Annotated in this window: 58 protein-coding genes, 3 tRNA genes, 1 other RNA gene, 1 pseudogene and 1 other annotated feature (1 of these 64 running past the window's edge); of the genes and pseudogenes, 12 read left to right on the top strand and 51 right to left on the bottom strand. The window is 48.8% G+C overall.

The annotated features are described in order from the left end of the window. Nucleotides 1-431 carry the start of an ATP-dependent helicase ComFA gene (locus tag M3M35_RS06575; RefSeq protein ID WP_252749852.1) on the bottom strand. 892 nt of this gene lie to the left of the window's left edge, so 431 of the gene's 1,323 nt are visible here — the first part of the coding sequence; it begins with the start codon at nucleotides 429-431; its stop codon lies off the left edge, out of view. 39 nt (nucleotides 432-470) lie between these two features. Here M3M35_RS06575 and M3M35_RS06570 point away from each other — a divergent pair, with 39 nt between their 5' ends. The 3 genes from M3M35_RS06570 (at nucleotide 471) to lrgB (ending at nucleotide 2,329) form a co-directional block, all read left to right on the top strand. Then, nucleotides 471-1,118 (top strand): YigZ family protein, encoded by a 648-nt coding sequence (locus M3M35_RS06570; protein WP_252749851.1) that lies wholly within the window; start codon nucleotides 471-473, stop codon nucleotides 1,116-1,118. A 65-nt stretch (nucleotides 1,119-1,183) separates the two neighbouring features. Further along, the gene (locus M3M35_RS06565) at nucleotides 1,184-1,585 is read left to right on the top strand and encodes a CidA/LrgA family protein (RefSeq protein ID WP_252749850.1); all 402 of its coding nucleotides are present in this window, start codon (nucleotides 1,184-1,186) and stop codon (nucleotides 1,583-1,585) included. A 6-nt stretch (nucleotides 1,586-1,591) separates the two neighbouring features. After that, complete coding sequence (gene lrgB, locus M3M35_RS06560; RefSeq protein WP_252749849.1) at nucleotides 1,592-2,329, top strand: antiholin-like protein LrgB; 738 nt, start codon at nucleotides 1,592-1,594, stop codon at nucleotides 2,327-2,329. A 54-nt stretch (nucleotides 2,330-2,383) separates the two neighbouring features. Here the strand turns inward: lrgB and M3M35_RS06555 are convergent, their stop codons facing one another. The 5 genes from M3M35_RS06555 to M3M35_RS06535 all read right to left on the bottom strand — a co-directional run bounded on the left by M3M35_RS06555 (nucleotide 2,384) and on the right by M3M35_RS06535 (nucleotide 7,379). Next, nucleotides 2,384-4,222, bottom strand: a complete 1,839-nt coding sequence (locus tag M3M35_RS06555; RefSeq protein ID WP_252749848.1) for an APC family permease — start codon at nucleotides 4,220-4,222, stop codon at nucleotides 2,384-2,386. 131 nt (nucleotides 4,223-4,353) lie between these two features. Further along, entirely contained in the window at nucleotides 4,354-4,638 is a 285-nt protein-coding gene (locus M3M35_RS06550) for a hypothetical protein (RefSeq protein ID WP_252749847.1), read from the bottom strand. A gap of 12 nt (nucleotides 4,639-4,650) precedes the next feature. Continuing rightward, entirely contained in the window at nucleotides 4,651-6,273 is a 1,623-nt protein-coding gene (gene groL, locus M3M35_RS06545) for a chaperonin GroEL (protein ID WP_252749846.1), read from the bottom strand. Between the two features lie 44 nt (nucleotides 6,274-6,317). Next, on the bottom strand, nucleotides 6,318-6,602 hold the full coding sequence (gene groES, locus M3M35_RS06540) for a co-chaperone GroES (RefSeq protein WP_252749845.1): 285 nt from the start codon (nucleotides 6,600-6,602) through the stop codon (nucleotides 6,318-6,320). A 132-nt stretch (nucleotides 6,603-6,734) separates the two neighbouring features. Further along, complete coding sequence (locus M3M35_RS06535; RefSeq protein WP_252749844.1) at nucleotides 6,735-7,379, bottom strand: redox-sensing transcriptional repressor Rex; 645 nt, start codon at nucleotides 7,377-7,379, stop codon at nucleotides 6,735-6,737. Between the two features lie 208 nt (nucleotides 7,380-7,587). On the opposite strand from M3M35_RS06535, the gene M3M35_RS06530 reads away from it, so the two are divergent. Further along, complete coding sequence (locus tag M3M35_RS06530; RefSeq protein WP_252749843.1) at nucleotides 7,588-9,531, top strand: ABC-F family ATP-binding cassette domain-containing protein; 1,944 nt, start codon at nucleotides 7,588-7,590, stop codon at nucleotides 9,529-9,531. Nucleotides 9,532-9,641: 110 nt separating this feature from the next. On the opposite strand, the gene tsaD is transcribed toward M3M35_RS06530, so the two are convergent. The 17 genes from tsaD to M3M35_RS06445 all read right to left on the bottom strand — a co-directional run bounded on the left by tsaD (nucleotide 9,642) and on the right by M3M35_RS06445 (nucleotide 22,556). Continuing rightward, nucleotides 9,642-10,676 (bottom strand): tRNA (adenosine(37)-N6)-threonylcarbamoyltransferase complex transferase subunit TsaD, encoded by a 1,035-nt coding sequence (tsaD, locus tag M3M35_RS06525; RefSeq protein WP_252749842.1) that lies wholly within the window; start codon nucleotides 10,674-10,676, stop codon nucleotides 9,642-9,644. 26 nt (nucleotides 10,677-10,702) lie between these two features. Next, nucleotides 10,703-11,302, bottom strand: coding sequence for a GNAT family N-acetyltransferase (locus M3M35_RS06520; protein WP_252749841.1), 600 nt, complete (start codon nucleotides 11,300-11,302; stop codon nucleotides 10,703-10,705). Next, nucleotides 11,286-12,011 carry a tRNA (adenosine(37)-N6)-threonylcarbamoyltransferase complex dimerization subunit type 1 TsaB gene (gene tsaB / locus M3M35_RS06515; protein ID WP_252749840.1) on the bottom strand — a complete coding sequence of 242 codons (726 nt, stop codon included), beginning with the start codon at nucleotides 12,009-12,011 and terminating at the stop codon, nucleotides 11,286-11,288. Before tsaB ends, M3M35_RS06520 begins: the two co-directional genes overlap by 17 nt. Further along, nucleotides 12,008-12,775 carry an acyl-[acyl-carrier-protein] thioesterase gene (locus tag M3M35_RS06510; protein ID WP_252749839.1) on the bottom strand — a complete coding sequence of 256 codons (768 nt, stop codon included), beginning with the start codon at nucleotides 12,773-12,775 and terminating at the stop codon, nucleotides 12,008-12,010. Before M3M35_RS06510 ends, tsaB begins: the two co-directional genes overlap by 4 nt. A gap of 11 nt (nucleotides 12,776-12,786) precedes the next feature. After that, the gene (gene rsmI, locus M3M35_RS06505) at nucleotides 12,787-13,665 is read right to left on the bottom strand and encodes a 16S rRNA (cytidine(1402)-2'-O)-methyltransferase (RefSeq protein WP_252749838.1); all 879 of its coding nucleotides are present in this window, start codon (nucleotides 13,663-13,665) and stop codon (nucleotides 12,787-12,789) included. A 2-nt stretch (nucleotides 13,666-13,667) separates the two neighbouring features. Next, complete coding sequence (locus M3M35_RS06500; RefSeq protein ID WP_274706351.1) at nucleotides 13,668-13,991, bottom strand: DNA replication initiation control protein YabA; 324 nt, start codon at nucleotides 13,989-13,991, stop codon at nucleotides 13,668-13,670. A 22-nt stretch (nucleotides 13,992-14,013) separates the two neighbouring features. Continuing rightward, a complete protein-coding gene (holB, locus tag M3M35_RS06495; RefSeq protein WP_252749837.1) occupies nucleotides 14,014-15,036 on the bottom strand; it encodes a DNA polymerase III subunit delta' in 1,023 nt (340 codons plus the stop codon). Nucleotides 15,037-15,039: 3 nt separating this feature from the next. Next, nucleotides 15,040-15,366, bottom strand: a complete 327-nt coding sequence (locus tag M3M35_RS06490) for a cyclic-di-AMP receptor (protein ID WP_252749836.1) — start codon at nucleotides 15,364-15,366, stop codon at nucleotides 15,040-15,042. Next, nucleotides 15,363-16,022, bottom strand: coding sequence for a dTMP kinase (gene tmk / locus M3M35_RS06485; RefSeq protein WP_252749835.1), 660 nt, complete (start codon nucleotides 16,020-16,022; stop codon nucleotides 15,363-15,365). Before tmk ends, M3M35_RS06490 begins: the two co-directional genes overlap by 4 nt. A 126-nt stretch (nucleotides 16,023-16,148) precedes the next feature. Then, entirely contained in the window at nucleotides 16,149-18,092 is a 1,944-nt protein-coding gene (locus M3M35_RS06480; protein ID WP_252749834.1) for an ABC transporter ATP-binding protein/permease, read from the bottom strand. A 135-nt stretch (nucleotides 18,093-18,227) separates the two neighbouring features. Further along, a complete protein-coding gene (locus tag M3M35_RS06475; RefSeq protein ID WP_252749833.1) occupies nucleotides 18,228-18,473 on the bottom strand; it encodes a YaaL family protein in 246 nt (81 codons plus the stop codon). Nucleotides 18,474-18,480: 7 nt separating this feature from the next. Then, nucleotides 18,481-19,080 carry a recombination mediator RecR gene (recR, locus tag M3M35_RS06470; RefSeq protein WP_252749832.1) on the bottom strand — a complete coding sequence of 200 codons (600 nt, stop codon included), beginning with the start codon at nucleotides 19,078-19,080 and terminating at the stop codon, nucleotides 18,481-18,483. A 19-nt stretch (nucleotides 19,081-19,099) separates the two neighbouring features. Further along, a complete protein-coding gene (locus M3M35_RS06465; RefSeq protein WP_252750713.1) occupies nucleotides 19,100-19,414 on the bottom strand; it encodes a YbaB/EbfC family nucleoid-associated protein in 315 nt (104 codons plus the stop codon). Nucleotides 19,415-19,439: 25 nt separating this feature from the next. Continuing rightward, nucleotides 19,440-21,185: a DNA polymerase III subunit gamma/tau gene (dnaX, locus tag M3M35_RS06460; protein ID WP_252750712.1), complete on the bottom strand. Its 1,746-nt coding sequence runs from the start codon at nucleotides 21,183-21,185 to the stop codon at nucleotides 19,440-19,442. 147 nt (nucleotides 21,186-21,332) lie between these two features. Beyond that, nucleotides 21,333-21,431, bottom strand: an RNA gene (gene ffs / locus M3M35_RS06455) — signal recognition particle sRNA small type. 28 nt (nucleotides 21,432-21,459) lie between these two features. Continuing rightward, nucleotides 21,460-21,951: a tRNA adenosine(34) deaminase TadA gene (gene tadA, locus M3M35_RS06450; RefSeq protein WP_252749831.1), complete on the bottom strand. Its 492-nt coding sequence runs from the start codon at nucleotides 21,949-21,951 to the stop codon at nucleotides 21,460-21,462. Then, nucleotides 21,948-22,556: a class I SAM-dependent methyltransferase gene (locus M3M35_RS06445; RefSeq protein WP_252749830.1), complete on the bottom strand. Its 609-nt coding sequence runs from the start codon at nucleotides 22,554-22,556 to the stop codon at nucleotides 21,948-21,950. The genes tadA and M3M35_RS06445 overlap by 4 nt, the downstream gene beginning before the upstream one ends. 154 nt (nucleotides 22,557-22,710) lie before the next feature. Here M3M35_RS06445 and nrdH point away from each other — a divergent pair, with 154 nt between their 5' ends. From nrdH to M3M35_RS06425, 4 genes are all read left to right on the top strand, one after another. Continuing rightward, the gene (nrdH, locus tag M3M35_RS06440) at nucleotides 22,711-22,956 is read left to right on the top strand and encodes a glutaredoxin-like protein NrdH (RefSeq protein ID WP_252749829.1); all 246 of its coding nucleotides are present in this window, start codon (nucleotides 22,711-22,713) and stop codon (nucleotides 22,954-22,956) included. A gap of 66 nt (nucleotides 22,957-23,022) precedes the next feature. Continuing rightward, nucleotides 23,023-25,191: a class 1b ribonucleoside-diphosphate reductase subunit alpha gene (gene nrdE / locus M3M35_RS06435; RefSeq protein ID WP_252749828.1), complete on the top strand. Its 2,169-nt coding sequence runs from the start codon at nucleotides 23,023-23,025 to the stop codon at nucleotides 25,189-25,191. Between the two features lie 14 nt (nucleotides 25,192-25,205). Continuing rightward, on the top strand, nucleotides 25,206-26,219 hold the full coding sequence (nrdF, locus tag M3M35_RS06430) for a class 1b ribonucleoside-diphosphate reductase subunit beta (RefSeq protein ID WP_252749827.1): 1,014 nt from the start codon (nucleotides 25,206-25,208) through the stop codon (nucleotides 26,217-26,219). A 16-nt stretch (nucleotides 26,220-26,235) separates the two neighbouring features. Then, nucleotides 26,236-26,613, top strand: a complete 378-nt coding sequence (locus M3M35_RS06425) for a hypothetical protein (RefSeq protein ID WP_252749826.1) — start codon at nucleotides 26,236-26,238, stop codon at nucleotides 26,611-26,613. 92 nt (nucleotides 26,614-26,705) lie between these two features. Here M3M35_RS06425 and M3M35_RS06420 read toward each other — a convergent pair. From M3M35_RS06420 to M3M35_RS06410, 3 genes and pseudogenes are all read right to left on the bottom strand, one after another. Next, nucleotides 26,706-27,629 (bottom strand): annotated as a pseudogene (locus tag M3M35_RS06420) (L-lactate dehydrogenase). 54 nt (nucleotides 27,630-27,683) lie between these two features. Next, a complete protein-coding gene (mmuM, locus tag M3M35_RS06415; RefSeq protein ID WP_252749825.1) occupies nucleotides 27,684-28,598 on the bottom strand; it encodes a homocysteine S-methyltransferase in 915 nt (304 codons plus the stop codon). Continuing rightward, complete coding sequence (locus M3M35_RS06410) at nucleotides 28,585-29,973, bottom strand: amino acid permease (RefSeq protein WP_252749824.1); 1,389 nt, start codon at nucleotides 29,971-29,973, stop codon at nucleotides 28,585-28,587. Before M3M35_RS06410 ends, mmuM begins: the two co-directional genes overlap by 14 nt. Nucleotides 29,974-30,531: 558 nt before the next feature. Here M3M35_RS06410 and solA point away from each other — a divergent pair. Next, nucleotides 30,532-31,662: an N-methyl-L-tryptophan oxidase gene (solA, locus tag M3M35_RS06405; protein WP_252749823.1), complete on the top strand. Its 1,131-nt coding sequence runs from the start codon at nucleotides 30,532-30,534 to the stop codon at nucleotides 31,660-31,662. 43 nt (nucleotides 31,663-31,705) lie between these two features. On the opposite strand, the gene mprF is transcribed toward solA, so the two are convergent. The 16 genes from mprF to M3M35_RS06325 all read right to left on the bottom strand — a co-directional run bounded on the left by mprF (nucleotide 31,706) and on the right by M3M35_RS06325 (nucleotide 45,407). Continuing rightward, nucleotides 31,706-34,255 carry a bifunctional lysylphosphatidylglycerol flippase/synthetase MprF gene (gene mprF, locus M3M35_RS06400; RefSeq protein WP_252749822.1) on the bottom strand — a complete coding sequence of 850 codons (2,550 nt, stop codon included), beginning with the start codon at nucleotides 34,253-34,255 and terminating at the stop codon, nucleotides 31,706-31,708. Nucleotides 34,256-34,362: 107 nt separating this feature from the next. Continuing rightward, nucleotides 34,363-34,728 carry a 50S ribosomal protein L7/L12 gene (rplL, locus tag M3M35_RS06395; protein ID WP_252749821.1) on the bottom strand — a complete coding sequence of 122 codons (366 nt, stop codon included), beginning with the start codon at nucleotides 34,726-34,728 and terminating at the stop codon, nucleotides 34,363-34,365. A gap of 34 nt (nucleotides 34,729-34,762) precedes the next feature. Next, a complete protein-coding gene (gene rplJ / locus M3M35_RS06390; protein ID WP_252749820.1) occupies nucleotides 34,763-35,275 on the bottom strand; it encodes a 50S ribosomal protein L10 in 513 nt (170 codons plus the stop codon). Between the two features lie 24 nt (nucleotides 35,276-35,299). After that, nucleotides 35,300-35,424: a sequence feature (ribosomal protein L10 leader region), on the bottom strand. A 58-nt stretch (nucleotides 35,425-35,482) separates the two neighbouring features. After that, nucleotides 35,483-36,175, bottom strand: a complete 693-nt coding sequence (gene rplA / locus M3M35_RS06385) for a 50S ribosomal protein L1 (protein ID WP_252749819.1) — start codon at nucleotides 36,173-36,175, stop codon at nucleotides 35,483-35,485. A 102-nt stretch (nucleotides 36,176-36,277) separates the two neighbouring features. Next, a complete protein-coding gene (gene rplK, locus M3M35_RS06380; RefSeq protein WP_252749818.1) occupies nucleotides 36,278-36,703 on the bottom strand; it encodes a 50S ribosomal protein L11 in 426 nt (141 codons plus the stop codon). Nucleotides 36,704-36,821: 118 nt separating this feature from the next. Then, nucleotides 36,822-37,376 carry a transcription termination/antitermination protein NusG gene (nusG, locus tag M3M35_RS06375; RefSeq protein WP_252749817.1) on the bottom strand — a complete coding sequence of 185 codons (555 nt, stop codon included), beginning with the start codon at nucleotides 37,374-37,376 and terminating at the stop codon, nucleotides 36,822-36,824. Nucleotides 37,377-37,517: 141 nt separating this feature from the next. Further along, the gene (gene secE, locus M3M35_RS06370) at nucleotides 37,518-37,697 is read right to left on the bottom strand and encodes a preprotein translocase subunit SecE (RefSeq protein ID WP_252749816.1); all 180 of its coding nucleotides are present in this window, start codon (nucleotides 37,695-37,697) and stop codon (nucleotides 37,518-37,520) included. Nucleotides 37,698-37,708: 11 nt separating this feature from the next. Continuing rightward, nucleotides 37,709-37,855, bottom strand: coding sequence for a 50S ribosomal protein L33 (gene rpmG, locus M3M35_RS06365; RefSeq protein ID WP_252749815.1), 147 nt, complete (start codon nucleotides 37,853-37,855; stop codon nucleotides 37,709-37,711). 50 nt (nucleotides 37,856-37,905) lie between these two features. Next, nucleotides 37,906-38,481 carry a sigma-70 family RNA polymerase sigma factor gene (locus tag M3M35_RS06360; protein ID WP_252749814.1) on the bottom strand — a complete coding sequence of 192 codons (576 nt, stop codon included), beginning with the start codon at nucleotides 38,479-38,481 and terminating at the stop codon, nucleotides 37,906-37,908. Nucleotides 38,482-38,647: 166 nt separating this feature from the next. Continuing rightward, a complete protein-coding gene (locus M3M35_RS06355) occupies nucleotides 38,648-39,172 on the bottom strand; it encodes a YacP-like NYN domain-containing protein (protein ID WP_252749813.1) in 525 nt (174 codons plus the stop codon). 23 nt (nucleotides 39,173-39,195) lie between these two features. Then, nucleotides 39,196-39,957 carry a 23S rRNA (guanosine(2251)-2'-O)-methyltransferase RlmB gene (gene rlmB / locus M3M35_RS06350; protein ID WP_252749812.1) on the bottom strand — a complete coding sequence of 254 codons (762 nt, stop codon included), beginning with the start codon at nucleotides 39,955-39,957 and terminating at the stop codon, nucleotides 39,196-39,198. Next, nucleotides 39,947-40,372 (bottom strand): Mini-ribonuclease 3, encoded by a 426-nt coding sequence (locus M3M35_RS06345; protein WP_252749811.1) that lies wholly within the window; start codon nucleotides 40,370-40,372, stop codon nucleotides 39,947-39,949. The genes rlmB and M3M35_RS06345 overlap by 11 nt, the downstream gene beginning before the upstream one ends. Nucleotides 40,373-40,377: 5 nt before the next feature. Continuing rightward, nucleotides 40,378-41,790 carry a cysteine--tRNA ligase gene (gene cysS / locus M3M35_RS06340; protein WP_252749810.1) on the bottom strand — a complete coding sequence of 471 codons (1,413 nt, stop codon included), beginning with the start codon at nucleotides 41,788-41,790 and terminating at the stop codon, nucleotides 40,378-40,380. Nucleotides 41,791-41,898: 108 nt separating this feature from the next. After that, nucleotides 41,899-43,392, bottom strand: a complete 1,494-nt coding sequence (gltX, locus tag M3M35_RS06335; RefSeq protein WP_252749809.1) for a glutamate--tRNA ligase — start codon at nucleotides 43,390-43,392, stop codon at nucleotides 41,899-41,901. An 81-nt stretch (nucleotides 43,393-43,473) separates the two neighbouring features. Continuing rightward, the gene (gene radA / locus M3M35_RS06330) at nucleotides 43,474-44,856 is read right to left on the bottom strand and encodes a DNA repair protein RadA (protein WP_252749808.1); all 1,383 of its coding nucleotides are present in this window, start codon (nucleotides 44,854-44,856) and stop codon (nucleotides 43,474-43,476) included. Between the two features lie 14 nt (nucleotides 44,857-44,870). Next, the gene (locus tag M3M35_RS06325; RefSeq protein WP_252749807.1) at nucleotides 44,871-45,407 is read right to left on the bottom strand and encodes a dCTP deaminase/dUTPase family protein; all 537 of its coding nucleotides are present in this window, start codon (nucleotides 45,405-45,407) and stop codon (nucleotides 44,871-44,873) included. 145 nt (nucleotides 45,408-45,552) lie between these two features. On the opposite strand from M3M35_RS06325, the gene rpiA reads away from it, so the two are divergent. After that, nucleotides 45,553-46,239 (top strand): ribose-5-phosphate isomerase RpiA, encoded by a 687-nt coding sequence (gene rpiA / locus M3M35_RS06320; RefSeq protein WP_252749806.1) that lies wholly within the window; start codon nucleotides 45,553-45,555, stop codon nucleotides 46,237-46,239. 50 nt (nucleotides 46,240-46,289) lie between these two features. Next, complete coding sequence (locus M3M35_RS06315) at nucleotides 46,290-47,624, top strand: C1 family peptidase (protein ID WP_252749805.1); 1,335 nt, start codon at nucleotides 46,290-46,292, stop codon at nucleotides 47,622-47,624. A 49-nt stretch (nucleotides 47,625-47,673) separates the two neighbouring features. Here M3M35_RS06315 and M3M35_RS06310 read toward each other — a convergent pair whose 3' ends face one another. Further along, complete coding sequence (locus tag M3M35_RS06310; protein WP_252749804.1) at nucleotides 47,674-48,345, bottom strand: 2,3-bisphosphoglycerate-dependent phosphoglycerate mutase; 672 nt, start codon at nucleotides 48,343-48,345, stop codon at nucleotides 47,674-47,676. A gap of 170 nt (nucleotides 48,346-48,515) precedes the next feature. On the opposite strand from M3M35_RS06310, the gene M3M35_RS06305 reads away from it, so the two are divergent. Continuing rightward, entirely contained in the window at nucleotides 48,516-49,664 is a 1,149-nt protein-coding gene (locus tag M3M35_RS06305) for an LCP family protein (RefSeq protein WP_252749803.1), read from the top strand. Nucleotides 49,665-49,765: 101 nt separating this feature from the next. Here the strand turns inward: M3M35_RS06305 and M3M35_RS06300 are convergent. The 8 genes from M3M35_RS06300 to M3M35_RS06265 form a co-directional block, all read right to left on the bottom strand. Then, nucleotides 49,766-49,851, bottom strand: a tRNA-Leu gene (locus M3M35_RS06300). Nucleotides 49,852-49,902: 51 nt separating this feature from the next. Beyond that, nucleotides 49,903-50,346: a SprT family protein gene (locus M3M35_RS06295; RefSeq protein ID WP_252749802.1), complete on the bottom strand. Its 444-nt coding sequence runs from the start codon at nucleotides 50,344-50,346 to the stop codon at nucleotides 49,903-49,905. A 3-nt stretch (nucleotides 50,347-50,349) separates the two neighbouring features. Then, a complete protein-coding gene (locus tag M3M35_RS06290) occupies nucleotides 50,350-52,527 on the bottom strand; it encodes a Tex family protein (RefSeq protein ID WP_252749801.1) in 2,178 nt (725 codons plus the stop codon). A gap of 72 nt (nucleotides 52,528-52,599) precedes the next feature. After that, on the bottom strand, nucleotides 52,600-53,442 hold the full coding sequence (gene nadE / locus M3M35_RS06285) for an ammonia-dependent NAD(+) synthetase (RefSeq protein WP_252749800.1): 843 nt from the start codon (nucleotides 53,440-53,442) through the stop codon (nucleotides 52,600-52,602). Beyond that, nucleotides 53,442-54,932, bottom strand: a complete 1,491-nt coding sequence (locus tag M3M35_RS06280) for a nicotinate phosphoribosyltransferase (RefSeq protein WP_252749799.1) — start codon at nucleotides 54,930-54,932, stop codon at nucleotides 53,442-53,444. Before M3M35_RS06280 ends, nadE begins: the two co-directional genes overlap by 1 nt. A 100-nt stretch (nucleotides 54,933-55,032) precedes the next feature. Next, a complete protein-coding gene (locus M3M35_RS06275; protein ID WP_252749798.1) occupies nucleotides 55,033-55,734 on the bottom strand; it encodes a GntR family transcriptional regulator in 702 nt (233 codons plus the stop codon). A 57-nt stretch (nucleotides 55,735-55,791) separates the two neighbouring features. After that, a tRNA-Gln gene (locus tag M3M35_RS06270) sits at nucleotides 55,792-55,863 on the bottom strand. Between the two features lie 9 nt (nucleotides 55,864-55,872). After that, a tRNA-Tyr gene (locus M3M35_RS06265) sits at nucleotides 55,873-55,955 on the bottom strand. Nucleotides 55,956-56,067 lie beyond the last annotated feature (112 nt).

Below are 56,067 nucleotides of genomic sequence, written 5' to 3'. Positions count from 1 at the left end.
AGCGCCCAGGCAATCCCGACAAACGAAATCTCGGTTTTACCAGCCCCCGTCACCGCCCATAGTAACTGGGATTGGTGGGTTTGAAAGCCCTGGCGAATTTGGGCTGCACAGCTTTGTTGGTCGGGCGTTAACTTGCCAACCCAGGCTAACACCGGAGTCGCTGCAACTTGAAACGCATTCGGTTCCGCCCTGGTGGCGAGCGCCATGGAACTGTCAAGCCGACCGAGGTTAATACAGTTGCGACAGTAATAGTCGCCAGTCGGCAGCTGGCTGACTTCCTTTTCACAATCATTGTGGCATCGGTTACAATGAATAACAGTAGATAATACCTGCAACGCGGGGGTTAGTTGGATCCCAGGCTCATTCGCCCATCCCCGCTGCTGCTCGGCAGTCACGGGTACTAAGCGACCCGCCAAATCAAGTTCGTTCATACCTTCACCTCTACCAGAGATACGGAAAGGAGCCTTCTCATGGCACAACCATTTTTAACCATTACCAAAGCGGGCACCCATACCCTAGAAATTAAAAAGTCTAAGTTTATTGCTAACGTTGCCCGCGTTCAGAGCGAGGCAGAGGCCACGGACTTTCTAACCCGCATCCAAACGGAGCACAAAAAAGCCACCCACAACTGCTTTGCTTACCTGCTTGGAGCAGACGACCACGTGCAACGGGAAAGTGATAACGGGGAACCCAGCGGGACGGCAGGTGTTCCCATTTTAGAGGTGCTTAAGCAGGAACACCTCCACGACGTTGCCGTCGTCGTGACCCGTTACTTTGGCGGCATTAAGCTCGGCGCGGGCGGACTAATCCGGGCTTACAGTAACGCCACTTCAAAAGTCATTGCGGCCGTTGGAACCGTCGCCATCGTCCAGCACGAAGGCCTGCAAATTACCGTGAGCTACAAAAACTATGATCAATTAACCTATTTTTTAACTACCCACCACCTTGAAGTTCAAAACGTTGATTTTCAAACGGAGGTGACCGTCACTACCTCTGTGGCCCAGGATCAATTGGAACCTCTCAAAACAGCTTTAACTAATCACCTGGCCGGCAACGTTACCATTCAAAGTGCGGGGCCGCAATTCGTCGAACAACCAGTGAAACGCCCCCAAGCCTGATTGCGTTTCACGGGGGCTCTGGTATAATGGTAGTGAAATAAATCACAATTGAAGGGAGTTTTTTCATGTCATCTAAAGATTCACAACCAGCGGCCCCCATTTTAGTGCAAATGGGAATTTATGCCGTGATTTTATTTGTTTCCTACTTAATTTCAGCTCTATTTCCCGCAAATTTCCCGGTTCCAGCACCGGTCATCGGGTTAATCCTGCTGTATCTCCTACTCACTTTCCGCCTGATCAAACCAGTTCACGTGGAAAAGGTCGGTAACTTCTTGATTAGCATCTTGGCCTTTCTCTTTGTTCCCTCTGGAATTCAACTGGCCGCCGACCTGAACATCATGAAGCATTCGGGACTCCAAATGATCGTCATGATTATCATCTCAACGGTGGTCATGTTAGTCTCGGTGGCTCTCGTAGCCACGGCCCTCATCTGGCTGCGCCAGCGCCTCTTTCCCGGAAAGGAGTAGTTACATATGCAAGCTGAATTATTAAAATTCTTGGGGACGCCGATGTTTGGAATCGCCCTCTCGCTCGTCGTCTATCTAATCGGTACGGTGCTGTTTAAAAAGACCAAGGGGTTTTTCCTCTTCCAACCGCTCTTTGTCAGCATGGTGCTCGGGGTGTTCTTGCTCTGGTTACTAGCCAAAGTAACTAATCTCGACGTCGTCTGGGTTTACAAAAACCTCTACAAGCCTGGTGGTGACATCATCTTCTGGTTCCTGTATCCCGCTACGATTGCCTTTGCCATTCCCCTGTTCAAACGCAATGATATTGTGAAGAAGTACTGGATAGAAATCATCCTGGCTCTGGTGATTGGGCTGACCATTTCGGTCATTATCATGTACTTTGTCTCAAAGCTCCTCGGGCTTAACAACGCCGGAATTGCCTCAATGTTACCGCAGGCAGCTACCACGGCCGTTGCAATGCCAATTGCCGCTGGGATTCACGGTATTCCAGCCGTAACCGCGATGGCCTGCATTTTGAACGCCGTCATCATTTACGCCATTGGGGACTGGTTAATTAAAATTTTCCACCTCAAGAATCCAATCGGCGTGGGGCTCGGACTGGGAACCGCCGGGCACACGTTAGGATCAGCGAAAGCGCTCCAACTGGGTGAAGTGCAGGGTTCCATGGCTGCTATCTCAGTGGTCATTATCTCAATCGTGGTGGACATTGTCGTGCCCATCTTTGCTAATCTGGTTCATTTATAAATTAATCATATAAAAAACCGTTCGGTTCTCCGAACGGTTTTTTTGTGGATAAATTTAATTACTTAAATGATAGTTATAGGTTGAGACAATGATGTTTTGCCGCGAATTAAGCGCTGCTCTAAGCCGCAGTCCCGTTTGGTTATGCAGGACTTGTTGCCAGTGGTGCCGAGGCACAAACTGCGGAACAAGCACGGTCGTGGAGTAGTTAATCTCATCGTCCTTGCGGGCAATTACATCACAGAACCGGAGCACCGGATCGTTGAGGGAGCGGTATGAAGTGTGAATGTTAACAAACCGAATGTCTGGATATTCATGCTTAAACTGGTCCTCAATCTTCTTTTCACTCTCCGGATCAGAATTAAAGGAGACGTGGACGGCAACCACCTGGTTCGCAATCGAAGTGGCATAGCTGATTGCCTGGCGGGTAACTTGCGTCACGTTTCCGACCAACACAATCACCGTTGACCCATCGTACTTGCGAATTTGGGCGGCGGCATCCTTGTTATCAATCCGTAACTGACGCGCCACTTGCTCGTAGTGATTGTGAATCCGATAAAACATGTACAAAATCAACGGCATGATGATCAGGTACGGCCAAACGTCCCTAAAGCGGAGGGAAAACAGGATGACTACCAGCATCAAAGACATTCCAGCTCCAACTAGGTTAATGAACATCTTTCCCGGCCAGAAACCTTCCTTATGATGGAACCAGTGCACAATCATCCCGGACTGTGACAGGGTAAATGGCACAAACACCCCGACGGCATAAAGTGGAATCAACAGATTGGTCTTCCCGTTGAAAACCAAAATCAACGTGATGGCTCCAATCGCCAGTGAAATAATTCCGTTGGAATAACCGAGACGATCCCCCTTATCCAGGTAGGCGTGCGGCAAATACTTATCCTTCGCCATGTTGTAGGCCAGGATTGGAAAGGCCGAGAATCCCGTGTTAGCAGCAACCGCTAGAATTAGCGCGGTCGCAAGTTGCAACATGTAATAGAAGAACCCGTGGCCAAAGACTCCGCTCCCGATTTGGGACAACACGGTATCCTTAACGTTGGGAATAATGCCCATGTAGTAACTCAAGCAGGTGATGGAACCAAAGAAAAGCGCCAAAATAATGGCCATTAATGCCAACGTATTCGCCGCATTCTTCCGACTAGGCTGCTTAAAATTAGGAACGGCATTACTGATGGCTTCCACTCCAGTCAGGGAGGCTGACCCTGCCGAAAGGGCTTTGAAGAAGAGCAGCAACGTCATGCCCTTCACCGAAGCGTTCAGCGGCGCAGCCGCGTGGTACGCGATTTTCCCCGTCAGAATGTTATAGCCACCGATGATGATCATCAAAATAATCATTAAGATAAAGAAGTACACCGGGATGACCAGAAACGCGGCCGAATCGCGCATTCCCCGTAAGTTCAATACCATGATAAACAGCACGATTAGCACCGCGATGGGCACCTGGTAGTGATAAAGACTCGGAATGGCAGAGGTGATGGCTTCCGTTCCAGAGGTGGTCGAAACCGCCACGGTTAACATGTAATCAACCAGTAGGGAGCCCCCGGCAACCAGGCCGGCGCCTTCCCCCCAGTTGGTGCGTGCAACCACGTACGCTCCCCCACCAGAGGGGTAAGCATAGATGATTTGACGATACGACAGGGTAATGGCTGCTAGTAACACTAACACTAGCAACCCGATCCACATTTGATACATGAGGGCGGCGGTCGATAACGTAATCAAGACTACCGTAATTTGTTCCGTTCCGTAGGCCACTGAGGATAAGGCATCAGATGACAAGAGCGCCAAGCCCTTAAATTTCGTCAGGGATTGCCCGGATTCATCAGTACTTTTCAGTGGTCGGCCAATAATTAAACGCTTTAAATATCGCCACATGAAACTTTACTCCTATATCTTGAATTTGCTTCCTAGCATTTTAATACACCTGCTACTATACTCCGACTCCCAGCTCGCGACAACAGCAAAAGGGAAGTTTACTTCCGTAAACTTCCCTTTTAATAATTAACCTAATTCAGATTAATGTTTGCAACATAATCTTCACCATCACTAGTTTTACCAGTGAATGTGAAATCATTTTCGTCTGTGAATAACAAAGAATTATCATCAAGACCTAAATAATTTTGCAATTCAACAGGGAAAGTAATTTGCTTTTGATCTTCACTTTCACCAATACCTTTTGGTATTGAAACCATTGAAAATTCGAAATCATTGCCATCAATAGTAACAACTCCGTCGTTCCCATTTGATGATTCAAAAAAGATTTCCTTCATAATAATATCACTTCTTTTCATTAATCCAAAAGGCTACATCATTCCAGGCATTCCTTGTGGCATTCCTGGGTTGTCGTTACTGTCTTCTTTTGGTTCTTCAGCAACTACGGCTTCCGTCGTAAGTAACAATGAAGAAACTGAGGCAGCATTTTGTAAAGCTGACCGACTAACCTTGGTTGGGTCGACAACTCCGGCGGCAATCATGTCTTCATACTTGCCATCCGCAGCGTTGTATCCAACTCCTGGTTTTTCTTGCTTCAAGTGGTCAACGATTACAGCACCATCCACTCCGGCGTTTTCAGCAATTTGCTTAACTGGAGCTTCAAGAGCCCGACGTACAATGTCAACTCCCGTTTGTTCGTCACCATCGGCATCAACGGCAGCTACATCAGCGAGGATGTTGATGAAGGAAGTTCCTCCACCAGGAACGAAGCCTTCTTCAACGGCAGCCCGGGTAGCATTCAAAGCATCTTCAATCCGGTACTTGCGTTCCTTTAATTCCGTTTCGGTTGCAGCTCCGACTTTGATTACGGCTACTCCACCAGCTAACTTAGCTAACCGTTCTTGTAACTTATCCTTATCAAATTCAGAGTTGGTCGTCGAAATTTGACCCTTAATTTCAGCAACTCGCTTAGCAATGGCTTCTTTGTCACCCTTGCCTTCTACGATGGTTGTCTTATCCTTCGTAACGTTTACTTTATTAGCTTGACCAAGTTGATCGACGGTCGTGTCTTTCAAGTCAAAGCCTAAGTCATCACTAATGACAGTTGCACCAGTCAACGTGGCGATGTCTTGTAATTGGGCTTTCCGCCGGTCACCAAAACCAGGGGCCTTAACGGCAACCACGTTAAACGTTCCCCGCATCTTGTTCAAGACCAAGGTTGGCAATACTTCGCCACCAATGTCATCGGCAATGATTAACAGTGCCCGACCTTGTTCAACGACTGATTGTAAGAGGGGCATGATGTCTTGCATGTTGCTAATCTTTTTGTCAGTAATTAAGATGTATGGATTATCGAGATCGGCTTCCATCTTTTCTTGATCAGTAACCATGTATTGGGACATGTAACCACGATCAAATTCCATTCCTTCAACCACGTCCAAGCTGGTTTCCACTCCCTTGGAGTCTTCGATGGTAATTACCCCATCGTTACCAACCTTTTCCATGGCTTCCGCAATCAAACTTCCAACTTCTTTGCTAGCGGAAGAAATGGAAGCAATTTGTGCGATGTCGTCTTTGTTTTCAACTTTGTGACTCATCTTCCGCAAACTGTCTACAGCGGCTTGGGTTGCTTTTTCAATTCCCCGACGTACACCAACCGGGTTAGCACCGGCCGTGACGTTCTTCATACCTTCTTTGACAATTGCTTGGGTCAAAACAGTTGCAGTAGTGGTTCCGTCCCCAGCAACATCGTTCGTCTTGGAAGCTACTTCAGAAACTAACTTAGCCCCCATGTTTTCAAAGTGGTCCGGTAAACTAATTGCCTTAGCAATCGTGACCCCATCGTTAGTAATGGTTGGATCGCCAGCTGTTTCTTCTAAAACAACGTTACGACCCTTTGGACCCATTGTCGTTTTAACTGTATCAGCTAATTTATCAACACCCTTGAGCATTGCGCTCCGTGCGTCATCTGAAAATTTAAGCTCTTTAGCCATTTTAATCACCTCATGTTGATTTTATTTGTGTTCCATTGTTACGCTTATTTTACGATTGCTAAGAGGTCGTTTTCGTGCATTACCAAGTATTCTTGATCTGCATAGTTAACCTTGGTGCCGGCGTATTTATCAAACATCACGTTGTCGCCTTCCTGAACTACTGGAGCGACCCGTTCGCCACTGTCAAGCACCCGTCCGGCTCCAACAGCAACGACCTTGCCTTGGGTTGGTTTTTCCTTCGCGTTGTCTGCGAGGACAATGCCACCCACTGTTTCTTCTGGTTGATCTTCTACTTCGATAATAACCCGATCTCCAATTGGTTGTAACATCTTAATCCCTCCAATAAAGTAACGTTTTAGCACTCAAACTCATCAAGTGCTAATTACATTATTAATATAATCCCCCAGCTGGGAAAATGCAAGAATTTAGTTTCAAAAAAAGAGTTACTGTAGCAGTAACTCCTATTCCTCGGTTGTTTCATCATAATGATCAATAAAGTAAATGAGGGTTTGCAATTCGTTGGTCAAATCCACGTTGTGCACCCGAATGTCATCAGGAACATCCAAGCGCCGGGACGTAAAGTTTAAAATCCCCTTTACCCCGGCTTCCGAAACTTGATCTGCAACGTCTTGGGCGACCTTCGCCGGAACGGTTAGAATGGCCACGCTGATTTGTTGGTCCCGGAGCTGGTTAATCATTTGATCCATCGGGTAAATGGGGACGCCTCCCTGAATCGTGTTGACGTTCTTTGGATTCACATCGAACGCCGCGGAAATCCGAATGTTGCTATCCTGATGGAAATTAAAGTTCAACAGGGCGTGACCAAGATTTCCAACCCCCACTAGGGCCAAGTTGGTCAAACGGTCCTGATGTAGGATGTTCTTGAAAAATTCTAACAAGTTATCAACATCATACCCGTAACCTCGTTTCCCGAGGGCCCCAAAGTAGGAGAAGTCCCGACGAATGGTCGCTGAATCCACGTGAATGGCATCAGCTAGCTCAGTCGATGAGACCCGTGTTTTGCCCCCGTCATGTAAAATGTTTAAATAGCGATAATAGAGCGGCAGGCGCTTTGCAGTTGCACGGGGAATTTTAACTTCTGCCATTGGCTAGTTTCCTCCTTAAAATTAGTCGTACCTTCACTTTTACCATTCTACCACAAACTAAAAGTTTGTGAATTTTTTGGTTAGCGCTAGCCCCGCTCCGCCAATTCCAATCGGGGGTCTCAACTGTCCCCGTCCACCTTGCATTTTTCAGACTAGCCGGCCTAATCACAACGGTAAATATGATAAGATGACGACAGGAGGAATCACCATGATTATCTTACAGGCACAACACCTGACCAAACGATTTAATGGCGTGGCGATCTTTGAAGATCTTAATTTAACCATTAATGACCACAGTCACCTCGGGTTAGTCGGCCAAAACGGCGCGGGAAAATCAACCCTGTTAAAAATGCTGGTTGATCCCCAAACGATTAGCTCTGGAACCGTGACCACTAAACAAAACTTATCGATCGGTTACCTACCCCAAAATACCGGACTCCATTCCGATCGGACAATTCAAGCCGAGTTAGAGCTCCCGTTTAAGGGCTTACAGGAAATGGAAACTAGGCTTCATCAACTTGAAGACCAGATGAGTCAGCCGGAGATTAATCAGGATCCGGACCAACTAGCCGCCGTTTCAAAAACTTACGACCAGTTGCAAGCCGATTTTACACGAAACAACGGCTACGGCTACCACGCGGAGATTCGGACCATTATGAGTGCGTTTGGCTTTAGCCCCGCTGACCAGGCTCGCCCCATCAGTGAACTATCGGGTGGCCAACAAACCCGCGTAGCGTTAGCTAAACTACTGCTTGAAAAGCCCGACCTGCTCTTACTGGATGAACCGACTAATCACATTGACATGGAAACGACCGCCTGGTTAGAAAACTTTTTAAAATCCTACGCCGGGGCGTTTTTAATCATTTCTCACGATCGTTATTTTCTCGATCAGACGGTAACGGGCATCTATGAGTTAGACCACGGCCACTTAAACTACTACGCCGGAAATTACAGTTTCTTTGTAACCGAAAAGGAACACCAGTTGACTCTGGCTGCTAAGAAATACGAAAAGCAGCAGCACCAAATTAAAAAAGATGAAGAATTCATCCAGAAAAACCTGGTGCGCGCTTCCACTACCAAACGAGCCCAGTCCCGGCAAAAACAACTTGCCAAGCTCGAACGGGTGGAAAAACCCAGTCAGCAACACGCCACCGCTCGCTTTCACTTTCAACCCGCTCGTAAAAGTGGAGAGGTCGTCTTAGACGTTGAGAACCTCGGCATTGGCTACCACCAAGAACTGAGTTACCCCATCAACCTGCACTTAAGGCGGCAACAACGCGTTGCCATCTTTGGTCCCAACGGGGTGGGGAAATCAACCTTATTAAAAACGATTGTAGGGGAACTGCCCCCGCTTCAGGGTACGATTCGCTTTGGGACCGGGGTCCAGATCGGCTATTACGACCAGCAACAGGCCCGCCTGCATCCCGAAAAGGACGTGCTGCACGAGCTCTGGGATGATTACCCGACCACTCCGGAAGGTGACATCCGCTCCATCCTCGGGAGCTTCCTCTTCAGCGGTGCCGCGGTGGAAAAACAGGTTGCCAATCTCTCGGGAGGCGAACGGGCCCGCCTGTTACTAACCAAATTATCCATGGAACGGGATAACTTTTTAGTCCTAGACGAACCAACTAACCATCTAGACGTCGATAGCATTAACGTCTTGGAAAAAGCCCTCCTGGCCTTTCAAGGCACGATTTTGTTTGTTTCTCACGATCGGTATTTCATCAACAAGTTGGCTACCCACATCGTTGAGCTGAGCGCCGCGGGCTCAACCACCTACATGGGTAACTATGATTATTACCGGGCTAAAAAAGCGGAGGAAGCAGAAATTGCGGCGCATGAACAGCCAGAGCAACCCGTTGTAACTGCCCCTGCTTCCGACCAAAAGCAACAATTTCAACGCCAGAAGGACATCCAACGGCAACAACGGAAGTTAGCACGAACCATCCAGGATTTAGAAACCCAACTTGGTCACCTCGAAACGCAAATCCAAAGCGTCCAAACGGCCATGACCAAACCAGAAAATTATCAGGATGCTAACAAGAGCAGTGAACTGCAGACCCAGTTAAACGAACTGCAAGCTACCCAACAAACGGTTGAATCCCAGTGGGAAACTGCAAGCTTAGACCTCGAAACCTTAGATGAACCATAAAAAAATCCCGTTCCAGCACGATCGTGTTGGAACGGGATTTTTAGTTACCATTATTTTAGTTACTACTAAATTAAAGCATCCTGGTTGTCAGAGACTAAATTGGCTTTCACTTAGTGAGGAACCGCTGCTTGCCACTCAAATTCCAGGCCGGGCTCGGCATTCAAACTCATGTCCGCATGCGCCCCATGGCGTTGCAGCATGGCCCCGGCCGCTCCAATCATCGCAGCGTTATCGCCACACAGCTTCCGCGGTGCCATCACAAAGGGTATTCCTTTGGCGGTCACCGCCTTCTGAAGTGCCGAACGCAACCCCTGGTTCGCGGCTACCCCACCGGCTAAGATGAATTCCTGGGCCGGATACTGTGCTAATGCTTCCGTGGTCTTTGTGACCAACACGTCGATCACTGCGGCTTGAAAACTGGCGGCCAAATCCTGTTTATTCAACGAGGTGCCGACCTGGTCCGCGTGGTGAACCGTGTTAATAAACGCACTTTTTAGCCCACTAAAACTAAAGTCCAGGTTATCTTCCTTAATCATGGCCCGGGGAAACTGGAAGGTTTCGTGACCGGCGTGGGCCCACTGATCCACGGTCGGGCCGGCGGGGTAATTAATCCCCAACACGCGCCCAATTTTATCGTAAGTCTCTCCAGCGGCATCATCACGGGTTTCCCCAATGATTTTAAACTCACCCTCGGCTGGCATCCAAACCAATTCCGTATGCCCACCAGACACGACCAGCGCGACCGCGGGAAAGTGCACCGGTTGCACAAAGTTAGTGGCGTAAATGTGACCCGCAAGGTGGTTCACCGGAATGAGGGGGAGCTGGTGCGCCCAAGCAACGGCCTTTGCCGCCGTAATGCCGACTAATAATGAACCAACCAGCCCGGGTCCGTATGTAATTGCTACTCCGGTTAGGTCCGCGTACGTAACGTGGGCTTCAGCCAAAGCCTGTTGCAAACAAATCGTAATTTGTTCAATGTGATGCCGACTGGCCACTTCGGGAACGACCCCGCCAAACCGTTGGTGGCTCTTAATCTGGGTTGCCACCACGTTACTTAAAATCTCGTTGCCATCCTTAATCACTGCCACACTAGTTTCGTCACAACTAGTTTCAAAGGCCAGGATTAAACTCGGTTGTGCTTTCATGTTTTCACCGCTTCTGTCGTTCTGATTTACCGTCCAAAATTGTTGGCCGCTAAGTAGTTTCGTTTATCTAAATGCAATCGGTAGTCAACGGCGGCTTCGCCATCGTCAAAGTAATCCGGTTTCTCATCCACCTTGACAAACCCAAGGTCTTGGACCAAACTCTGGGATTTTTCGTTACTTTTTCGGCACGTAAAAATCACACAGTGCAGGCCCATTTCTCGTGCTCGTTCAATGATGGTCGTCGTCAAAAAGTAGCCTAATCCCCGCTTTTGAAACTGCGGTAAAATGGCCAGGTTTTCAATGTGACAACAGGTTTGCTGGCGCGAAATCATAATGCAGATGAAGCCGACTAACTCATCTTCGTGCCGCAAAATCAGATAAAACCGATTATCCCGGTTCTTTAACCCCGCCTGAAATCGTTTGGGACTCCACTTAACCTTTTTCCCGTAAGCTGCTCGGTCAACCTTGATGAGGTCCGGCAAGTCGGTCATTGACCCCTTCCCGAGAAAATACTTCATACCACAAATTTCCACAATCCGATTTTTAAAATCAAGGGCCTCGTCAATCCGATTCGCCTGTTTGTCATTAATGTTTTTGCGATACCATTCTTTAAACTTGTTCAACATAGCCTGTCGATCCCTCTCCTGGGTGCTTGTGCTGCCATTCTGCCTCTGCCTGGGTCATCCGTAGGTAGTTTGGAACCACCTGGTCGACGTCTGCAACGGGCGGTTGTTGTTCTCCAAACATAGCCAATTGACTGGCCTGGGGCAAATTGTTAATGCCCGCCACCGTCCGTACTGGTACGTTCAGGTGCTCCTGAAACTGGGCCACAAACTTCGGAACGTCTGAGCCCACTAGGGTCAGCGGTTCAGTAAACTGCTGGAGTTGCTGGAGCCAATCAGCTAACGCTACGTGCTGCTCTGGTACAACTAGTTTTGGTCCCGTCGGACTCGTCCGGTAGACGGCCGTGAACAAAATCTCGTTTCGGGCATCAAACAGGGGCACGACCAGGTGCTGTTCCGCCGTGACGTTGAGCGCCAGGGTTTGTAGACTGGACACGGTCACCAATTCAATTCCGAGGGTGGTCGCAAGCACCTTGCCAATCGTCACTGCTACCCGTAAGCCCGTATAGGATCCCGGTCCGTTGGCAATCACCACCCGCTCTAAATCCGCCGGAGTTAACTTAGCTAGTTTAACCAGGCGCTCCACAATTTCCATTGCATAGGCCGCGTGTTTGCGTTGGGTTGTAATGGTCGTAGTTGCAAGCACCCGGTCACCGTCAACGACCGCAACGGTTAACGGTTGATTCGAAGTGTCAATTGCTAAAGTCTTCATTCCGACGCCTTCTTTGGTGTAATCTTTGTCCATTTAATCTGAGCGGTGGCACTAACCCGGTCACCCACGGCAATCTGGTGGATAGTGACTGGATTCGGGTCCGTCGTTAACAACTGGGCCTGACTCGTAACCTGATCGCCGTACCGGACCTCATCAGCATACTTAATGCTAAATTCGGTTGGAAGGTAATCCCGCAAAAATTCAAAGGGCAATGTGTTCGTCATCCAGCCCACGTAGTGCGTGTTACTAACGTGCCCGTTAAAATCAATGTCACTAAATAACACCGGATACGTCATTTTCCACTCTGCCGGACCACTTAGTTCGGGAATTTTAGTCAACCGTGGTAACCGTTTCACGTGTTCACTACCAAACGGTTTCGTCATGGCTTCGTTAATTTTAACCATTTTTCGGGTCTTTAAATCCATCATGACCCACAGGCTATTAACATCTACTAATAAATGCTCTGCTTGGTCGTAAACGCGGTACACCCGTTTGGCAAAGTAATTTGTGTGGGCCGCCGCTTGGGTTTCAATGCGAACCTGTTCGTTTGCTGCCGGTAAGCGATTAATGTGCAGATCTTGTTGCACGACAATCCACGTCACCCCTGTCTCCTGGACGTCGTCAATTCCGACGGATAACCCGACGGATTCATCCTCTGAAACCTGAATAAAGCTATCAATTAAAAATTGCAGGGTCACTTTCCCGTGAATTTCCGTTTGAAAGTTCGCAATCTTGTAGTTCTCTGAAAAAATGGAAGCTGGCATGTTACTTTCTCCTATTTATCAAGCTGATGAAAGCGATTATAGACATCCTGACGAACCAAATGATTGGTTTTAGCCACCTGTTTAATCGCTTGGTTGGGTTTCATTCCCGTCTGCACCAGTTGTTGCACCTGGGCTTCAATCGGGAGTGTCGGCGCAACCACCGGGGCAGTTGAAGTCGGCTCCGGATTCCCGGCCACTAAGATCACGAATTCACCCCGCACGGGTTCCTCCGTGGCCCACTTCACTAGTTCACTCAGGGTTCCGCGGACGTATTCTTCATGCTTCTTAGTGAGTTCCCGCCCTAAAGCCGCTGGCCGGTCTCCCAGCACTTCGGCTAGGTTGGTTAACGTTTTCTTTAACCGGTGGGGAGCCTCGTAGAAAATTAACGTGGCGGTCTCATTCTGTAACCGTTGGAGTTCGCGTCGCTGCTCAGCTGGTTTCCGTTGCAAAAAACCGTAAAACAAAAACGGCTGCGGACTTAGCCCGGATGCAATCAAACTGGTTAAGCCAGCGGTCGACCCGGGTAAACTGACCACGGGGAGCTGGTGCTCAATGCAGGCTTGCACTAACTCATGTCCAGGATCACTCACGGAGGGCATCCCAGCATCGCTCACCTGAGCAATTGCCTCTCCAGCCTCAAGCCGGTCAATTAGCTCTGGAATCCGCCGGGCGGTATTGTGCTCATGAAAACTAATTTGTTTGGTACCTATTTCAAAGTGATTAAGTAACTTTTGCGTGTTCCGGGTGTCTTCGGCGGCAATTACATCAACCGTCCGTAACGTGTTGAGCGCCCGCAACGTGATGTCGTCCAAGTTCCCAATCGGCGTGGGCACGAGGTATAAAGTTCCCGTTGCCCGGGCAGCAAAGCTACTCTGAGCGTAGATGGTCATGATTAACGTTCTCCGTAAATAATGTCAGTACAAAAAATACAGCTTTCGTTTTCAGCCCGCCGCTTTCCATAGTACTGATTACAAATGTGATAGCCTTCGTTGTACAGTTTTTCGAGGTTCTTTTTGGACTGGGACAATTCCCGGACGCCGTGATGTTGTTTTTCAGCAGACCCCAGTAACTCCCGCAGGTGTTCATTTTCAATTCGCAGCTCCGAATTCTCTTCTAAAATTGCGGCAACCTTGGTCCGTAACGTTGTAATTTTGGTTAGCATTTGTTCGAACTGGGCAGACAGATCATCCATGCCCTCGTCCACATTTTTTGCCAAACACCATCATCCCTCTCATTTGCTAATTTATGGTGGCTAAACACTGCAGGGTGATGACCTCTAAAATACTCTGAAAGCCAACGTTCACCTGCTGTTGTTGTGCGGTTGTCAATATGTCATTAATCATACTGACAATTTGCTCATCTGACAATTGGTCCGCCGCGGATTTAAGTAAATCATAAACATCTCCAAACGCTAACTTCGGAGCGGGCAGCGCCCGAAATTTCACGTCAAATAAATCCTGAAAAAGCAGACAAATCATCGTAATTGTCACGTTTTGACTAAAACGATCCTTTACAAGGGGTAAGACATTCGTTTGAATAAAGGGAAACGCCTGGGCGTCGCCCTGTTTAAGCCACGTAAACCACGTTTCTAGTTGCTGTTTCATTTTACTTAACCAGTGGTCCGTTACCAACTGGTCCAGTTCATCGGTATCATTCGTGATTTTTAACGCGAGGGTAATGTCCGTCGCACTCACCTGCTGCGCCTGTAAATAGCGAATCAGTTCGGCTGCCTGGATGGGCGGAAATTCCACCAACTGGGTGCGGGACCGAATCGTAGGCAACATGTGATGATAATCTGTGGTTAGCAGGATGGCGGTCACCGTTGCCGTGGGTTCTTCGATGACCTTGAGCAGACTATTAGCTGCGGCCACCGTCATGGTATCGGCCGCGTCGATAATAAAGACCTTCTGCTTGCCCTCGACCGCACTCTTGGAGAACTCCCGTTTTAACTGCCGCACTTGGTCAATCTTAATTGATTGACCGTCGGGTTTTAAGGTTAAGACATCGGGATGTTCCCCGTTTGCAATCCGATCACATTCATTACAATGCCCACAGGCTAATCCCGCGGGGTCAGGGTGCGCACAAAATAAACTCATCGCCACTAGTTGACTAACGGCCAGCTTTCCTCGCCCCGTGGCCCCTGAAAATAAATACGCATGGCTTAACTCCCCGGCCTGAACCACCGCACCAAAATGCCGAGCTAGCTCTGGTTGCTTTTGTAGCGCTGTTTCAATAATCCTAGGGGCTGTCTTCGTTTCCATCCTTTAGAACCGGAAAAATGATTCAATCGGCAGTACCATTACCGTGGCCCCACCGACCTGGACTTCAACCGGATAGGCCGTGTCGTTAATGCTCCCCACGAGGTTAATCGGTGGGGTCACATACTGGTCGCGAGCCTGGCAGGAGTGCTTAATGATGTCCAGTAGTTCGGGAACCCGTTCGTCATCAATTCCAACCAGGTAGGTTACGTTTTTAGCCTTTAAAAAGCCCCCCTTGGTGGGTAGCTGCGTGGCAATGATCTTGTGGTCATTGAGTTGTTCTTGTAACTGTGCGGCATCTTTTTCCTGAATAATTGCTAAAACTAATTTCATGATTCAGTCCCTCCTGCGCTCAAGTTCTGATGAAGGTGTTTTCCAATAATGGTTACCACCTGTTGCGTCACGGTCGCCACCGGTTGGGTAGCATCGACCCGGACAATGCGATCTGGATGTTCCGTCGCTAACCGTTCGTAGGCATCGTGGACCCGCACGTAAAAATCACGGTGTTGCTGGTCAAGTCGATTCGTGGCGGCTGCGGTGCGCTGCTGGATCCGTTGTAACCCGACGGAGACTGGGACGGCAAAGTAGATGGTCAGGTTCGGGAGCAGGCCCTCGGTCGCAAACTGATTCATCTGAAACACGGCTGCTTCTCCTAACTTCCGTCCCGCTCCCTGGTAGGCAATTGAACTGTCTACGTAGCGATCACACAGCACGATTTGGTGTTGGCGCAGTGCTGGTAGGACGGTTTTTACGAGATGCTGGCGGCGCGCCGCTGCAAACAACAGTGCTTCCGTGCGCGCATCCATGTCCTGGTTGGCTTCATCGACAATCACTGACCGTAACTGTTCGGCGATTGGATCGCCACCCGGTTCCCGGGTGACCACTAGTTGCGAACCTAACTGGGGCTGCAACGCAGTGACGACCTGGTTGAGCACCGTCGTTTTCCCCGCTCCGTCGTTTCCTTCAAACGTTATAAATTGACCACTCATCGGACACCATTCCCCTTATTTTCTCCCTCGATTGTACTGTAAATTAACCCACTTGTCTATTTGCGAACCAGCACCTTTCACCTCGTCCCGCCTACTAAAAAAGACCGCGAACGCGGTCTTTTTTGCTTATTCAGCACTTAAACTGACAATTGGATCAACCTTGGCGGCCTTTCGTGCCGGTAACAAGGCGGCCAGTAAACAAATAATGACAGAAATCGCTAAGCCAAAGATGGCGTTGCCCACAGAAATTTGCATAATGTGGTAGTGAATTCCGCTTTGCGATAATGAGTCTACGCCCCATTCTACGAGGTAGGCTAACACGATGGCAAACAGGGCCGAGAAAAAGCCCAGGAAGACAGCTTCAAAGATAAATAGCTTCCGAATGTTCCCCTTGGAAAAACCAAGCGCCCGTAAAATTCCAATTTCCTTCGTCCGCTCGGAAACACTGATGTACAGCACCACGATAATCATGATTGCTGACACCAAGAGCGAGATGGCCGCGATGGAAGTCAAGACGGCCACAGCGAGGTTCACGTAGGTATTCAGAATGGAAACAATCGACCCGGCTCCCGTAATCTGGTAGGCCTGCTTGTGCTTGCTATTGTCCAGCGCCTTAATCTTATTCTGAACTGGTTGGACGTTTTGGACTCCCCCCGTAATATCAACGGCCAGATAATTAGGCCCAAACGGTACGTTGGCGGCTTGGTGCATGGCCTTTAGGGTGCCATAACTAACGGCATCTGGGAGGTTGTTGCTATCCGCAACTCCACTAATGGTAACCTCTTGTTGCAGCACTTGTGGTGCCTGCGTCTGATCGTTGGCAATGTTCAAGTACAAGGTCACCTTCTGCCCCACCACCTGGTTAGGATGGTTTTTATTCAGTTGCTTGGCTTCCTTCTTACTAATCAGGATTTCATTCTGCTTGGGCGCATGGCCGGCCTTAATGCTCGATTTTCGCAACGTGTTATCAAAGGTTTGCAGCAAGCTCAAGGTTACCGTTTGTTGGCCACTCTTCAGTTGACCCCCACCAGTGGCAAAGTAGCCGGGCGCCACGTGTTTTACCCCGGCAATGTTCGCTAAGCGCTTTTGATCGTGAGTCGTTAAGCGCGTCTCCTTAGGCGTGGGGTTGTCTGCATTGACGTTTTTAGCCACTTGAATGGTGTTCGGATTAATCTGCGAATAAATTTCGTGGTTAATGTAGCCCTTCGTTCCGTTCCCTAATCCGAGCATTAAAATCACACTAAAGATTCCGATGGCGGCCCCAAACATAATTAAGAGGTTGCGTTTTAAATTGTAGCGAAAATGGTGCCAGGCCATCGTGGCCATCGACCGGCTACTAGCCACTTTATCCCGAAACGGTTTTTGCGTGTTTTCCACCGGATAAGCTGGTTTTAACACCCGGTCGTCGTCGATTAATCCGTTCGCCAGGTGCACAATCCGCGTTCCGTAGTTCGCCACAACCTGGGAGTGGGTCACTGCGATAACCAGTTTGCCATCCTTGGCAATCTGATTCAGTAACTGCAAGATTTCATCGGTATTCTCGGCATCAAGCGCTCCGGTTGGTTCATCGGCAATGATGATGTCTGGATCGGAGGCTAACGCCCGTGCGATCGAAACCCGTTGCTTCTGCCCCCCTGAAAGTTGGTTCGGGTACTTATTCTTGTGATCGGAAAGTCCAACTTGATCTAACAGGTGGTCGGCCCGCTGTAGTTGTTCGTGGTGCGATAGGTTGGTCATTTCCAACGACACCAGCACGTTATCCCGAATCGTCAGGTGACTAATTAGGTTAAAGCTTTGAAAGACAAACCCAATCGTACTGCGGCGGTATTGATCCAGTTCCTTCGCGGTGTCTCGTTTCAACGATTTCCCGTTTAACAACACATCTCCCGTGTACTGACTGTCCAGCCCCGCAATGATGTTCATCAGGGTGGTTTTCCCGCCCCCTGATTCCCCGAGAATGGAGACAAACTCGCCGCGTTCAAAGGCCAAGTTAATTCCGTTTAAAACGTGGAATTCCTGATGGTCAACTTGATACGACTTGTGAATATCTTGTAACTGTAAATAGGCCATTAAGTTCTCCTTTGGACTAATAATTATTATTAGTTAGTTTGATTGATATTATACACTATATAGTATGAGTTGCAATCCCTAATCAGGCCTACCAATCAAAAAGCAGCGCTCGCTCATCGCGAACGCTGCTTGTCATTATGAATCATACACACTCGATTGAATGTGATCATTTTTAATGTCCCGGAACCGGGCCTGGCGGTACATAAACTCAAACTTCTGCTTGGCAAGTTTGGTTTGCGCCTGGACCTGTGAATCAACGTCGGCCACCGCGGCTTCCGTCTGCTGCGCCTGATCCCAGTCTTCCTTTAATAGGTTCAAGGACTGCAGTAATGCTTCATCGTACAGCTTTTCAAAGTTTTTCTGCCGCCAAAAATTAAACATCCTAACCTCACATTTCTGTTCGTCCTTCGACCGCCCGAAAGAGGGTCATTTCATCGGCGTATTCAATATCGCTTCCGACCGATAAGCCCCGCGCGAGGCGCGTTACTTTCAACCCAGCGGGCTTGAGCAACCGGGCGAGGTACATGGCCGTTGCGTCTCCTTCGGGGGTTGCATTCGTCGCAATGATGACCTCTTTAATTTTTTCGTTTTGCTGTAACCGTTTAATCAGCGAACTGATATTGATATCATCGGGACCCTTCCCCTCCATTGGGGACAACACCCCATGGAGGACGTGGTACAAGCCGTGATAATCCTTCATTTTTTCCATCGTCGCGATGTCTTTTGGTTGTTCCACCACCAAGACCTGGGACTGATCTCTCATTGGGTCACTACAAATTTCACAGGGATCCGTTTCGGTAATGTTGCCACAAATCGAGCACACCGTGAGTTTGTCCTTGGTATCCAGCAGTGCTTGGGCAAATTGTTGCACCTCATCCTTGGGCATATCAATGGTATAAAACGCTAACCGAGTGGCCGTTTTCTCCCCAATCCCAGGGAGGTGCATGTAGCCATCAATCAGCTTTGCAACTGGTTCTGGGTATTGCATCTAAACCCCTTCTTTACAATTAAAGTCCTGGAATGTTCATTCCTTGGGTAAACTGACCCATTTTACTCTTCGTTGTTTCATCAATTTGCCCGAGGGCATCGTTGACAGCGCTAATCACTAAGTCTGATAGCATGTCTGGATCATCTGGATCAATTGCTTCTGGCTTAATTTGAAGATCCTTCATTTGCCGCGCTCCCGTGAAGGTGGCCGTTACTAATCCGTCTGGGGCCGTGCCCGTAAAGTCTTGTTTTTCAATCTCACTTTGTTGGGCACTCATCTTTCGTTGCATTTCCTGGGCTTGTTGCATCAGTTTTCCCATGTTCATTCCGTTCATTGCCATTTTGCTAACTCCTTACTTTTTAATCATCTTTAACATCAACTAATTCATCACCAAACAGTTCCTTAGCCTTGCGCACGTTGCGCGGTTCCGGCTCCGCTTCCGTTTGTTGCTCCGGTTTAGTCGGGGTCGCCGCTGGTTCCGGCTTACGGGGGTGTTGTTGCAAGTATTCCTGGCGCAGGTTCGGCCAGGATTCCTTTGGCACAAACAGAACCGTCGGCGTCTTTCCCAGTAATTGTTCAAGTCCCCGGTTCAGGTCCGCCAGTAACTGGTCATCGCTCCCCGCTCTTTGGTACAAGAATCCGTAGTCAAACGCAATTACGACCCCATCTTCGCTAGCAGCGACGGGACGCGCCACGTGCAAGACCGCCCGTTGGGTGACACTTAACAATTGTAACAAAGCATCCCACTGACTGCGATACTGTTCTAGGGCCGGTTTCGTGGCCGCATCAAGCACCGCAAAAATCCCTTGGACGTCGAGCTCGGGCGTGCCCTGCTGATTAGGTACCGTGCGTTTCGGTGCTGACTGCGTCTGCGTAGCAGTTGCCGGAGCGGGACGTGCCTCTGAGCGTTGTTGTAACTCCTGGAGTTGTTGCTTCAGTTCGGTGACTTGCTGGTTTAACTGCTGGTAGGCTAGATCGACGGTTGAATCCGCTGCCGGGGTCGCCGGTGATTGTTCCGCGCCCGTTTCATCCGCCAACCGAACGGTTAAAATATCCAAATACAGTTCGGGATGATAGGTAAAGCGTAACTGTTGTTGCACTTCATTAATAATTTCGACGTAGCGATAAAGTCGACGTTGTGGGACCGTGGTGGCAATCTTTGCAAAGTGATCGCCGAGCAGACCTAATTCATCCTCGGAAACGAGCGCTTGATCTTGTTGGTACAACAACAGGTTTTGACAGTAATCAATCAAATCCTCCAGAAACTGACTGGAATCCTTGCCTGCCGCAAGGAGCTCGGCTACCACTTTCAGCCCGGCCCCGACTTCACCGGCTAGGACCGCTTCAAAGTAACTTTGTAATTCGTCCCGAGCCACGCTCCCCGTTACCTGGAGCGCACTCTCATACGTCAGTTCGTCTGCATCGTATGAGAGGGCCTGGTCAAGGATACTCAGGGCATCCCGCATCCCCCCCTCGGCACTGCGCGCAATCATTTTCACCGCACGGTCATCATATTTGACCTGCTTTTCCTGTAAAATCTTTTCCATCTGCGCCCGAATGTCTGCGGCGTTAATCCGTTTAAAGTCGAACCGTTGTAGCCGTGATAAGATGGTCGCCGGAATTTTATGCGGTTCCGTCGTCGCTAAAATGAAGATTACGTGACTAGGTGGTTCCTCTAAGGTTTTCAGGAGGGCATTAAAGGCCCCCGTCGACAGCATGTGCACTTCATCAATGATGTACACCTTATAGGTGGCCTCCGTGGGTGCATACTTGGCCTTATCCCGGATGTTACGGATCTCTTCAACCCCATTATTAGAGGCCGCATCAATCTCAATCACATCGTTCAGCGCGCCCTGGTTAATGGCCACACAGGTCTCACATTCGTTACAAGGCTCGCCATCTTCTAGATGTTGACAGTTGACGGCCTTCGCTAAAATCTTAGCCGTTGACGTCTTCCCGGTTCCACGGGGTCCACTAAATAGATAAGCATGGCTAATCTGGTCGGTTAGCAAGGCGTTTTTCAACGTTTTTGTAATCACTGGTTGCCCGACAATTTCATCGAATCGTTGGGGGCGCCACACCCGATATAAAGCTTGATAGCTCATGCTCATCTTCCTTTCTTCATCAGTCATTTCACCCTAATTATAGCGAGAACGAGTGGTGATTACCAACTTCCCTACTTCAAACTAACCACCGTTTCGTGCGCCCTTAAATGGTAAAAAAAATCTCCTAGTCAACTTGACTAGGAGCTTATTTGCTAACAACAAGAAGCACAAGGCAAAAAATACTTAGTGCTGCTTCCTTCCGGACCTGACACGGTTCGTAAGTCCACCTTTGCTTCCAGGCCTTACGGCAGTTACTATCATAGCGCAGCTGTCCTTAATTGTCCAGTGGTTGCCGCGGTTTTTTCCGGTGCTTTTTCCGTTTCGAACGAAAAAATTGTTGCATAATCTGGGCCGCTTCGCTAGCCCGACATCCCGTTTGTAACTCCACCTGGTGATTCTGCCGTTCATCCGTTAGGACCTGGTATAAACTCTCTCCAGCGCCCGCCTTCGGGTTGGCCGCTCCATACACCACCCGGGGAATCCGGGCGTTCAGGATGGCGCCCGCACACATTAAGCAGGGTTCAATCGTCACATAGAGGGTACAGTCCGTTAGCCGCCAACTGTGCTGGGTTAAACACGCCGCCTCAATCGCCATTAGCTCGGCATGTTGGGTCGTTAGTTGGGTGTGCTCGCGCAGGTTATGCCCCGTTCCAATCACCTGGTGATCATGCACAATTACGGCCCCGATTGGAATCTCACCAATTTGGGCGGCAAAGCGAGCTTCGGCTAGCGCTCGTCCCATGTATTTCTCATCCGCTGTTTTCATGATTGTTTAGTACTTTCTAATACGTAGTAACCCTTGTCGCGTTTGAGCACCCGCACGTTACCAAAGGTCTGCTGCATCAATCGTTCCGCCGAGGGCGCCCCCTGCTTTTTTTGCAACACCACGCTTAACCGACCGGCCGGCACGAGGTGGGCGGCTGCTTCCGTAATCATCGCGGACACCACTGCTTTCCCCGCTCGAACCGGTGGGTTGGTTACAATGGCGGCATACTGGCTCTGCGCCACCCCTGCGTATACGTCGGAAGTTGCCACCGTCACGTTAGTCAACCCATTATCAGCAGCATTGCGCGTCGCAAGCTCCAGGGCCCGCTGATTTACGTCCACCAGCTCAAACTCCCGGTCGGGGTGGGTCTCGGCTAAAAATAATCCGATTGGTCCGTAACCGCACCCCAGGTCTAAAACGGCGCCTGCCGGTAAGTCCTGAAAATCAACGTTTTGAATGAGGACCCGCGAACCGTAATCAACCGTCCGCTTAGAAAACACGCCGTTATCTGAATGGAAACGGAGCGTGGTATTTCCAAGGGTAAATTCCCATTCTGTTTCAGCATGTTCAACTTCGGGATTCGGTGTATAATAATAATCACTCACAGTAACACGTCCTTTAAATTTAATATTTTGTTTCACATACCACATGTAGTGTGTTCCCCAACCAGGAACCACTACATGTGGTGTTTTTGTGGTTGAAAGAATCCAATTTAAGAGTAGAATCAAAGCATAGTTAAACGAAAGAAGGAGTCGAATCATGAAACAAATTACCGTCTACACCAAGGATAATTGCATTCAATGCAAAATGACCAAGCGGTTTTTGACCGAACACAACGTGGATTTCACGGAACAGAATACCAGTGAAAATCCCGACCTAATTCCCTACTTAAAAGCGCAGGGCTTTCAAGCGGTTCCAGTGGTTGAATCCGAAATAATTGATTCATTTGGTGGGTTTCGTCCCGATCAACTACAAAAATTAGTTGACGCACTTTTAACCGCCTAATTCATTACTTTCATTATACACATTAAAAAATATTAATTAATTACAAATAATAAGGGGAATCAGCACATGTCATTAAAAGACCACACGGATGCCAGTTATTTTCGGTTAAATAACGAAATTAACATTCCAACGAAGGATGGTAAAATCCGGCTGGATAAGGACCAAGAAGCACTAGACGCCTTTTTAAAGGAAAATGTCGCTCCTAATACCGTTCACTTTAAGTCCCTCAGCGACCGGTTTGACTACCTCATTAACCACGATTACGTGGAAGCCGAATTTCTGCAACTGTATCCGAGTGAGTTTATCGAAAAGCTGTACTCCTACTTAAACAGCCAGAATTTTCACTTTCATTCCTTTATGGCTGCTTACAAATTTTATGCGCAGTATGCGCTTAAAACTAACGATGGCAATCAATACCTCGAAAGCTACATCGACCGGACGGCCATGAACGCCCTGTACCTCGCCCATGGCGATCAAGACCTGGCTATGAGCCTGGCGGACGAACTAATTCATCAACGGTTCCAACCGGCCACGCCGACCTTTTTAAACGCCGGTAAAAAACGCCGGGGAGAGTTTGTTTCCTGTTTCTTAATTCAGTCAACCGATGATATGAATAGCATTGGCCGGACGATTAATTCCGCCCTCCAACTTTCTAAAATTGGTGGCGGAGTTGGGATTAACCTTAATAACCTACGGGCCGCCGGCGATCCCATCAAGCACATTGACGGAGCTGCCAGCGGAGTAATGCCGGTTATGAAGTTGTTGGAAGACAGCTTTAGCTATTCTAACCAACTGGGGCAACGGCAGGGAGCCGGAGTAGTTTATCTGAGTGTCTTTCACCCAGATATTAGTGATTTCTTAGCCGTTAAAAAGGAAAATGCCGACGAAAAAATTCGGATTAACACCCTCTCGTTAGGAGTGACGGTTCCCGATAAATTCTATGAATTAGCAGCAGCAGATGCTGACATGGCCCTCTTTAGTCCTTATGACGTAGAACAGGTCTACGGGGTTCCCTTCTCCTACGTTGACATTACGCAGGAGTACGACAACTTAGTTAACAACGACCAGATTCACAAGAAATTCATCAAGGCCCGCGACCTTGAAACGGAGATTGGTAAGTTACAACAGGAATCTGGTTATCCCTACATCATCAACATTGATACGGCCAACCGGGACAATCCCATTGACGGAAAAATTGTGATGAGTAACCTGTGTTCAGAAATTATGCAGGTGCAAACCCCGTCCATCATTAACGATGAACAACAATACGAAAAACTGGGAACGGACGTGTCCTGTAACCTTGGTTCCACGAACGTTGTGAACTTGATGCAATCGCCCGACTTTGGAAAATCAGTTGAATCCATGGTCCGGGCCCTGACCTTTGTGACTGACATCAGTCAAATTAACACGGTTCCCTCGATTCGCCACGGCAATGACTTGAGTCATTCCATCGGCCTTGGAGCCATGGGGTTGCACTCGTACTTTGCTTTGCACCACATGTACTATGGGTCGGAAGAATCAATTGAATTCACGAGCGTTTACTTCATGCTCCTTAACTACTGGAGCTTAGTTGCTTCAAACAAGTTAGCGAAGGAACGGAATCAAACTTTCCATAACTTTGAAAATAGCAAGTACGCCGACGGTAGTTACTTTGATCAGTACGTAGACCGGGACTGGGGTCCCACTTCCGACCGGGTCAAGGAACTGTTTGCAGAGACCTTCATCCCGAGCCCTGAAGACTGGGCTAACCTTAAAGAAGCGGTCATGCAAGACGGGCTGTACCACCAAAACCGGTTAGCTGTTGCTCCCAACGGCTCCACCTCTTACATCGGTGATGCCACAGCTAGTCTCGCTCCGATCGTGAGTCGGATTGAAGAACGGCAGGAAGCCAAAATCGGGACCATTTTCTACCCCGCTCCCTACCTTTCCAACGACACCCTCAAGTACTATGAATCGGCCTATGACGTTGACATGCGTAAGGAAATTGATATCTATGCCGCTGCCCAAAAACACGTGGATCAGAGCTTGAGTATGACGATGTTCATGCGCTCAACGATTCCCGCCGGGATGTACGAGTGGAAGGACGGGCGTTCTGACAAAATGTCAACCCGGGACTTAACCATTCTCAGAAACTACGCTCATTTCAAGGGCATCAAATCCATTTACTACGTGCGGACGTTTACCGATAATAACGATACAGTGGGCGCCAACGAATGTGAAAGCTGCGTCATTTAGAAGGAGAACAGGTCATGGATCTTAACAAAGTATTAACCGGAAAATGGGATGGGAACTACGAAGCGATTAACTGGAATGAGGTCTCAGATGAGATTGATAAGGCCACGTGGCACAAGCTCACGGAACAATTTTGGCTCGATACGCGGGTCCCGGTTTCTAATGATTTAAAGGACTGGCGTGAACTTGACGATGACCACAAATGGTTAGTGGGCCACGTGTTTGGGGGACTGACCCTGTTAGATACCCTTCAGTCCCAGGACGGGATGGCAGCCTTACGGGTAAACGCCAAAACACAACACGAGATCGCCGTATTAAACAACATCCAATTCATGGAATCGGTGCACGCTAAAAGTTATTCCACGATTTTTTCCACGTTGAATACGCCAAAGGAAATTAGTGAAATTTTTGCCTGGAGTGATTCAGAAGAATTCCTGCAGAATAAAACCAAGCGCATTTACACCCTCTACCACGATGATGAGAGTCCCCTTAAAAAGAAAATTTCCAGTGTTTTCCTGGAAACCTTCCTCTTTTACTCCGGATTCTTCACGCCCCTCTGGTACCTTGGTCATAACCAACTCACCAACGTTGCTGAAATCATCAAGTTGATTATTCGGGATGAATCGGTTCACGGAACCTACATTGGCTACAAGTTCCAAGCCGAATTTAACCAACTAAGTACTAATGAGCAGCAAGCGCTCAAGGACTGGATGTACAGCTTCTTATACGATCTCTATGAGAATGAAGAAAAGTACACCCACCTGCTCTATGACCAAGTGGGCTGGACTGATAAGGTCCTAACCTTCATTCGGTACAATGCTAACAAAGCCCTGATGAATCTCGGACAAGATCCAATGTTCCCTGACACCGCGGAAGACGTAAACCCCGTGGTAATGAACGGCATTTCCACCTCCACCGTAAACCATGACTTCTTTTCAGAAGTCGGCAATGGCTACCGGCTCGGAAACGTGGAAGCAATGACCGACGAAGATTACAAGATTGATTCGTGGGAACACCATCATAATAAATAAAAGTAGGAATTATAATTTGGAAAATACTAATCTTAAAAAAAATAGAAAAGAATTTATAAAGAAAGCTTTCAAAGATAATTTAAACAGTGTTGAAGATATTGATGCAGGTCATTGGAATGATATAAATTTCTTAATTAAACTAAAGAAAATAAACATTAATGAATTCAATAATTTTAAAATTTCAGTTGGCCAACCATATGGAGATCCGGTGGAACAAATCGATTGCGATTTTAATGATTTTTTTAATGATATAGACAATAAATCTAGTGAAATAATAAAAAATAGAATATACCATCCAGATTATATTAAACAAGAAAATTTAAATAATATAAAAGTGTTTGTTTTTATTCAGAAAATAAATGGATCTTATTGTTTATATGCTAGTTTCCAATAAAGTTCAACTTATAAATAAAAAATGCGATTCAAAAATAAAATTTTCGAATCGCATTTTTGTATACTTATTAATATTTTAAAATCTTTAATCACCTAATTTTGATACTTTTCGTAGTTAGTTCTAATGAAGTCTGCCGACTTTTGGAGCTTAGCTAATTCTTCCTCGGTCAAATGGAGCGGCACGTCCGCAATCACTCCGTCCCGTCCCACGATTACCGGATGAGACAAATAAACATCGTACTGGTCCCGGTAGTTAGAAACCGGCAGCACCGCTTTGGCATCTGAATAAATCACGTTAATGAGCCGACTCGCTGACGTGGCAATCCCAAAGTTCGTGTAGCCCTTACCATTGAAAATCGCATAACCACCGTGCCGGGCTTCATGATCTAAGGCCGTCAAATCCAAGTTCCGGGTATGCGCCAGTTCGGTCAGCGGTTGATCCAAAGCCCGCACCGTTGACCAAGCGGTAAACTGCGAGTTCCCATGTTCACCCAGGTTATAGCCGGTGACCGCCCGTGAATCAATGCCGAGCTTGTCCGCCACCGCCCGCTTCATCCGAGCCGAATCAAGCATCGTTCCAGTCCCCAGCACGTGTTTCCGCGGTAGGCCCGTGATTTGTTGGTTCATTTGGGTGATGGCATCCACTGGATTGGAAATAACCACCAAAATCCCGTTGAACCCGGAATCTCGAATCCGAGGTGCCACAGCCTTAACCTGTTGACTGTTAAAGTCTAATTCAGAAAACCGATCTTCCTTATCGCCATCGTTCAGGCTAATCTTCCCTAATGCCGAAACCACGATGTCTGCATCCCCGAGCGCGGCGTAGTCATTAACCGTGATTGCCGTGTGAAACGGCAAATTCGGTAGCGCTTCGCGCAGGTCAATTGCATCGGCCGTGACCTTCGCCTCATTTTAATCAATCAACACCAATTCATCGGCGAACCCGTTGGCAACAATAATATGCGCCAGGGTTGCCCCGACGTGCCCGCTTCCAATAATTCCAATTTTGCGTGTCATCACAATCCCTCCAGTCGTTGTTGCATATTTTAGCACAATGGTCTGTTTTTGCCATTACTTTTTTAATAAGGTAGTAATTTGTGCAATATCGGCTGGTGTGGTGCGACAACACCCGCCAATAATAGTGGCTCCCGCCGCTAACCAACTCGGGACCACCTCCGCAAACGTTAAGGCGTGCGGAACCGGGGTCCACGTTTTGGTATGGGGATCGTAGTGATCCCCCGGATTGGGATAAACTACGATCGGTTTCTCGGACTGAGCACGAATGGTTTGAATGGCTGGTAAAATTTGGGCAAAATCCGTACAGTTTACCCCAATTCCACTCACCACGTCCTGAGCATCCAGCCACTGGACTACGGTTGTTAACGGGGTTCCATCGCTCAGCGTTTGCGGATCCCGGATGCTCAAACTAATCCAGGTCGGAACCAAGTTAGGCTGCTGCGCTAAAAGCTGAGTCAGCACCTGAATTTCAAAGAAATTAGGCATCGTATCGACCGACAGTAGGTCAACGCCCGCTGATAGTAAGGTTTGCACTTTTTCCGTATGAAACGCTGCGTACTCAGCTGCACTTAGTTGATAATCCCCCGTGTATTCGGCACCGTTGGCTAAGTAGGCGCCGTAGGGACCGACACAGCCGGCCACGAACCCCCGGGGATTCACATCCGCACGAGCCTGTTGGGCGAGCTGCACTCCCCGCCGGATTAGCTGGAGTGCCTGGGAATGTGAAATGCCCACCCGGGCAAACGCCGCCACGTTAGCCTGATAGGTATCGGTAATTGCGATATCCGCTCCGGCTTGAAAATACCGGGCATGCACTTGATAAATGGCTTCCGGGTCCGTCAATAAGGCATTGGCTGACCACAGGGCATCATTAGTTTTAACCCCATACTGCTCTAATTCTGTGCCCATTGCTCCATCGAGCACCAGGGGCGTGTGTAAACTCGCTGTAATTGGATTAGTGGTTGGCATGTTGTTTCCTCCTCTGCTGGATTGCGGTCGTCAAGGCGTGCCCTCCATAACAAAGGGCAACAAATGGTACCGTGATTTCTAAAGCTAACCGTTGGTTCGGATCAAACCAAATCAGGCAACAGGATCCAAAACACAGGCCAAAGGCTAACCAAGAAAGCCACGGATACCAGGGAGTTTTAAAGGCTAACTGGTCGGCACGCTTACCACTTTTCAGTAACTGCTGCCGAAACCGGATTTGCGATAACGCAATTGCCATCCACACAAAGACGACGGCCAGTCCTGAAATCGAAACTAGCACTAAATAGACTGAACCAGCGGCATAGACTGCTGACAATAACGCGAGGATCCCACCGACCATGCTTGCTAACAGGGCATACAGCGGAATTGCGCGTTTCGTGGTCCGTTGGAAAACGGCCGGAATAACTCCCTGATTTGCCAGTGACCACAACATTCGCGTGGCGGCGTAGAGTCCCGAATTGGCAGCGGAAATAATGGCCGTCAGCACCACAAAGTTCATGACATCCCCAGCACCGGGGATCCCGATGGCCGTAAAGATGGTGACAAAGGGACTCTCGCGCACGCCCGCATGCTGGTACGGTACCAGGGCACTCATGACCACGATGCTCCCCACGAAGAAGAGCACTAACCGGCCCAGCGTGGTGCGAATCGCCCGGGGAATTGCTTGCGCGGGATGCTGTGCTTCGCCGGCCGTAATTCCAATTAATTCGGTCCCAGAAAAGGCAAAGTTAACGGTCAGCATGGTGGTAAACACGCCCCCAAAGCCGTTCGGAAACCACCCATTCCGGGTTAAATTAGTTAACCCTACGAACTGACGGTGACCGTGATACGGAAGCAGGCCCAAGATCACCCCGGATCCCAGGACGATAAAGGCCACAATCGCAATCACCTTAATGCTGGCTAACCAGACCTCTGCCGTGGCAAACCACCGGACGGAGCAGGCATTCATTACAAAAATTAGCACCATTAGCAATCCACTCCACACAAAGACGGGAATCCCCGGAAACCAGTGCCACATGATTAACCCCGCCGCGGTGAATTCCGATCCAAGTGCAATCGTCCAGGTTAACCAGTATAACAAGGCCACCACAAACCCCGTACTCCGCCCTAAATAACGCTGGGCGTAGACGTGAAACGAACCAGTTTCTGGCATGGCCACGGCCAGTTCCCCCAAACAGAGCATGACCAGATATACAATCACCGCACCCAATAAATACGCCAAAATCGTGCCCAGTGGTCCTGCTTCGTGGATGGTATATCCAGAACTAAGAAATAGTCCCGTTCCAATGACGCCCCCTAGTGAAATCATCAAAATTTGTCCCGCAGAGATTTTTCGGGCTAAATGCTGCTTATCCAAGTGACCCCTTCTTTCTAACTGTAATCAAAAAAACACCCGTCCTCAAAAAGGACGGGTGTTCCCGTGGTGCCACCTTTGTTCACTCAATTCTCACAAACCAAGTCTCCGTCAGTTACCCACCATTCAACAACAGGGATAACCGAGTGCTGGTATCGGTCACTACCCCGCATCCGGCTTACCATTCACCAGACAACCACCATTGCACAGTCCATCTTCAGCTGGCTTATTTCATCCTTTCACACCACCCAAGGACTCGCTGGGAACCGCACCAACCTACTCAACTGCATTCGGCTTAATTATTATTACAAGTTAGTTTAAGCGTCAAATTACGAACTGTCAACCACAACTTTAATAATTAATTTAGCATTCAATGCTGAAATGGCGTCATTTAAAAAAATAATTCGTGATTTCAAAGTATGGCTGATTGGCCGTGGCATGCGGATTTTACCTCCATTGCCAGTGGCTAATCACCCGGTAACTGGTAACTTGTGGTTTGACAACGAACACGCTTTTCGGAATAATCAGCCCTAACTTACCAATTATGACAGGAGGATGATTATGACAACTACCTATGACTTAGCCATCGTGGGAACGGGATCAGTCGGAGCCGCCGCTGGTTACTATGCCAGTCAGGCTGGGCTCAATGTTTTGGAGTTAGACGCGCACGTCCCGCCCCATGACGCCGGCTCACACCACGGCCAAACCCGCTTGATTCGGCATGCCTATGGCGAGGGCGACCAGTACGTTCCCCTGGTGCTCGAATCCCAAAGACTCTGGAATGAATTGGCAATTAACAGTGGCCAACCAATCTTTCACCAAACCGGAATTCTAACCGTGGCGCAGCCAACCACTCCCTTTTTCACGACCCTCGTGCACAGTGCCCACGAGTTTCAACTCCCGTTAGAAACCCTCACCGCCCCAGCACTCCAAGCGCGTTACCCGAATTGGCACTTTAGCGACCAGTATCAGGCCCTGTTCGAACCAACCGGGGGCTACTTAGAATCGGAAACCGCCATTTCCGCCTACCTGCAACTGGCCCGGCACGCGGGCGTCCGTCAGGAGTTTAACCAACCAGTAACTGGGTTCCAACGCTTGGCCAATGGCACTGTTGAAATTAGGACCACGCAGGGGACATACCAAGCGCGGCAGGTTGCCATTACGGCCGGAACCTGGGTTAAGGAACTCTTACCGGACCTCCCCGTCCAACCAGTTCGTAAGGTCTTTAGCTGGTTTCACACTACCGATCAACGCTTAACGGAAGCAGCTGGCTTTCCCGGCTTTACGGTTGAATTAGCCACTGGCAATACCTACTACGGCTTTCCTGGTACCGATGGAACCATTAAAATCGGGAAACACAATGGTGGCCAGCCCATTCGTAATCCCCACGAACGGACGCCGTTTGGCACTTACGAAGCTGATGATCATGAAATTGATGAGCTGCTGGCAACTCATCTCACCGGCACCGCCGGACTTGATCACGGGGGAGCCTGCAGTTATGATCTAACTCCTGATGAGAACTTCATCATTGACTACCTGCCGGGCACCGACAACATCCAACTGGTGACCGGTTTGAGTGGACATGGCTTTAAATTTGCTAGCGTCCTTGGGCAGATTGTCGCAGACCGCGCGGCTCACCAACCGGAACCCTTCGACTTAACTCCCTTTCGACTGCAACGGTTTCACCACTAAAAAAAGCATGATGCCGGGCTTAGGCCCCCATCATGCTTTTTGTTTAACTTTGTTTTGGCCGGGCATTTACGACTGCTAAGAGTTGCAGCATGGTAAAGACCAGTGAATTATTCTTCCGGTAAACAAAGTATTTCGATTCCCACTTATCCACGTACTTTTGCTTGTAGGAGCGCAAGCCCTGGAAACTGTAGAAGGAATCACCGTATTCATAGATTAAATGTGCAATTTTTTCGTTAATAAAACTAAACCGGGAATTTCCCACGTTCGCTAACGGTGCCATCCCCAGGTTAAACCATTGATAGCCTTCATCCTTGGAGTATTGGAAGAGGTTGATGAAGATCCCATCCATCACGCCGGACGGAGCGTCATTACTCGACCGCATCAGATCAATCGAGGTCATTTTATGATCCCCGGTCGGCATGATGTTCGCAAAGGCCACAATCTTTTGTTCATGGTCGCGAAAGACTGCGATCGGTGCCTGGTTCAGGTAGTACTTATCAAAGAACCCGAGTGAGAACCCTTTTTCTTCCCGACCATTCAACCACTCATCAGAGATTTCCTTTAATTGATCTAAGAGTTGATCACTAAACGGCGGTTGTAAAATTTCAAACCGGTAGCCATCGCGCTCAAACTTATGCATCAACGCCCGTTCGCCCCGATGCCGTTTTCCGGCCAGCGTGAAGTTCAGCAGGTCAACCTGCCCTTCTTCCCCGGCCTTGATGAAGTCAAACCCTTTATCATGCAACAACATCGTTAGGGATTCGCCAACTTCATAAAAGACCAGGGTTAAGTCAGCATTATCAGCGTCTAACATAAACTGATCAATCGCAGCGTCTAACTTCGCCTGATTCCCAAACGGAGCCCCCATGATGATCAATTTATTGGCCTTTTGCTTGTACATAAACACCATTTGGTCTTCGCCCTGTTCCGTATAAAAATAAATCTTTTTATCGCGTAAAAAGGCCAAGTGACTAACTTCATTGCCGCCGTACTGGTTAATTACGTGCTTAATCCGTTGTCCATCAAAGGGTTGTTCCAACCAGGCAAGGTTTGCGTAGGTTAGAAAGCGATACAGGCCATACAGGATACAGATCGCAATCACGAACCCAATCAGACCAACCACCCACATTTGTTGCGAGGGCAGCAGGTAAGCATTGGTCATCTGGAAGCGGTGATGATGGTTGCCGACAATGTAGCCGACCAAACAGTACACAACAAATGAACCCACAAACAGACCCGCATCCGTAATCAACGCTCCCCACGAATAGGTTAACCGCTTCCGGTACAAGCCCTTGCGTGCCAACCAGAGACACAGCAGGATGAAGCAGAGAAACAGCGCCAGGGGAATCGGGAAGTCCTCCTTCCACAGGGTGTTCCCAATTGCAAACACCAGTAAAATAACCGTTGGCCAGAAGGCCTTTTTCACCCGCGAGCCCACGCCCCGGGCGAGTCCAATCAGGAGACACCCGACAATCACGTTGGAGAGTTGACCCAAAAAGTAGAGCGTAAACGGAGCTAACGATAGGTACAACGGATTAACGAGCACCACGTTTGGCACCGTAGCCAACAGGATCATCATGATTCCGGAGAAATACATGAAGAAGGTCACGATTAACTGGGAGGAGCGCTGCACGATGTTCGCTGGAATATCATCCAAAAAGCGATTGAGCCGGTGCAGCAATTCCTGGGCAAAGAGGATTACCCCGATCCCAAACGGAATAAAGTAATAAAAGACCCGGTACAGTAAGACCCAAACGGTGGCTAGAGTCGGCGAAACGCCCAACATTCCTAGTCCACCAATCATGGTCACATCAAAGGTTCCCAATCCGCCGGGTAGCATCGAAATAACCCCAATCACATTGGCTGCGATGAACAGCGGAAACACACTGGCAAAGTCAATGTGCAGGTGTAAAAACATCCCGATAATGATGAATAAGGCGGCACAACTCCCCCATTCGAGGCAGGAGCCAACGATTAACTTAATTTCTCGTTTGATCGTTAAATCAGCAAAGAATTCCGAATTGTTGAGCCGGGTAATCATAAAGACCACCGGGAAGTAAATTCCCCCTCCCAGTAAGAACGGCCAGTAACCGTGATCCTGCTTTCCGATTCCAAATCCAAAGACTAAGACTAATGACACCAAACAATACGTCGACAGCCCCGCCAGTAAAAAGAGCGCAATCTTGGAAATGGCATACAACACTTGTTTTTTCGTGGCGTGCTCACTGTAAAAACTCGCCCGTAAGCTCGCTCCTAAAAAGCCCCCAAAGCCGGCGATGTTCGTAAAGGTGTTGGTAATCCAGCCACTTTTAATGATGTAACTGGTTTTAAATTTACTCGGCAAAAATTCTACCATGGTAAAGTCATACGTTAACATCGGTGTCACAGCTAGCAGGCCTAACGCGGTTAAAATCAAGAGTTGGGTCGGTGATTGGGAGGCTAAACTCGCCCGCATCTGCTTGCCGTTAATTTCTTGCAGAATACTGTGGCCCTCGTAGATTACAAACGCAATCATAACCAACAGAAACACAATCTTAATGATCGTTGAATACCGGTTAAACCAAGCTGATACTCGTTTAATAAAATTTTTCACAGGTTTCCTCCAAAACATTCTGGTCGCCTGAGGTTGCACTCAGTCAAAACATTCCTAGTAAAAAAGGATGTGTGAAAAACACACATCCTTGTTTACGAAGACTGAGCCTACTTAAGAGTAACCGTAGCACCTTGAGCTTCAAGTTTTTCTTTAATATCGTTAGCTTCGTCTTCTGAAAGACCTTCTTTAACGATTGATGGAGCGTCATCAACCATGGCCTTGGATTCTTTCAAACCAAGTCCAGTGATGGTCTTAAGTTCCTTGATAACTTTGATCTTACCAGCACCACCAGAAGTTAATTCAACATCAAAGGTTGACTTAGCAGCACCGTCACCACCAGCAGCACCGGCAGCGGCAACTGGAGCAGCAGCTGAAACATCAAATTCTTCTTCGATTGCTTTTACCAAATCGTTTAAGTCAGAAATGGAAGCATCTTTTAATTGTGAAATAATTGCATCTTTATCAAAAGCCATTTTTTATTCCTCCTAATAGGACAATAGTAGTTTATTATGCAGCGTCATCGTCGTCTGCTTTGCTGTCAGCAACTGCTTTAACAGCGTAAGCAACGTTCCGGATTGGTGCTTGTAACATACTTGCAAGGGTTGCAAGCAATTCTTCGCGACTTGGTAACGTAGCAAATTCGTTAATCTTATCAAGGGAAGCAACTTCACCTTCGATGATTCCACCCTTAATTTCAAGGGCGTCATGTTCTTCAGCAAAATTCTTCAAAATCTTAGCAGGGGCAATTGGATCCTCGTGTGAGAAAGCAACGGCACTTGGTCCGTTAAAGATTTCCTTTAAGTCAGCGTGACCACTTTCATCGGCAGCCCGTTCCAAGATCTTGTTCTTGATTACCATTAACTTAACGCCGTTGTCACGTAACTCTTTTCGTAATTCTGTATCTTGAGCAACCGTTAACCCACGTGAGTTAACCACGATTGCAGAAACAGCTTCCTTAAAGTCGTCAGCAACTTCGGTAACCTTCTTTGCTTTTGCGTCAATAACTTCTTTCTTTGGCATAATTTCACCTCCCGTTTTTGATTGGGACCTAATAAAAAATCCCTATGCTCGCCAAAACATAAGGAAAAGTCGTTAAACTTAAACTCCTCGGCAGGCGGTGATTAAGACCTTACGGTCACCTGAGTCTTAGGCGATTCATATTCAATTAACAATTTACCATAACCAGCATGGTTCGTCAATCTGGGATTTTTTAGTTACCTAGTGCACCTAGAATGATTCAGGAGCAACCTTCACTCCTGGGCCAAACGTTGATGACACAGAAATGTTTTGGATGTAAGTTCCCTTCACTGAGGAAGGCCGGTTCTTAACCAAGACATCTTGCACCGTCTTAAAGTTTTCAACTAACTTTTCTGGGGCAAATGATGCTTTTCCGATTGCAACGGCAATGTTTCCGTCCCGGTCCGTCCGGTAAGTTACCTTCCCGGCTTTGGCATCACTAACGGCCTTCGTTACGTCCATAGTTACCGTTCCCGTTTTCGGGTTTGGCATTAAACCTTTTGGTCCTAAGACCCGACCTAACCGACCAACTTGGGCCATCATGTCAGGAGTTGAAACGGCAACATCAAAGTCTAACCATCCGTCCATGATTCTTTGGGCTAAGTCATCGTCACCAACCACGTCAGCACCGGCTGCTTCGGCTTCTTTAGCCTTGTCACCCTTTGCAAACACAATTACTTTTTGGTCCTTACCAGTTCCGTTAGGTAGCACAACGGCTCCCCGTAATTGTTGGTCAGCTTGTTTAGTATCAACGTTTAATTTGATTACTGCTTCGATGGAATCATCAAAGTTGGCAGTATCTAATTTTTGTACGAGTTGCACTGCTTCATCGACGGAGTAAGCCTTACTCTTATCGATTTGTTCTGCAGCTGCTCTGTATTTTTTTCCTCTTGTTCGAGCCATGTCATTTCCTCCTTGCAAATGTGGTGATGACGGAAAGAATATCCTCCCACGCTCACACGTTATCTTTTGATAACGTAGCGACTACAACGTAATCAGTGGTGCTTAGCCTTCAACGGTGAAGCCCATACTACGTGCAGTACCTTCAATCATACGCATTGCTGCATCAACGTCAGCAGCGTTTAGATCTTGCATTTTGGTTTCGGCAATTTCCTTCACTTGATCCTTGGTTACGCTAGCAACCTTCTTCGTGTTGGGTTCACCAGAACCGGATTCCACGCCAGCAGCTTTCTTTAAGAGCACTGCGGCAGGTGGAGTCTTAGTAACGAATTCAAATGAATGATCTTCGTACACCGTAATTACAACTGGAATCAACATTCCTGCTTGATCAGCAGTCCGAGCGTTGAAATCCTTTGTAAATTCCATGATGTTTACCCCAGCTTGACCCAATGCAGGTCCAACTGGAGGAGCAGGTGTTGCTTTACCCGCTGCAATTTGTAACTTGACGATATCAGCTACTTTTTTAGCCACGAGACATACCTCCTTAAGTCCGTGTGTGGTCACTGAAGAATGTAATTCTTCTCCCACGTTGATTATGCATAAATACACTTGATTAGTTTAACATACCCGCGCTTGATTAACAAGGTAGTTATTCCAGCGTCAGGGGTTTGACCTGGTGAAAGTCTAATTCGGTACTAGTTTCTCGTCCGAACATGTCAATGTTAACTTTCAACTTACCCTTTTCGTTATCAATACTCGTAATCTTGCCAGACAAGCCCTTAAAGGCCCCTTCGACAATCGTCACCGTATCCCCAACTTGGCTATCGAGTGGTTGCACCGTTGCTTGCATCCCGAGACTTGCCATTACCCGATCCACTTCTTCTGGTAAGAGCGGATTGGGCTTTGATCCCTGCCCGTGTGACCCAATAAATCCAGTTACGCCGGGGGTATTTCTAACCACGTACCAAGCCCGATCGGTCATTACCATTTGGACCAAAACGTATCCAGGGAAGGTTTTATCCATGACGACCTTTTCTTTCCCGTTTTTCACTTCGTGGGTCTCGGTTTCTGGAACCACCACGTCAAAAATGTAATCCTGCATGCCCATGGAATCGCGCCGTGACTCCAAGTTTTCCTTCACTTTATTTTCGTATCCAGAGTACGTATGCAATACATACCACTGTTTTTCGACCGATTCTACCATCGTAATCTCTCCTTTAATTCATTCCTGCTACCGTCTGACTAATGCGCGCGTCCTGCGGTGCAAGACGGCAAAATAAAAAAACCTCGTACCCACGAAGTTTTTCATCTTAAACTATACCAAATATTCACCAGTCAAGCCAGCTTAACCGGCATTCAGTAAAATGGTTTCTAACGCCCAGTCAATTAAACCGAGGAAAACGGTAAAAAACAGAGTCGTCCCAATTACCGTGGTGGTATCCACCCGGGTTTGGTGGGCATTCGGCCACGTAATCAGTTTTAATTCAACAATAACACTCTTTAAAAAGTTCCATAATCGCTTCATGTGATCTTCTCCTAGCGGGTTACTTGGTGCAAGGTTTGCTTTCCACAATGCCGACAATATTTCTTTAAGGTTAAACGGTGTGACAACTTTCCGCCCGCCACCTGGTAGTTGCGGGCGCCACACACAGAGCACGCTAATGCAATTTTAGTTTGGGTCATTAACGACTCCTCCTATCGAGTCCTTACTTTAGCACCAAAATGCGGTTCCGTCAATTTTTCAGTTGGTGGTACTTGCGTTTACACCGGACGAGGGCGTTTTGAACCTGTTGTTCGTCGACACTAAAGCGGCGGGCAATCTGGGCAACCGTTTGTTGCCGGAGGGAAGCACTTAGGACCTGCCGTTCAAATGCCGAACAAGTTGCGCCCACCTGCTGCAAGCGTTCCGTCAGTTCACAACACTTTAGGGGGTTTGGAGCCGCTTCGTCTTGAATGGTTTCTGCATAGTAGTCGGGACACGCGCTAAACGAAGCTTGCAAGCGCTCTGGGATTCGTTTTTGCGCGTTCTTTTTGCGTAACAGATCAAACAAATGATTGCGCAAGTTGGTTTTATAAAAGGAGCCAAAGGTCACCCGTTTGGTGACGTCATACCGGTGCAGGGTCCTAATGAACACCACCGCGGCTTCTTGACTCCAATCGTTTAAATCCATATCCCGGAGGTAAAAATCATGCCACAGCTTTAGGTAAACCGGGGCAAACTGGTGAAATAACTGGACAAAGTGTTCCTCATTCGTTTTAGCTGCTTGTAACGTTGCACTATCAAACTGATAACTTAACTTGGATCCCATTCTCATCGCACTCCTCGTTTTGGGTTGCTCTTAAATTACAAAAGCACGTCCCAACCGACAAGCGAACGATTGTTCCAAGCCTCTGCCATCCGCCTAGACCAATCTCTGGCTAGTGAAAATCCACTCATTTTTGAGTGAAAAATAAATCAGGATTAGTGCAAAAACACTAATCCTGATTTAAGCGTCGATATAAATCCCGTAATTTTTGGGCCTCGGTTTCATTAAAATTAATCCGATTCCCCAGGGACTGATCGTGATAGGTTTTGGTTTCCTGTTTGATTTCAACTTTAGACCGCCGGACTTCACGGAGCAGTTCCCGGGCCGAAATCCGTAAGGCACCGGCACTAAAGATCGTCCACTGCTCCGCATGATCACTAGTAGCCACTTCAACCTGGGTAAACAACGATTGTTCCCGCGTTGCCAGGGCCTCAATGTACGAATCCGCCGTCTCGTTTTTACTGGTCCAGACGACCTGAACGTTGCGGACCTGAACCGTACGGGCGTTTCCAGGCACGTACATAGCATCAAACACCACGATTACTTCTTTACCACTGTACTTTTGGTACTCGGAAAGATCCCATAGCAGTTGGTCCCGCGCCTCAGCCAACTGGTCCTTGCGTTGGAGCTGATTTAATTCGGGCCAGTCCCCAATCACGTTGTAACCGTCCACAATCAGCAGTTCTTTTTTCATTATTTTCTCCTCGGCCAGCGCCATTATTGAAGCGGATGGCGCGAGTTAAATCCTTGATACATTAACAACCCTGCCGCTACAGAGGCGTTTAAGCTTTGAATTTCTCCAATCATCGGGATGGTTAGTAACTCATCCATATTTTGCTTTAACAGGGGGGCAATTCCCTTGCCCTCACTTCCGATGACGAGGGTCACGGGACCGTGAGCATCCCAACGCCGGTAATCGGTCCCATGCATCTCGGTGCCAAACACCCACATCCCACGGTCCTTTAATTCCCGGACCGTGTTAACCAGGTTCGTGACCCGAGCGACTGGCACCCGCTCCATTGCCCCGGCCGCAGTTTTGGCCACCGTTGCCGTTAAACCGACCGAGCGTCGTTTGGGGATGATGACCCCGTGTACGCCGGCAGCATCAGCGGTTCGTAAAATCGACCCTAAGTTATGCGGGTCGGCTACGTTATCGAGCATCACTAAAAACGGCGGTTCCTCATGTTGGTCAGCATTGGCAAACAAGTCATCAATGCTCGCGTACTGAAAGGCCGCACACGCCACCACGACCCCCTGGTGATTCTGATGATCTGCCATTAAATCCAACTTGGCCTTTGGGGCATTGGCCAGCACCAACTGGCGCCCCTTCGCTAGCCGCACGATTGTTTGAATCGTCTGGTCGTTACGGTTAATTCCCGTCTGTAAAAAAACCTTGTTAATCGTTTGGGCTGGATTCCGGAGGGCCGCCACGGCTGGATGGCGTCCAATAATAAAATCACTTGTTTCCTTACTTGGCATATCGTACTCTCCCCGCCTCGACTTGTGTAATGCACCACTGGGTTAGCTCAGTGATCCGTGCTGTTTGTTCGGTTAAAGCCAAAAACCCAAAGAGGGCTTCAAACCCGGTGGACACCCGGTAGGTAATCACGCTGGTGTTTTTGGCATGGGTATAACTCTTGGCGTTTCGACCGCGCTTATAAAAATCCCATTCTTCACTAGTTAAGCAGTCATCGGCTTCCATTAACGCAATTAACCCCGCTTGCGCCTTGGCAGAAACATATCGAGTTGCCCGGTGTTGTAACCGGTTTGGCTTAGTTAGTCCCGCTTCAATCAAGTGCCGACGAATGCCGACTTCGTAAATGGCATCTCCCATGTAGGCTAATGTAATTCCGTTTAACTGGCGCACGTCCACGTTGTGTTCTGCATCCTTCATTAATTCTAACTTTCCCTTCTAAACCGCGTTCCCTGGGGCGTATCTTCTAACACAATCCCCTGGTCGCGGAGCTGGTCTCTAATGGCATCACTGCGGGCAAAATCCTTGTCAGCTCGGGCTTGTTCCCGTTCCGCAATCAGCGCTTCCACGTCCGCATCAGCTAGTTCTTCGGTAGCGAGCTTAATCCCAAAAATGGCCGCTAACTCCGCTAGCCGCTGCTGCATTAAGGTCAACGTGGCTTGAAAGACGACCGGTCGTTGGGCATACACGTTGCTCAACTTCGCAAGCTCATACACACTGGCAATCCCATTTTGAACGTTAAAATCCGCGTTCATCGCATCTTGAAAGTCCGCTTGCACCTGCCGGACCTCTTGTTCCAGCTTAAAATCACTCCCGGGTTCTGCATCTTGTAACCGATAACTCAGGTTTTGGTAAGCGGTCTGGAGCTTTTTCAGATTGGTCTGCGCTTCAGCAAGCCCGGCCTCACTAAAGCGGATGGGCCGCCGGTACTGCGTGGTTGCCATTAACAACCGAAGGACTTGGGGATCCACGGTTTTCAATAACTCATGCACGGTCACAAAGTTTCCCTGCGACTTACTCATTTTTTCATCCGCTGCTCCCACGGTCACAAAACCGTTATGCAACCAATACTTAACAAAGGTTTGCCCGGTTTTGGCCTCACTTTGTGCCCGTTCGTTTTCGTGGTGGGGAAATTCGAGGTCGATGCCTCCACCGTGAATGTCAATCGTGTTTCCGAGGTACTTAGTAGCCATCACGGAGCACTCAATGTGCCAACCGGGCCGGCCTGCTCCCCACGGTGAGTCCCACGCAATTTCTCCGGGTTTAGCCGCCTTCCAGAGGGCAAAGTCAATCGGGTCCTCCTTTTTGGCGAGCTCGGCACTCGCAACGTGTTCACTTGCGCCGTGTTCTAAGGTATCAAGGTCCTCATGTCCGAGTTCCCCGTAACTAGCAAACCGACGAGCCCGGTAGTAAACGTCCCCGTCGACTTGGTAGGCATACCCCTTTTCAATTAGATCCTGGACAAATGCAATGATCTCCGCGATGTTATCCGTCGCGCGGGGGTTCACCGTTGCTGGTTGCACGTTTAAAGCCTGCGTGTCTTCGTAGTAAGCTTGAATGTAGCGATCGGCCAGTTCTGGAACCGTTACGTGCTCAGCTTGGGCTGCTTTAATCAACTTGTCATCCACGTCCGTAAAGTTGGAAACGTAGGTCACCTCGTACCCCAGGTATTCTAAATAACGCCGAATGGTATCAAATGCGACCACACTCCGAGCATTTCCAATGTGAATATAGTTGTAAACGGTCGGTCCACAGACATACATCTTCACTTTCCCCGGTTCTAAGGGGGTAAAAGTTTCGAGCTGGTTGTGCAGTGAATTGTAGACTTGTAATTTCATCGTGGAGACCCCTTTTCGTTTATTTAGTCTCAATCATACCATAATCATTCGTTCTGCTGACACAACAAAAGGCCTAGCGTGAACTAGACCAATTGCAGAAAAAATATTTTAGTTTGCATCGAGTTGGGCCAAGGTTTGGTCCACATGTTGCAGGGCTTTTTCCCGGCCAATCAATTCGATTGATTCGGGTAGTTCTGGTCCTTCCATTTCGTGGGTAACGGCAATGCGAATCGGCATCCAGAGCTTCCGCCCCTTAATCCCCGTTTCCTTTTGCACTTCCTTGATGGTCCGCAAAATGGCAACCTTGTCAAAGAGGGGCAGTTCCCGTAACTTCGCCGCAAATTCGCGCAGAACCACCGGAGCAGTGTCATTGTTTAACTCGGCAAGGGCTTCGCCGTCGACCTGGTCTGGTTCCGTAAAGAAAACCGCAGCCATCTCATTAATCTGGGCCATGTAGCTCATTTGCCGCCGGTACACGTCAATCAACTTCCGCGCCCATTCAATCGTTTTGGCGTCCGGATTATCTGGCAGGTTTCCGGCCTTAATCAGTTGTTGGAGGGCCAAGTCAACCACAACGTCTTCGTCACTATCCTTCACGTAGCGGTTATTAATCCATTCCAACTTTTTGTTATCAAAGGTAGCGGGGGACTTACTCAACCGCTTTTCATCGTACATTTTGATGAACTGCTTTTCAGAATAAATCTCATCTTCTCCGACCGGTGACCACCCAAGGAGCACGATAAAGTTGAACAATGCATCTGGAAGGTAACCCAGGTTCCGATACTGTTCAATAAACTGCAACACCGTTTCATCGCGCTTACTGAGTTTCTTACCCGTGTCGGCACTAATGATTAAGCTCATGTGACCGAACTTAGGCGCCTCCCAACCGAAGGCTTCGTAAATCATTAGCTGTTTGGGGGTGTTAGCCACGTGGTCGTCCCCACGGAAAATGTGACTAATGGCCATGTTGTGATCATCAGCTACAACCGCAAAGTTATAGGTCGGCATTCCGTCCCGTTTTACGATGACGAAGTCGCCCCCGATGGTATCTGAGTCAAAGGAAACGTGCCCCTTCACCATGTCATCCCATTCGTAGGTTTGGTGTTTCGGGACCCGGAACCGGATCACTGGCTTTAAGCCCTTGGCTTCGGCCGCGTCCATCGCTGCTTGCTGTTCTTCCGGTGTCATCCCCGCGTATTCATATTCATAGTGCGGCATTACCCCACGGGCCCGCTGTTCTTCCCGTTCTGCTTCGAGTTCTTCCTCTGTTTTGTAGGAATAGTAGGCTTTGCCTTCATCCAACAATTGCTGAATTAACGGATCGTAGGTTGCCTTTCGTTCTGATTGGCGGTAGGGACCATAGTCGCCCCCCACGTCTGGACCTTCATCCCAGTCAATTCCGAGCCACTTTAGGTTATCTAACTGGCTTTTCTCACCGTCTTGCACGTTGCGTTTCGTATCGGTATCTTCAATTCGAATGATGAATTTACCTTTATAGTGCCGAGCAAATAAATAGTTGAAAATTGCAGTTCGCGCGTTTCCAATGTGTAAGTGCCCGGTTGGGCTGGGTGCGTAGCGAACCCGAATCTTATCGTTAGCCAATGTTATTCTCTCTTTTCTATATATAGTTTTATCCTTAGTTTACAATTTATGGCGCCAAAAATAAACCCACGCTCCCTCCGGCTACTTGGGAAGGGCCAGTTGCAACGCCTCTTTGAGGGTGGTAACTCCGACCACTTCAATTCCGGTCGGCACGGTGAGCCCTTCCAGGCTATGCTTCGGCACCAAAATCCGGGCAAAGCCCAGTTTGGCGGCTTCGCGAATCCGTTGTTCGATCCGGTCAACCCGGCGGACTTCTCCGGTCAACCCCAGTTCACCAACGTAACACTCACGCGGGTTCGTACTGATATTTTCATAACTGGAAGCAATGCTGACGGCCATGGCTAGGTCGAGTGCGGGTTCATTTAACTTCACCCCGCCCGCTGCCTTAACGTAGGCATCCTGATTTTGAAGGAGTAATCCAGCCCGTTTTTCTAACACGGCCATGATCAACGACACCCGGTTGCGATCCACACCGGTCGCCGTTCGTTGGGCGTTCCCAAAGACTGACGGCGTGATGAGGGCCTGGAGTTCAACCAAAATGGGCCGAGTTCCTTCCATGGCCACCACAATGGCCGAACCGGTTGCATTTTTCAACCGTTCCTCCAGAAAAATTTCTGAGGGGTTTTGCACCTCTTGCAATCCCTGATCGGCCATTTCAAAAATGCCGAGTTCGTTGGTTGACCCAAACCGGTTCTTAACCGCCCGCAACAGACGGTACGAATGGTGCTTATCGCCTTCAAAATAGAGCACCGTATCTACCATGTGTTCCAGGGTTTTTGGCCCCGCGAGCGCACCGCCTTTGGTGACGTGCCCCACGATAAAGACGGTGATGTTATTGGTCTTTGCAATCCCCATCAAGTCAGTGGTGACCCCCCGAACCTGTGAGACCGACCCAATCGCTGAGTCAACGTCGCCCTCCTGCATGGTTTGGACCGAATCCACGATGACAACGTCCGGCTTTAAATCAGCAATGGCATCCCGAACCGCCGTCATGTCGGTTTCTGGAAAGACATATACCCGCTCGTTCGTGGTGATGTGCAAGCGGTCAGCACGCATTTTCACCTGGTCCGCACTTTCTTCTCCAGTCACGTACAACACCCGTTTGCCGAGCATCGCTAACTGACCAGACACTTGCAGGAGTAAGGTCGACTTGCCAATGCCGGGATCGCCCCCAATTAAAACAAGGGAACCCGGCACAATTCCACCCCCGAGAACCCGGTTTAGCTCTGCGGATTGAATCTGATAGCGGGGCGCATCCTGGGCATCTACCTCGGTAATCAGTTGTGGCGTCACCCGGTTGCCGTGCAGAGAAACCCGGGTCTTTGCTCCACTAGCTGGGTCGGACTTGGCCTTTGTTTCTTCTGTAAACGTATTCCACTCCCCACAGTTAGGACAACGACCTAAGTAACTGGGAGAAATGTACCCACAGTTTGTACACACAAATTGAGTGGTGGTTTTACTCATAACTTGTTTCCTTTCTAATCCCCAGACGAACCAAAGCCTCCGGTTCTAGTGGCCGTTGGTGCGGCCTCCTGGTCAGCCAGTAAGTAGGGCATGAAAATTCCCTGGGCAATCCGATCGCCCTTGTGAATCGTTCGGTCACCAATTCCCCAGTTGATTAGTTGCACGAAGATTTCGCCTTCGTTGTTAGCATTATTATAGTAGTCAGCGTCAATCACTCCAATTCCATTGGGAAGAATCAGGTTCCGTTTCAACGGATTACTGGACCGGTTGGCAATGATTAGGACTTCGTTTGGCTGCATATAAGCCTTTATTCCGGTTGGAACCAGGTAGGGCTGTAGATCCGCGCTCGCTGCCGCACTCTCCGCCGTGGTTAGCTGTCGTCCCTTCCGGATCAGCTTGAGCGCCCGCAATAACCCCAATTTCCACACGGACGGTAACACGACCGTTTGGGAACTAGCCAGGTCATACCCCGCCGCTTGCTTGGTGGCACGTTGCGGTAATTTTAAGCCGGCTTGGGCTGCGCTTGTGACAAATTCAAACCCTCGTTTCATTGACAAAACTCCTCACCTTTTCATAATTGGATACTACCATTCTAACAGTATTTAGCGCATTTCAACATTACTTGACAAATGGAAAAAAGCAATGGAAAATTAAAGACTGAATTGTAAATTATATGGTTGATTAAGGGGACAGTCAATGGATAGCGAAGCAATTAAACACCAAAAAGCACAAGTTGGCCAAGAAGCGGTCCAATACATTGAAGATGGGATGGTCATCGGAATCGGAAGTGGCTCCACCATGTGGTACATGGTCGAAGCCCTCGGCAAACGAGTTCAAACCGGGTTAAACATTATTGGCGTACCAACTTCCCACGCCACCCGTAAGCACGCTGCACAATTAGGAATTCCGTTAAAAACCGTTGATGAAGTCGATCACATCGACCTTACGATTGACGGCGCAGATCAAATTGATGTCCAGTACCAAGGGATTAAGGGTGGCGGTGCTTCCCATTTAATGGAAAAGATTGTCGCTACCAACTCTACCAAAAACATGTGGATCGTTGACGAAAGCAAAATGGTCGAAGCCTTTAACTATCCGGTGCCCGTCGAGGTCATCCCTTACGGCAGCAGACAACTCGAACGGCGCTTAGCACAGATGGATCTGCATCCCCGCCTCCGCAAAAATCCGGCGGGTGAATTTGTGACCACCGATTCTAACAACTATATTATCGATTTGTACCTAGATCCCCTCACCGACCCCATTCGATTAGCTAACCAACTAAATCCCCTGGTTGGGATCATTGAACACGGCCTCTTCTTGAACATGGTGAACACCATTATTGTGCAGCACGAACAAGGTCCGGAGGTCATTAACGTCCGCTAATGCTTGCAAATGAGTTATACTAATCGCAACTATGTAATGGAGGTTACACAATGGACAAAGCAATTGAACCACAAAACATTGAAAGATATCAAAACAACTTAAACAACCACCCCGACGCAGACGTCTTAAGCCGGGCCGTCACCCACAACGGCATCCTTTCATCCGCCGCTGATTACGAAGCAAACGACCAGTTGGATCCCATCTTTTCTGTGGATGTTTCTAATCAAGCCGTTTCCGACCAAAAACGCAGTGGCCGGTGCTGGCTTTTCGCCGCTCTAAACACGCTCCGGTCGAAGGTCGAAGGCAACTTTAACGTACCGAAGGACTTTGAACTTTCCCAGGTTTACCTCTTCTTTTGGGATAAGTTTGAAAAAGCGAACTACTTCTTAAATAACGTTTTAAAGACAGCGGACCAACCATTAACTGATCGGAAGGTCAACTTTCTGTTGCAAACTCCCCAACAAGACGGGGGCCAGTGGGATATGATTGCCGCCCTGATTGCTAAGTATGGGGTGGTGCCAAAGGCTGCCATGGCCGAAACCGCTAGCAGTGATAATTCGAGTGAACTTAACGCTGCTTTAAACACCCAACTCCGCCACGATGCCATCGCCTTACGCAAGTTGGTTCAGTCTGGACAAAGTGCTGAAATCATTAACGCGAAAAAAGATGACATGTTAAACGAAATTTACCGGATGTTGGTGTACGCCTTTGGTAAGCCAGTAACTGACTTTACCTTTGAGTATCGCGATGCTGATAATCACTATCACATTGAACAACACCTCACTCCCCTGACCTTCTTCCAAAAATACGTAAACATCAACCTTGATGACTACGTCTCCATCATCAACTCCCCCACGGACGATAAACCATTTCACGAAACTTACACGGTGGAAATGCTGGGGAACGTGGTTGGTGGCCAACCAATCAAACACTATAACCTGCCAATCGAACGCTTAAAGGAACTCACGATTAAACAACTCCAAGCCGGCGAAACGGTTTGGTTTGGAAGTGACGTCGGTCAAGCAAGTGACCGGAAAAACGGTTTAATGGATCCAAACCTGTACCACGTGGATGAACTGATGCAAACTGACATGAGCATGAGTAAGGCCGAACGACTAGATTACGGAGAAAGCGTCATGGATCACGCCATGGTGATCACCGGAGTTGACCTCGTGGACGGCCAACCAACCAAGTGGAAGGTTGAAAATAGTTGGGGCAACAAGGTTGGAACCAAGGGATACTTCGTCATGAGTGACACCTGGTTCAGTGAATTTGTTTACCAAGTTGTCATCAACAAGAAATACCTAACTGATCAAGAACGGCAAGAACAAGCCCAAACGCCAACGGTCCTTGCTCCATGGGATCCAATGGGAACATTGGCCTAGGTAGTCATTTAAAAAGCACGAACCTGCAAATTGCAGATCCGTGCTTTTTTTATGCCAAAATTTGTTTCTGCTGAATGTGCAGGTGCTCATCTAAGGTGTAAACAATCGGTTCGGCGTTGGGCACTTCTACCCCATCAATTGCATCATCGGACAGTTGCTCGAGATACTTGATGAGGGCCCGCAGCGAACTACCGTGCGCGACTACCAGTTGATTTTGGTGCTGTAACAGCCGCGGGGCCAACTGATCCTGCCAGTATGGTATCAAGCGCTCGTAGGCCATTTGGAGGCTCTCAGCCCGCGGTTCGCGGACCCCAATGCGAGCGTAGCGCCGCTTGGGTGTGACCCAGTCTAATCGCGGGGGCACAGCGGTAAAACTCCGGCGCCACTGCATGAACTGGTCCTCCCCGACTTCTTCTCGGACCACTGGTTTCTTCCGGCCCCGTAACGCACCGTAGTGACGTTCGTTTAGCCGCCACGTTTTATACTGGGGAATCCACAGTTGATCTAGTTCGTCTAACACGATATTGGCCGATTGAATGGCCCGTTTTAAATAGGAGGTGTGCACCGCTCCAAACGCAAGGTGTAACTGGTTAAGTTTGGCCCCCGCTGCAACTGCTTCCCGTTGCCCCTGCTCCGTCAACGCCACGTCATTCCACCCCGTAAAAACGTGTTGTTGGTTAGCAATACTCTCGCCATGGCGAATCAAAACTAACTTGGTCATCTGCGGTTCCCTCCCCGATAAAAACTGATTTCTTTCCATCTTAACATACCCCCATAAACCCCTATTAACGATTTAATTGTAAAAAATTCCTTAAATTATTTAATTATCCGTCGGCGCTTCCATGAATAGTTTATAATGTTAACCAGACTGATATAAAAACGAGGGTTAACATGACAAACAACGGAAAGCAACAACCAACCGGAAGAGCTGGTCGCAACCACTTTATGAACCAATCCGAACCACCAAAACCACCAAAGTCCGGACCAAAACCGGATCCAAACGCGGTCGAATGGCATCCGCGCGCGTGGAAATGGATGGCCGGCTTACTCGGAGCCGCCCTACTCCTTTTGGGATTCGCCTTTCTGCAGTACCAGCGGGTGTCCTCGACGTTAGACTCTACGTATTCGAGCGCCAAAAACTCCCGCGACGTCTCTAAAATCATTAAACAGCGGAAACCCTTTACGGTGTTACTGATGGGAACGGATACCGGGGAGTTAGGTCGGAAGGATAAGGGCCGGACGGATTCCATGATTCTCGCCACAGTTAATCCGAACACCAAGAAAACCACCTTTACAAGTATCCCTAGAGATACCAAGGTCGTGGTCCCTGGAGATTCACAGCCGTATGAAAAGATTAATGCGGCTTATACCATTGGGGGAGCAGATTCCGCTACAGAAGTCGTCCACAAACTGTTTAACGTTCCCGTAGACTTCTACGCTGTTGTCAACATGAAAGGGATCAAGCAAATGGTGAACGCGGTGGGTGGAGTTGACATCACTCCGAACCTCACATTTGACTACGAAGGCATTAGCGTGAAAAAGGGTAAGACCGAGCACATGAACGGCCAAACCGCCTTACAATACACCCGGATGCGCTATCAAGATCCCCTCGGTGATTACGGGCGCCAAATTCGGCAACGTCAAGTTCTCAACGCCGTCCTCCAAAAGGGACTCTCGATTGGAAACGTTTCGCGGTACGGTGAAATTTTAAACAGTTTGAAGGGCAATCTCCAAACCGATTTAACTTTCAATGACATGATTACGATTGCCGGTAGTTATCGAGATGCGGCTAAGAATTTGAAGCAAACGGCTTTGCAATGTGATGACGCAATGGTCGATGGGATTAGTTACCAAGTTGCTCCCGATCGAGAATTACTGAAGGTCTCTAATCAAATTCGGGAATCACTTGATTTACCACCTGAAGATGAGTTAACGCCAACACAACAAAAAATTAATTCTAACGAAGAAGTCGGCCAAGACGGATCGTTCTTTACTAACCACGAATCCGTGAACCATAACCAAGAACTTCCGAAGAACTAGGTAAAACAGGGTAACCAATTCACGGTTATCCTGTTTTTTACTTCATTTTTTCCAACCAAAAAGACGCTGGTGAACTAACATTCACCAGCGTCTTTTTTAAGTGCGGCCAAGAAGATTCGAACTTCCACCGGGAAAACTCCCGACAAGATCCTTAATCTTGCGCGTCTGCCAATTCCGCCATGGCCGCGAATTAACAATAACTATCATAGCAAGAATTAGGCAGAGATGCAAGTCCTTTTTACGAATCGGCCTGCTTAACTAGGCGTAACGGATGCCGGCACTGACTACAAACATAGCGGTTCACGTTTAAACGACGTTGGCGATTATATTTTTGCCCACAGTGCGTACACTGATACAGATACCGCGTGTTTTGTGATAACCGGGGAGCATAGCGACTCCCGCCCACGCGTTGCAATAACTGCTTAAAGGCGGGCGTATTATGCTTCCCAGAGGCCCCCTGTTGGTGCAGGTGGTAGTGGACCAACTCGTGTTTAATCACTCCCACCAAAACCTCCTGATCCTGGGCCATCTTTGGATTAATGTCAATATTATGAGAACGTAAATGATACCGGCCCCCAGTCGTTTGTAAGCGACGATTAAAGTAAGCTTGATGGCGAAACGGCTGGTGAAAAAAGCGTTGGGAAAGCTCTTCTACCAGGTGTTGGAGCTGTTGGTCTGTCATAAATTACCTCTCCTTTTGTGGATCAAGCATCGATAACTGAATTCGCCCCCGCTGTTCATCCACGCCAATGACCCACACGGTCACAATGTCACCGATTGCAACCACGCTGGCTGGATCTGCCACAAAGCCGGCTTTCATGTGCGAAATATGCACTAAGCCATCTTGTTTCACCCCAATGTCAACGAACGCCCCGAAGTCAGTCACGTTGCGAACGGTGCCCTGCAGTTGCATCCCCACCCGTAAATCAGTCAACTTGACGACGGCATCCCGGAGCAACGGCGCGGGCATCTGGTCCCGTAAATCCCGACCGGGATGCTGCAACCCGTCTAAAACGCTCCGAATCTGTGTCTCCGATTGGTTCAGCTGGTGGGCTAATTCGGAAACCTTTCCCTGGGCGAGACGGGTTTGACTGGCTTGCGTAGTTAAATCTGCCTTGGCAATTCCGAGGGTGTTCAAAATGGCTCCGGCTAGCGGATAACTTTCGGGATGTAAATCAGTATTATCGAATGGGTTGTGACCTCCTATAATACGTAAAAACCCCACGGATTGTTCAAAAGCTTTCGGACCTAATCGCTTCACCTGTTGTAACTGATTGCGCTCCGTAAACTTTCCGTGCTGGTTACGATAGCTCACGATCTGGTTTGCCACCGCGGGCGTTAGCCCGGAGATCCTGGCTAAGAGCTGGGGACTAGCCGTATTCACATTGACCCCGACTTGATTAACCACGGTTTCCACAACACGTTGCAACTGCTCATCCAGCTGGGTTTCGGCCACGTCGTGCTGATACTGGCCGACTCCGACCGCCTTGGGATCAATTTTAATTAATTCGGCCAGGGGATCTTGGAGCCGGCGACCAATGCTAATCGCCGACCGCTCCTCCACGGGTAGCTCTGGAAATTCCGCCCGGGCCACTGCACTCGCAGAATAAACAGACGCCCCGGCTTCATTCACAATCACGTAGTGCACGGGGGTGGGGAACTGGGCAACCACTGCCGCCACAAATTGCTCAGCTTCCCGTGAGGCCGTTCCGTTCCCAATCGCAATTACTGCAACGTGATACTTCGTGAGCAAGTGTTGAAGCGTTGCAGCTGCTTGTTGGCGTTGCTCCGCGGTCGCTGGTGGCGTCGCTGCCAGAATTGCTTTGGCTAGCAATCGCCCCTGGGAATCCAGAATTGCTAACTTACAGCCCGTCCGGTAGGCCGGATCAAACCCCATCACCACCTTCCCCTTAAGGGGTGGTTGCATCAATAAGTGATACAAATTATTGCCAAACACTTGAATCGCATGGGTTTGGGCCCGTTCGGTCAGTCGTTGGCGGAGTTCGCGTTCGAGCGCCGGCCGTAGATAGCGCCGATAAGCCACTGTCAGTGCTTGTTCAACGACGTGCACACTCGGGCCTGCATGCTGACCAATGACGTGAAACCGGAGGTAGTTTTGAATGGAATTCTCTACATCCGTAATTTTGACCCGTAGTACCGCTTCCCGTTCGCCCCGGTTAATTGCAAGCACTCGGTAAGCAGGCACTTTCGCCAAGTCCTCCGTGAAATCATAGTAGTTAGCATACACCTGACGCTCATCCTGCTGCCCGCCCGTCGCTTTCTTGGTCGTCGTCAGTTGACCCTGCTTCCACGTAAAAGTTCTGATCCACTCCCGAAAGGAAGGCCGGTCGGAAACGCTTTGACTAATGATGGCTTGTGCCCCGGCCAAAGCCGTGTCCGAATCTAAAACCCCCTTCGTCGGGTCGACAAAGGGACGGGCGAGCGTAGCAACTGGTTGGGCAGGAAACTGGAGGAGCTGAGCAGCTAACGGTGCGAGGCCCTGTTCCTTGGCAACTTCCGCCTTGGTCCGGCGTTTAGGCTTGTACGGTAAGTACAAATCCTCCAGCTGTTGTAAGGTGGTGGACTGGTCTAACTGCTGGAGTAACCGCTTTGTCAGGTGCCCCTGCGCGGTCAATTTCGTTACCACTTCCTGCCTGCGTGTCGCTAATTTCTCCTGCCGTTGGTACCGATCCTGCAGGTGCCTGATTTGCACCTCATCCAGATTGCCAGTTTGTTCCTTGCGATAACGGGCAATAAAGGGCACGGTATTGCCCTGCTCCAACAACCGTAACGTTCGTTGCGCCGCGGGCAATGCCAGGTCAGGAAAGGTTGCCACTACTTGTTTAACTAACTTTTGATCCATCATCATTCCCCTTGTGGGCGCAAATGAAAAACTTCGCTATTCCTAACGAAGTTTTTGTAAGGCATCCACTGTTTACTTTTTCCAAAACTGATCGTACACGGTGATGGGAGTGTGGCGCTTGTGCGCTGTCTTAGCATACCAGTCTTCAATCACAGCAGCAGCGTGTTCACTCACATCCTGGCCTTCCAAGAAGGCGTCAATCTCTAGGTAGGTCACCCCGAGGGCTTGTTCATCTGGCAACGCTGGCCGGTCATCCTCTAGATCAGCCGTCGGCGTCTTATCCAGAAGTTTAGCGGGAGCCCCTAGATAAGCTAGTAACGCTTTCCCCTGCCGTTTATCCAGGCGCCAGAGGGGCGTAATGTCTGCGGCCCCATCGCCAAACTTAGTGTAAAATCCGGTTACGGCTTCGGCCGCATGGTCAGTTCCAACCACTACTCCCTGGTGGGCGCCCGCAATTGCAAACTGGGCAATCATCCGTTCGCGCGCCTTCACGTTCCCCTTGTTAAAGTCGGTTAACGTTTCATCATTAGCCTGCACGGCACTCACCATCGCATCCGTTGCCACCTGAATGTTGACCCGTTCGGTGCGATCGGGGGCAATAAAGGCAATGGCCTCCATGGCATCGGCTTCATCCGCTTGTTCTCCGTACGGTAGCCGCACCGCGATAAATTGATAGTTGGAATCTCCCGTTTCCTGCCGGAGTTCTTGGACTGCTTGTTGACTCAGTTTTCCAGCTAAGGTGGAATCTTGTCCCCCCGAAATCCCTAATACCAACGTGTGTAGACCGTCGTGCTGGCGGAGATAGTCCTTCATAAAGTCCACGCTCCGGCGAACTTCCGTAGCCGGGTAAATCGTTGGTTGAACCCGCAGGGCCGCAATAATTTCGGCCTGCTTGTGACGCTGTTCTGCATTCATTAGTCCGTGCTCCCCTCTGGGTTTGTTTGTAGTCGTGCTTCTTGTCCCTGTTGAATTTGCTTGATTAAGTTCATCTTATTTTCCCAAGCTGCCGTTGACAGATCAACCGGATACTCCTGCGGATTTAACATCCGCTTATATTCCGGCCAGAGTGATTCTTTGACCTGGTTAGCGTGTTTCTTGATCTCTACTAAGCTCGGTTGCTGGTAGACTAACTTTCCATCCCGGAAAATATCTTGCAGAAGTGGTTCGGCAACGAAGTCCGTAATCGTTTTATTGATATACGTATATTGGGGGTGAAACATGTAGAGTTCCGTTTCACGCCGCGGATCTTCTGTTGCCAAGGCCACGTAATCACCCTCAGATTTCCCGTCTTGCTGTTCGGTAATCCGCCAAACCTGCTTTTTCCCGGGCGTCGAAACTTTCTCCGCGTTATTGGAGAGTTTGATGGTATCAATCATCTTACCCTGCTCATTTTCCACGGACACTAGTTTATAAACTGCTCCTAGAGCGGGTTGGTCAAAGGCCGTAATCACTTTGGTCCCAATCCCCCAGATGTCGATCTTCGCGTGTTGCATCTTCAAGCTACTGATGGTGTGCTCATCCAGGTCGTTGGAAGCATAAATTTTAGCGGTTGGAAAGCCCGCTTGGTCAAGCATTTTCCGTACTTTTTTAGAGATGTAGGCCATGTCTCCCGAGTCAATTCGGACTCCCTGAAAATTAATGCGATCCCCCATTTCCTTGGCAACCTGTAAGGCCGCTGGAACTCCACTTTTAAGGGTATCGAACGTATCAACTAAAAAGACACAGTCATGGTGAGTTTCTGCATAGGCCTTAAAGGCATCGTAATCATTCCCAAACGATTCTACCAGTGAGTGCGCATGGGTCCCAGAAATCGGCAAGCCAAACTTGCGGCCAGCCAGTACGTTTGACGTAGCATCAAAGCCGCCAATGTAGGCAGCTCGGGTTCCCCAAATGGCGGCAGAAACCTCCTGCGCCCGTCGACTCCCAAACTCAAGCAATGGATCACTCCCGGCAACGCTCCGAATCCGAGCAGCCTTGGTGGCAATCAACGTTTGGTAGTTAACGATGTTTAACAGCGCCGTTTCAATCAGTTGACACTCCGGTAGCGTCCCCTCGACTTGAACGATTGGCTCATTGTTAAACACCACATCGCCTTCTTGCGCGGACCGCAACGTGCCGTGAAATTGAAACTGCTTTAAATAATCTAAAAAGGCCTCTGAATAATCACCCCGAGCGCGTAAATAATCAATGTCAGCGTCCGTAAAGTGAATGTTTTGCAAATAATCAATTAAATGGGCGAGGCCGGCAAAGACTGCATACCCGTTTGCAAACGGCATTTTGCGGAAATAAACCTCAAATACCGCGTGCCGATCGGCCATTCCTTTTTCAAAGTAAGTTGCCATCATGTTAATTTCGTAATCATCAGTATGCAGCGTTAAGTTGTCGGAAACATCAACCATTGTCATGTCTGTTCCTCCCCAAAATTGTGAATAATCTCATTACCGCTATTTTACCATTTTTTTCGCGCACCAGAAAAAATCGAAACTCTCACGAGTAACTTCCTTTTTACTGTTTCAGATAAAATTCAAACCGTTCGGCCGCATACTGTGTTTCCACAAATTCAAATGGCTGCTGGTTTTCAAAATAAGACAGCTGCTTTAACTTTAAAATCGGAGCTCCAGGTTGAATCTGCAGTAACTCAGCGGTCTGTGGTTGCGCTAAAATCGCTGAGATGTATTGCTGAGCATTAACCGGGACTAAGCCCCACCGCGCTGAAATAGCCTGGTACAACGATTCAGTGACTTCCGCTTGACTCATATCCCGCACCCAGTGCGCAGCCACCGTCGTGGTTTCCAAACAAATTGGTTCCTCGTCTCCATAGCGGAGCCGTTCCATTCGCAGGACCCGTTCCGTGGGGGTTAGTGCCAATTGCTCTGCTTCCTTAAAGGTGGGTTCGACAATCCGATAGGAGAGTGTTTCACTGCGCGGTTGCTTGCCCTGGGAGCGCATCGTTTCCGTAAAGCTGGAAATGCCTGACATGTGCTCTTGAATTTTTTGGTTCGTCACAAAGGTTCCAGAGCCCGCCTTCCGTTTTAACAAGCCCTCTTCAATCAAACTCCCCACGGCTTGCCGAAGGGTCATCCGACTGACCTGGTAGTGCTCAGCCAGTTTCCGTTCCGAGGGGAGTCTGGTCCCGACCGGCCACGTCCCATTTTCAATCTGTGCTTTAAGGTCATCATGAATTTGCATGTACACTGGAAGTCCCATAATTCCTCCTGGTTCTAAAAAAAATACGACTGACAACAAGTCAGTCGTATCAATTAGTTGGGCTAGCTGGGTTCGAACCAGCGCATGCCAGGATCAAAACCTGGTGCCTTACCACTTGGCTATAGCCCAATAATAAAATGGAGGGGAGTGGATTCGAACCACCGAACCCGAAGGAGCGGATTTACAGTCCGCCGCGTTTAGCCAGACTTCGCTACCCCTCCGACATCTCTAGGTGACTCACATCACCCAATCAACATATATTATATTAACGAAAATCATGGTCAGCGTCAAGCAAAAATCAAAAAAAGTCCTAAAAAATTTAGGACTTTTTTG

This window comes from Fructilactobacillus myrtifloralis (genome assembly GCF_024029335.1).
Taxonomy (GTDB): Bacteria; Bacillota; Bacilli; order Lactobacillales; family Lactobacillaceae; genus Fructilactobacillus; species Fructilactobacillus myrtifloralis.
The sequence above is the reverse complement of the archived record's forward strand: the minus strand, read 5'-3'. Positions and strand labels throughout refer to the sequence as shown.

Excerpts from the sequence above, each read along its gene's own strand:
- M3M35_RS06570 (WP_252749851.1), top strand. The coding sequence starts at position 471 with ATGGCACAACCATTTTTAACCATTACCAAAGCGGGCACCCATACCCTA.
- M3M35_RS06565 (WP_252749850.1), top strand. The coding sequence starts at position 1,184 with ATGTCATCTAAAGATTCACAACCAGCGGCCCCCATTTTAGTGCAAATG.
- lrgB (WP_252749849.1), top strand. The coding sequence starts at position 1,592 with ATGCAAGCTGAATTATTAAAATTCTTGGGGACGCCGATGTTTGGAATC.
- M3M35_RS06555 (WP_252749848.1), bottom strand. The coding sequence starts at position 4,222 with ATGTGGCGATATTTAAAGCGTTTAATTATTGGCCGACCACTGAAAAGT.
- M3M35_RS06550 (WP_252749847.1), bottom strand. The coding sequence starts at position 4,638 with ATGAAAAGAAGTGATATTATTATGAAGGAAATCTTTTTTGAATCATCA.
- groL (WP_252749846.1), bottom strand. The coding sequence starts at position 6,273 with ATGGCTAAAGAGCTTAAATTTTCAGATGACGCACGGAGCGCAATGCTC.
- groES (WP_252749845.1), bottom strand. The coding sequence starts at position 6,602 with ATGTTACAACCAATTGGAGATCGGGTTATTATCGAAGTAGAAGATCAA.
- M3M35_RS06535 (WP_252749844.1), bottom strand. The coding sequence starts at position 7,379 with ATGGCAGAAGTTAAAATTCCCCGTGCAACTGCAAAGCGCCTGCCGCTC.
- M3M35_RS06530 (WP_252749843.1), top strand. The coding sequence starts at position 7,588 with ATGATTATCTTACAGGCACAACACCTGACCAAACGATTTAATGGCGTG.
- tsaD (WP_252749842.1), bottom strand. The coding sequence starts at position 10,676 with ATGAAAGCACAACCGAGTTTAATCCTGGCCTTTGAAACTAGTTGTGAC.
- M3M35_RS06520 (WP_252749841.1), bottom strand. The coding sequence starts at position 11,302 with ATGTTGAACAAGTTTAAAGAATGGTATCGCAAAAACATTAATGACAAA.
- tsaB (WP_252749840.1), bottom strand. The coding sequence starts at position 12,011 with ATGAAGACTTTAGCAATTGACACTTCGAATCAACCGTTAACCGTTGCG.
- M3M35_RS06510 (WP_252749839.1), bottom strand. The coding sequence starts at position 12,775 with ATGCCAGCTTCCATTTTTTCAGAGAACTACAAGATTGCGAACTTTCAA.
- rsmI (WP_252749838.1), bottom strand. The coding sequence starts at position 13,665 with ATGACCATCTACGCTCAGAGTAGCTTTGCTGCCCGGGCAACGGGAACT.
- holB (WP_252749837.1), bottom strand. The coding sequence starts at position 15,036 with ATGGAAACGAAGACAGCCCCTAGGATTATTGAAACAGCGCTACAAAAG.
- M3M35_RS06490 (WP_252749836.1), bottom strand. The coding sequence starts at position 15,366 with ATGAAATTAGTTTTAGCAATTATTCAGGAAAAAGATGCCGCACAGTTA.
- tmk (WP_252749835.1), bottom strand. The coding sequence starts at position 16,022 with ATGAGTGGTCAATTTATAACGTTTGAAGGAAACGACGGAGCGGGGAAA.
- M3M35_RS06480 (WP_252749834.1), bottom strand. The coding sequence starts at position 18,092 with ATGGCCTATTTACAGTTACAAGATATTCACAAGTCGTATCAAGTTGAC.
- M3M35_RS06475 (WP_252749833.1), bottom strand. The coding sequence starts at position 18,473 with ATGTTTAATTTTTGGCGGCAGAAAAACTTTGAAAAGCTGTACGATGAA.
- recR (WP_252749832.1), bottom strand. The coding sequence starts at position 19,080 with ATGCAATACCCAGAACCAGTTGCAAAGCTGATTGATGGCTACATGCAC.
- M3M35_RS06465 (WP_252750713.1), bottom strand. The coding sequence starts at position 19,414 with ATGAACGGAATGAACATGGGAAAACTGATGCAACAAGCCCAGGAAATG.
- dnaX (WP_252750712.1), bottom strand. The coding sequence starts at position 21,185 with ATGAGCTATCAAGCTTTATATCGGGTGTGGCGCCCCCAACGATTCGAT.
- tadA (WP_252749831.1), bottom strand. The coding sequence starts at position 21,951 with ATGAAAACAGCGGATGAGAAATACATGGGACGAGCGCTAGCCGAAGCT.
- nrdH (WP_252749829.1), top strand. The coding sequence starts at position 22,711 with ATGAAACAAATTACCGTCTACACCAAGGATAATTGCATTCAATGCAAA.
- nrdE (WP_252749828.1), top strand. The coding sequence starts at position 23,023 with ATGTCATTAAAAGACCACACGGATGCCAGTTATTTTCGGTTAAATAAC.
- nrdF (WP_252749827.1), top strand. The coding sequence starts at position 25,206 with ATGGATCTTAACAAAGTATTAACCGGAAAATGGGATGGGAACTACGAA.
- mmuM (WP_252749825.1), bottom strand. The coding sequence starts at position 28,598 with ATGCCAACCACTAATCCAATTACAGCGAGTTTACACACGCCCCTGGTG.
- solA (WP_252749823.1), top strand. The coding sequence starts at position 30,532 with ATGACAACTACCTATGACTTAGCCATCGTGGGAACGGGATCAGTCGGA.
- rplL (WP_252749821.1), bottom strand. The coding sequence starts at position 34,728 with ATGGCTTTTGATAAAGATGCAATTATTTCACAATTAAAAGATGCTTCC.
- rplJ (WP_252749820.1), bottom strand. The coding sequence starts at position 35,275 with ATGCCAAAGAAAGAAGTTATTGACGCAAAAGCAAAGAAGGTTACCGAA.
- rplA (WP_252749819.1), bottom strand. The coding sequence starts at position 36,175 with ATGGCTCGAACAAGAGGAAAAAAATACAGAGCAGCTGCAGAACAAATC.
- nusG (WP_252749817.1), bottom strand. The coding sequence starts at position 37,376 with ATGGTAGAATCGGTCGAAAAACAGTGGTATGTATTGCATACGTACTCT.
- secE (WP_252749816.1), bottom strand. The coding sequence starts at position 37,697 with ATGAAGCGATTATGGAACTTTTTAAAGAGTGTTATTGTTGAATTAAAA.
- rpmG (WP_252749815.1), bottom strand. The coding sequence starts at position 37,855 with ATGACCCAAACTAAAATTGCATTAGCGTGCTCTGTGTGTGGCGCCCGC.
- M3M35_RS06360 (WP_252749814.1), bottom strand. The coding sequence starts at position 38,481 with ATGGGATCCAAGTTAAGTTATCAGTTTGATAGTGCAACGTTACAAGCA.
- M3M35_RS06355 (WP_252749813.1), bottom strand. The coding sequence starts at position 39,172 with ATGAAAAAAGAACTGCTGATTGTGGACGGTTACAACGTGATTGGGGAC.
- rlmB (WP_252749812.1), bottom strand. The coding sequence starts at position 39,957 with ATGCCAAGTAAGGAAACAAGTGATTTTATTATTGGACGCCATCCAGCC.
- M3M35_RS06345 (WP_252749811.1), bottom strand. The coding sequence starts at position 40,372 with ATGAAGGATGCAGAACACAACGTGGACGTGCGCCAGTTAAACGGAATT.
- cysS (WP_252749810.1), bottom strand. The coding sequence starts at position 41,790 with ATGAAATTACAAGTCTACAATTCACTGCACAACCAGCTCGAAACTTTT.
- radA (WP_252749808.1), bottom strand. The coding sequence starts at position 44,856 with ATGAGTAAAACCACCACTCAATTTGTGTGTACAAACTGTGGGTACATT.
- M3M35_RS06325 (WP_252749807.1), bottom strand. The coding sequence starts at position 45,407 with ATGAAACGAGGGTTTGAATTTGTCACAAGCGCAGCCCAAGCCGGCTTA.
- rpiA (WP_252749806.1), top strand. The coding sequence starts at position 45,553 with ATGGATAGCGAAGCAATTAAACACCAAAAAGCACAAGTTGGCCAAGAA.
- M3M35_RS06315 (WP_252749805.1), top strand. The coding sequence starts at position 46,290 with ATGGACAAAGCAATTGAACCACAAAACATTGAAAGATATCAAAACAAC.
- M3M35_RS06310 (WP_252749804.1), bottom strand. The coding sequence starts at position 48,345 with ATGACCAAGTTAGTTTTGATTCGCCATGGCGAGAGTATTGCTAACCAA.
- M3M35_RS06305 (WP_252749803.1), top strand. The coding sequence starts at position 48,516 with ATGACAAACAACGGAAAGCAACAACCAACCGGAAGAGCTGGTCGCAAC.
- M3M35_RS06295 (WP_252749802.1), bottom strand. The coding sequence starts at position 50,346 with ATGACAGACCAACAGCTCCAACACCTGGTAGAAGAGCTTTCCCAACGC.
- M3M35_RS06290 (WP_252749801.1), bottom strand. The coding sequence starts at position 52,527 with ATGGATCAAAAGTTAGTTAAACAAGTAGTGGCAACCTTTCCTGACCTG.
- nadE (WP_252749800.1), bottom strand. The coding sequence starts at position 53,442 with ATGAATGCAGAACAGCGTCACAAGCAGGCCGAAATTATTGCGGCCCTG.
- M3M35_RS06280 (WP_252749799.1), bottom strand. The coding sequence starts at position 54,932 with ATGACAATGGTTGATGTTTCCGACAACTTAACGCTGCATACTGATGAT.
- M3M35_RS06275 (WP_252749798.1), bottom strand. The coding sequence starts at position 55,734 with ATGGGACTTCCAGTGTACATGCAAATTCATGATGACCTTAAAGCACAG.